This is a genomic window from Mycobacterium sp. 1465703.0 (assembly GCF_001672975.1).
Taxonomy (GTDB): Bacteria; Actinomycetota; Actinomycetes; order Mycobacteriales; family Mycobacteriaceae; genus Mycobacterium.
Map to the genome: position 1 here is coordinate 1 of NZ_LZKU01000135.1, position 57,671 is coordinate 57,671.

Below are 57,671 nucleotides of genomic sequence, written 5' to 3' on the forward strand. Positions count from 1 at the left end.
CGCGCACAACTAGCGCGGAATCGGTGTTCATCCCTCGCAAGCGCGAATATGCGGCGCCTGCGGCAGTGGTCTGCGCCCCCCGCCAACCCGGTGCGCACTGCCACCCCGGCCGAGATCGAATCGTTGACGGCGCTGGCGCCGCCCGCGCCGTCCGCCGGCCAGCCATTCCAGCTCGCATTGCCGCGCGGCGTCGCGTCCGAGGATCGGTTGCAGGTCAAGACCATCTGGGCGGCCCGCGCCATCAGCGTGCTCTTCCCCCAGATCAAGACCATCTACGGGTATCGGGAGGACCCGTTGCCATGGCATCCCAAGGGTCTGGCGATCGACGTGATGATCCCGAACTTTCACAGCCCCGAGGGCATCGAGCTCGGCAACCAGATCGCCGGGTATGCCTTGGCGAACACGAAGCGATGGGGCATCAACCACGTGATCTGGCGGCAGAAGATCTATCCGGGTGTCGGCGGAGGCAATTGGATGGCGGATCTCGGCTCAGAAACCGCCGACCATTACGACCACGTTCATATCGCCACTGACGGCGGTGGCTATCCGACGGGGCACGAGACTTATTACATCGCGTCCATGACCCCGACACCGCCAGACTGATCCGCTAAGACGTTACGCGGCAACGGAATTGGGCAGCGTAGTTGGCTCGCCGGCGAGCCCGGTCAGCAGCTCGACGTCTCCGCTCGGCCCCAGCCATCACCGGCCCAAGTGGTAGCCACGCGAAGAATCCTTGATTGCTGACCGGCGGATACTGTTGCTCACAGCAACTGCGGGGACGCCACGGCCATCGTGAGTGCGGCGGGGGTTTCGACGCAGCACCGTGTCTTGGTGCCCTGCGCGTGGATCATGGCGCCGGAGACGACGAGCGAAGCCGCGATCGCCAGCAATCGCCCGCGGCCTTTGGCGAACACTCTCCCGCCCACGACCAGCAGCTTAACGTCGTCTGTGACGCCTGGGGCGCGTTTTCACGTGCCTGTTTTGCTCGGGCGACATTTGCCCGGAAGCGGACCGGTCACTCCTTTTCGGACTGCGCGTCGGAGTCGTCTTCGCTGTCGGTGGCTTGCGGGGGTTGTTCGTCGCCTTCTGGAGGCGGCTGTTCGGCGGTGGTCACGAATCGTCCCTACCCGAGTTGACGGCGCGGGAAACGGGCCGACAGGTTGTGGTGCCGGCCGAATTGGGTTCGCTCGGCCACTCCCTTCTCGGCAGCCTAACCCCGGAGTAGCGTTTCCGCTGTTCGGAGAAGCGAACAAGGAGAACTGCAATGGCAGCCAAGTTCGAAATCAGCAAGGACAAAGCCGGCAGGTTCCGGTTTCACCTCAAGGCCGCTAACGGCGAGATCGTCGTCGCCAGCCAGGGCTATGAGACCAGGGAAAATGCCCTCAAAGGCATCGAGTCGGTCAAGACAAATGCTCCCGCCGCGAAGGTCGTAGACCTGACCGAACGGGCGCACGCGCACAACTAGCGCGGAATCGGTGTTCATCCCTCGCAAGCGCGAATATGCGGCGCCTGCGGCAGTGGTCTGCGCCGACCCCTAATCGCGCGGGGCCTGGATAATTCGACCTTCGCTGGTCAGACGGTGCCCCCGGCAGGATTCGAACCTGCGGCCTTCTGCTCCGGAGGCAGACGCTCTATCCCCTGAGCTACGGGGGCGCACCGAGTTACCTGTTGCGCGATGGGGCTTTCGAACAAGCACGGACAGACTAACGCATTGCGGGACCGGCCCCGCTACCGCAATGGATTCGGGGCGGGGGCACCACAGCCAATAGGATAGACGGTCGTGACCCCCGCTGACCTCGCTGAGCTGCTCAAAATCACCGCCACCGCGGTGTTGGCCGAGCGCGGGCTGGATGCTGCCGCGCTGCCCCAGACGGTCACCGTGGAGCGTCCCCGCAATCCCGAGCACGGCGATTACGCCAGCAACCTGGCAATGCAGCTGGGCAAAAAGGTCGGCGCCAACCCGCGTGAGCTGGCCGGATGGCTTACCGAGGCGTTGTCGCAGGCCGACGGCGTCGCCTCGGCCGAGGTGGCCGGACCCGGCTTCATCAACCTGCGCCTGGAGGCGTCGGCGCAAGCCGTCGTCGTCGTCAACGTCATCGACGCCGGCGACCGCTTCGGTCACTCCGACGCGCTGGCCGGCCGCAACGTCAACCTGGAATTCGTATCAGCCAACCCGACCGGGCCGATCCACATCGGCGGGACCCGCTGGGCCGCCGTGGGCGACGCGTTGGGCAGGCTGCTGTCCACCCAGGGCGCCGCGGTGGTGCGCGAATACTATTTCAACGATCACGGCGCCCAGATCGACCGGTTCGCCAGCTCACTGATCGCCGCGGCCAAGGGCGAGCCCACCCCGCAAGACGGCTACGCCGGCGCCTACATCAACGACATCGCCGCCCAAGTGCTGCAGAAGGCGCCCGACGCGCTGAGCCTGCCTGAGGGCGAGATGCGCGAGACCTTTCGCGAAATCGGTGTCGACCTGATGTTCACCCATATCAAAGAGTCGTTGCACCAGTTCGGCACGGACTTCGACGTCTACACCCACGAAGACTCGATGCACACCAGCGGCCGGGTCGACCAAGCGATCGCCAGACTGCGCGAGACGGGCAACATCTACGAGAAGGACGGTGCAACGTGGTTGCGCACCAGCGCCTTTGGTGACGATAAGGACCGCGTCGTCATCAAAAGTGACGGTAAGCCGGCCTATATCGCCGGTGACATCGCCTACTACCTGGACAAGCGGCAGCGCGGCTTCGACCTGTGCATCTACATGTTGGGAGCCGACCACCACGGATACATCGCCCGACTCAGGGCCGTGGCGGCGGCGTTCGGCGATGACCCGGGCGCCGTCGAGGTGCTCATCGGGCAGCTGGTCAACCTGGTCCGCGACGGCCAGCCGATCCGAATGAGCAAGCGGGCTGGAACCGTGATCACGCTCGACGACCTCGTCGAGGCGATCGGTGTCGACGCCGCGCGCTACAGCCTGATCCGTTCCTCGGTGGACACCCCGATCGACATTGACCTCGCGTTGTGGTCGTCGGCGTCGAATGAAAACCCGGTCTATTACGTGCAATACGCGCATGCCCGGCTGTCGGCGCTGGCCCGCAACGCCGCCGAACTCGGTCTGATCCCCGACACCGGACACCTCGAGCTGCTCAGCCACGACAAGGAGGGGACGCTGCTGCGCACCATCGGCGAATTCCCGCGGGTGCTCAAAACGGCGGCGTCCCTGCGGGAACCGCACCGGGTGTGCCGGTACCTGGAAGACCTCGCCGGCGACTACCACCGGTTCTACGACTCGTGCCGGGTGTTGCCGCAGGGCGACGAGCAACCCACCGATCTGCACACCGCACGCCTGGCGCTGTGCCAGGCGACCCGCCAGGTGATCGCCAACGGACTGGCGATACTGGGCGTCACTGCTCCGGAGCGAATGTGAACGTTCATCCCGCCGGTCCTCGACACGCCGACGAGACCCGCCACGCCGAAAGCCCGCTGCGGCCGCAATCCCCCGAGGAACTGCTGCTGTTGTCGCCGAACGTGTGGCCCCGCAACGTAGCTCGGGACGAATCCGGGGTCGCCAGTATCGCCGGCGTCAAGGTCACCGACCTTGCCCAGGAGTATGGAACTCCGCTGTTCGTCGTCGACGAGAACGACTTCCGGTCTCGCTGTCGAGAGATCGCGTCGGCCTTCGGCGGCGGTAAGAACGTGCACTATGCCGCCAAGGCGTTCTTGTGCAGCGAGATAGCCTGCTGGATCGACGAAGAAGGCCTGTCGCTCGACGTGTGCACCGGTGGCGAACTGGCGGTTGCGCTGCACGCCGACTTCCCGCCGGAGCGAATCACCTTCCACGGCAACAACAAATCCGTCGCCGAACTGACGGCGGCGGTCAAAGCCGGTGTCGGGCACGTTGTTTTGGATTCGATGATCGAGATCGAGCGTTTGGATGCCATCGCGGGCGAGGCGGGCATCGTCCAGGATGTCTTCGTTCGTCTCACCGTCGGGGTCGAGGCGCACACCCATGAGTTCATCTCCACCGCACACGAGGACCAGAAGTTCGGGTTGTCGTTGGCGACCGGCGCCGCGCTGGACGCCGTCGGCAGGGTGTTCGAGACTCAAAACCTGCGACTGGTGGGTCTACACAGCCATATCGGTTCGCAGATCTTCGACGTCGCCGGCTTTGAACTCGCCGCGCACCGGGTCATCGGTCTGCTGCACCAGGCTGCCGAGCGGTTCGGCGTCGACAAGGCCGCACAAATCTCCACTGTGGATCTAGGTGGCGGACTTGGCATTTCCTACCTCGCCGCCGACGATCCGCCGCCAATGGCCGAACTGGCTGCCAAGCTGAGCGCGATCGTGAAGAACGAGTCGGCGGCCGTCGGGCTGCCGACACCGCGGCTGGTGGTCGAGCCGGGGCGCGCCATCGCCGGGCCCGGCACTATCACGCTCTACGAGGTGGGCACCGTCAAGGACGTCGACGTCAGCGCCACCGCACACCGGCGCTACGTCAGCGTCGACGGCGGCATGAGCGACAACATCCGCACCGCGCTCTATGACGCGCAGTATGACGCGCGGCTGGTCTCGCGGATCAGCGATGCTCCGGCAGAGCTGGCCCGCGTCGTCGGAAAGCACTGCGAAACCGGCGATATCGTCGTCCGCGACACCTGGGTTCCCGGGGATCTGCAGCCCGGCGACCTGATCGGGGTGGCCGCCACCGGTGCGTACTGTTATTCACTGTCGAGCCGTTACAACATGATCTGCCGCCCCGCCGTCGTCGCGGTGCGCAACGGGCGCGCCCGTCTGATCCTGCGCCGCGAGACGGTCGACGATCTCTTGAGTTTGGAAGTGAGGTGAACTGTGCCCCTTGACGAAAAGCCGGTCGGTATAGCGGTACTCGGGTTGGGCAACGTCGGCAGCGAAGTTGTCCGAATCATCGAGGACAGCGCTGACGACCTCGCCGCTCGGGTCGGCGCACCCGTGGTGTTGCGCGGGGTCGGAGTGCGCCGCGTCGCCGAGGACCGCGGTGTTCCCGTCGAGTTGCTCACCGACGACATCGAAGGACTCGCCGCGCGCGACGACGTCGACATCGTCGTGGAACTCATGGGGCCGGTGGAGCCGTCCCGCAAGGCCATCCTGTGCGCCCTCGAGCACGGTAAGTCGGTTGTGACGGCGAACAAGGCGCTGTTGGCCACCTCCACCGGCGAGTTGGCGCAGGCAGCCGAAAGTGCGCACGTCGATTTGTATTTCGAGGCGGCAGTCGCAGGCGCGATTCCGGTCATCCGTCCGCTAACCCAGTCGTTGGCCGGCGACACGGTGCTGCGGGTCGCCGGAATCGTCAACGGCACCACTAATTACATCTTGTCCGCGATGGACAGCACCGGCGCCGACTACGACACCGCGCTGGCCGAAGCCAGCGCGCTGGGATACGCCGAGGCCGATCCCACCGCTGACGTCGAAGGCTACGACGCCGCGGCCAAGGCCGCGATTCTGGCGTCCATCGCTTTTCACACCCGGGTGACCGCCGATGACGTCTACCGGGAAGGCATCACCAAAGTCACCCCGGCCGACTTCGAGTCGGCCCGGGCCCTGGGCTGCACGATCAAGCTGCTGTCCATCTGCGAACGCATCACCGGCGACAATGGCCAAGAGCGGGTCTCGGCGCGCGTCTACCCGGCACTGGTGCCGATGTCGCACCCGCTGGCCACCGTCAACGGCGCCTTCAACGCCGTGGTGGTCGAGGCCAAGGCCTCCGGCCGGCTGATGTTCTACGGTCAGGGCGCCGGCGGCGCGCCGACCGCGTCCGCGGTGGCCGGTGACATGGTGATGGCCGCGCGCAACCGGGTGCTTGGCAGCCGCGGTCCCAAAGAGTCCCGGTATGCCCAACTTCCCATAGCTCCAATGGGTTTCATCTCGACCCGCTACTACGTCAGCATGGACGTCGCCGACAAGCCCGGCGTCCTTTCCTCGGTGGCAGCCGAATTCGCCAAGCGTGAGGTGAGCATCGCCGAAGTCCGTCAGGAAGGCGTCGCGGATGAAGGCGGACGACGGGTGGGGGCCCGCATCGTCGTGGTAACCCACCGGGCCACGGATGCCGCGCTGTCTGAAACCGTGGATGCGCTGGCCGATTTGGATGTCGTGCAGAGCGTGACCAGCGTGCTGCGACTGGAAGGGACCACCCTATGAGCGCTTCGCGCACCGTCGTCCACAAGCCGTGGCCCGGTCTCATTGAGGCATACCGGGACCGGCTGCCGGTGGGCGACGACTGGACCCCGGTCACGCTGCTCGAGGGTGGTACCCCGCTGATCGCGGCGGGCCGGCTCTCGGAAAAGACCGGTTGCAGTGTTCATCTCAAAGTCGAGGGCCTCAATCCCACCGGCTCTTTCAAGGACCGGGGCATGACGATGGCGGTCACCGATGCGCTGGCGCGCGGCCAGCAGGCGGTGCTGTGCGCGTCGACCGGAAACACGTCGGCGTCGGCGGCCGCGTATGCGGCGCGTGCCGGCATCACCTGTGCGGTGCTGATACCGCAGGGCAAGATCGCGATGGGCAAGCTGGCGCAGGCGGTCATGCACGGCGCCAAGATCATCCAGATCGACGGCAACTTCGACGACTGCCTGGAACTGGCCCGCAAGATGGCCGCTGACTTTCCGACCATCGCGTTGGTCAACTCGGTCAACCCGGTGCGCATTGAGGGCCAGAAGACGGCGGCATTCGAGATCGTCGACGCGCTGGGTACCGCGCCCGACGTGCATGCCCTGCCGGTCGGGAACGCGGGCAACATCACCGCGTACTGGAAGGGATACACCGAATATCACCACGAGGGCCTGATCGAGAAATTGCCGCGCATGCTGGGCACCCAGGCGGCCGGCGCGGCCCCGCTGGTGCACGGCGCGCCGGTCAAGAATCCGGAGACGATCGCGACGGCAATCCGCATCGGCGCGCCCGCGTCGTGGACGGCAGCCGTTGACGCGCAACAGCAATCGAACGGTCGCTTCCTGGCCGCGACCGACGACGAGATCGTGGCCGCCTATCACCTGGTGGCCGAATCCGAAGGCGTCTTTGTCGAACCCGCTTCGGCGGCCAGCATCGCCGGACTGCTCAAGGCCGTCGAGGACGGTTGGGTGACCCGCGGGTCGACGGTCGTGTGCACGGTCACCGGCAACGGCCTCAAAGATCCCGACACGGCGCTGCGGGACATGCCAACGGTGACCCCGCTGCCGGTGGACCCGGTTCTCGTGGTCGAGAAGTTGGGGTTGGCCTAGTGGCGAAGGGCTGTTGGTGACCTCGATGCTGCCTGCCGGGCTGGCGGCCAGCGCCGTGGTGTCGGCGTCGAGCGCAAACCTTGGCCCCGGCTTCGACAGCATCGGCCTGGCGTTGAGCCTTTATGACGAAATCATCGTCGAGACAACGGATTCCGGCTTGACCGTGCTGGTCGAGGGGGAGGGTGCCGGCCAGCTGCCGGTCGGTCCCGAACACTTGGTGGTGCGCGCTCTGGAGTGTGGGCTGCGGGCAGTCGGGGTCCGCGCACCGGGCCTGGTGGTGCGTTGCCGCAACGCCATTCCGCATTCCCGCGGCCTGGGCTCCTCCGCGGCGGCGGTGGTCGGCGGACTGGGCGCCGCGAATGGCCTTGTCGCACAGACGGATTCGAAGCCACTGAGCGAGGCCCAACTGATCCAGCTGGCCTCGGATTTCGAGGGTCATCCCGACAACGCGGCCGCCGCCGTGCTGGGTGGTGCGGTCGTCTCGTGGGTTGACCGCGGCGGTGATCGGCCCCGGTATGCGGCGGTGCCGCTACGGCTGCACCCCGATATCCACCTGTACTCCGCGATTCCCGAGGAGCGCTCGCTCACCGCGGAGACCCGCGTGCTGTTGCCCGCGCAGGTCAGCCACGAGGACGCGCGTTTCAACGTCAGCCGGACTGCATTGCTGGTAGTCGCGCTCACCGAGCGGCCCGACCTGCTCATGGCGGCGACCGAAGATGTCCTGCATCAGCCGCAGCGCGCACCGGCGATGCCGGCCTCGGCGGAATATTTGCGGCTGCTGCGGCGTCATGATATTTCAGCCACGCTTTCCGGGGCTGGTCCGTCGTTAATAGCGGTGACCACTGCCTCGCAGTTGCCTTCCGAAGTGGTGAATTACGGGGTCGCCCACGGGTTCACCATCACCGAAATGACTGCCGGCGAACCAGTTCGCTGGGGCCCTGGGATCACCGTCGCCGGTTGATTCACGGCGTGGCCGGAGGGTTTGCTTGCTTCCGGCAGGGATGCGGGCTATCCTCGGAGCCGTCCAGCAATCGCAGCATCTGCATCTGCATCTGCATCCATACTGCCTTGCCGCTAGGACAACACCAATTCTTCTTGTGGACGAGGTTCGCCGTTTACTCCGCCGGATCCAGGCGATCACCGTTGCAGAGTCGATGATTGGGCGCACTCGGCAATTTGCCTGATTGCAATGAACCCCCCGTATGACCTGCTCAGCGGGGGAAGAAAGGAACTCCGTGACCGATACGGATTTGTTCACGGCTGGCGAAAACACTGACGCCAATCAACTGTCGAATGCCGTGACCACCGACACTCCAGACGCGAAACCCAGCGTTTCCAGCGGTGCACTCTCCACCATGGTGCTGCCCGAGTTACGCGCGCTGGCTAACCAAGTTGGCGTCAAAGGGACGTCAGGTATGCGCAAGAACGAACTGATCGCCGCGATCAAGGAAGTCAGGGGCCAGGCCAACGGCGTTCCCGCCAACGGCACCAAGTCCGCTGAGGACAGCGGCAAGTCGGAGAACAAGAACGACGACAAGAGCGCTGACGCGCCGGCCGCCGCGAGCGACCAGAATGGCGCGACGACCGAGGCCCCCCGCCGCGAACGACGCGGCGCTTCCCGCGAAGCGGGGTCATCCGCCCGCGGCAACGACGAGGCCGACCGCGAGAGCTCAGGCAGCCGCGGGGGTGCGGCCGCCGGTGAGGCCGATCGCCGCGAGAAAACCAAGCAAGACAACCAGACTGAGGAGCGCGGCCAGGACGGCGGCAGCGACCAGGATCAGAGCTCGGGCGGCCAGCAGGGCCGCGGCGGCTCGAACCAGCAGGACGACGACGGCGAGGGACGTCAGGGTCGCCGTGGACGCCGCTTCCGCGACCGCCGGCGCCGGGGGGAGCGAACCGGTGAGGGCGGCGATGCCGAATTGCGCGAAGACGACGTCGTTCAGCCGGTAGCCGGCATTCTTGACGTCCTCGACAATTACGCCTTCGTGCGCACCTCCGGGTACTTGGCCGGACCGCACGACGTCTACGTGTCGATGAACATGGTGCGTAAGAACGGCCTTCGCCGCGGTGACGCGGTCACCGGCGCCGTGCGGGTGCCCAAAGAAGGCGAACAGCCCAACCAACGGCAGAAGTTCAACCCGCTGGTGCGCCTGGACAGCGTCAATGGCGGCCCGGTCGAGGACGCCAAGAAGCGGCCCGATTTCTCCAAGCTGACGCCGTTGTACCCGAACCAGCGGCTGCGTCTGGAAACCACTCCGGACCGGCTGACCACCAGGGTCATCGACCTCATCATGCCGATCGGTAAGGGGCAGCGTGCCCTGATCGTGTCGCCGCCCAAGGCCGGTAAGACGACGATCCTGCAGGACATCGCCAACGCGATCACCAGGAACAACCCGGAATGCCACCTGATGGTCGTGCTCGTCGATGAGCGGCCTGAAGAGGTCACCGACATGACGCGTTCGGTGAAGGGCGAGGTCATCGCCTCGACCTTCGACCGGCCGCCGTCAGATCACACCTCGGTCGCCGAGCTGGCCATCGAGCGGGCAAAGCGGCTGGTTGAGCAGGGCAAGGACGTCGTCGTGCTGCTCGACTCGATCACCCGCCTGGGACGTGCCTACAACAACGCGTCACCCGCCTCGGGCCGGATCCTGTCCGGTGGTGTCGACTCCACCGCGCTGTACCCGCCCAAGCGGTTCCTGGGCGCCGCCCGCAACATCGAGGAAGGCGGATCGCTGACGATCATCGCCACCGCGATGGTCGAGACGGGGTCCACTGGTGACACGGTCATCTTCGAGGAGTTCAAGGGCACCGGTAACGCCGAGCTCAAGCTCGACCGCAAGATCTCCGAACGACGGGTCTTCCCGGCCGTCGACGTCAACCCGTCGGGTACTCGTAAGGACGAACTGCTGCTGTCGCCGGACGAGTTCGGCATCGTGCACAAGTTGCGCCGTGTGCTGTCCGGCCTGGATTCGCATCAGGCCATCGACCTGCTGATGTCGCAGCTGCGCAAGACGAAGAACAACTACGAGTTCCTGGTCCAGGTGTCCAAGACGACACCCGGGGCGATGGACAACGACTAACCCGTTGGCCCGACCCGACCAGTTGGGTCTCAAGGGAATGTACGGGCGCAGCTCGCTGTTTGGGATGATGGTGGTTGACCTGGCATAATCGGGGCTCGATTATCCGCCAACCGCCGCAGGTTCGGAGTTCACGCCCGACCGTCCGAGTTTGGACGGGGGCGGGCGACAAACGATCGAAGAGGACATCATGAAAGCTGACATTCACCCCGCCTACGCGGAGACCACGGTGCTCTGCGGGTGTGGCAACACCTTCCAGACGCGCAGCACGAAGGACGGCGGTCACATCACCGTCGAGGTGTGCTCGCAGTGCCACCCCTTCTACACCGGCAAGCAGAAGATCCTCGACAGCGGTGGCCGGGTGGCACGCTTCGAGAAGCGGTACGGCAAGCGCAACACCGGAACCGCTGCCGACAAATAGCTCGGTTACCGACGCCCGAACTGTGCGCACCGTCGCATGGGCCGGGCGTCGGTTTGCGTTTGCGGTAATGACGGACGATTCGGGGCAGGAGGTGCGGCAGTGACTAAGCCGGTACAGACCATTGACGTGCTGCTGGCCGAGCACGCCGACCTCGAGCGCCGGCTGGCGGACCCCGAATTGCACAGCAATCCCGACGAGGCCCGCAAAGCCGGACGGCGATTTGCTCGGCTTGCCCCGATCGTGAGCACCTACCGCAAGCTGGCGGCCGCCCGTGATGACCTGGACACCGCGCGAGAACTGGCTGCTGACGACGCGTCGTTCGCCGCCGAGGTGACCGATCTGGAAACTCAGGTGGCCGAACTGGACACCCAGCTGACCGATATGCTGGCCCCGCGCGACCCGCATGACGCCGACGACATCGTCCTCGAGGTCAAATCCGGTGAAGGCGGCGAAGAATCCGCCCTGTTCGCCGCTGATCTGGCCAGGATGTACATTCGCTACGCCGAGCGGCACGGCTGGACCGTCACCGTGCTGGACGAAACCACATCCGACCTGGGCGGTTACAAGGACGCGACGCTGGCCATCGCCAGCAAGGGCGATTCGGCCGACGGGGTGTGGTCGCGGCTGAAGTTCGAAGGCGGGGTACACCGCGTGCAACGCGTCCCCGTAACCGAATCCCAAGGGCGCGTTCATACTTCGGCGGCCGGCGTGCTGGTGTATCCCGAGCCCGAAGAGGTTGGCGAAGTGCAGATCGACGAGTCGGACCTGCGCGTCGATGTCTACCGCTCTTCGGGGAAGGGCGGCCAGGGGGTCAACACCACGGACTCCGCCGTGCGCATTACGCACCAGCCCACCGGCATCGTCGTCACCTGTCAAAACGAGCGATCGCAGCTGCAGAACAAAGCCCGCGCACTGCAGGTTCTGGCCGCCCGTCTGCAGGTGTTGGCCGAAGAGCAGGCGCTGGCGGACGCCTCGGCGGACCGGGCCAGCCAGATTCGCACCGTAGACCGCAGCGAGCGCATCCGCACCTACAACTTCCCGGAAAACCGGATCGCGGACCACCGGATCAATTTCAAGTCGCACAATCTCGATCAAGTGCTCGACGGCGACCTGGACGCCTTGTTCGACGCCTTGGCCGCCGCTGACAAGCAGACCCGGCTGCAACAGGCATGAACGTCCTGCGGCGCGCGATCGATGATGCTGCGGCCACCCTTGCCGAAGCGGGAATCGATTCTGCGCGTTGGGATGCCGAGCAATTGGCCGCGCACCTGGCGGGGACTGACCGCGGGCGCCTGACCCTGCTCGATCCGCCCGGTGAAGACTTTTTCGGGCGGTACCGCGACGCCGTGGCGGCGCGCTCGCAACGGGTGCCGCTGCAACATCTGTTGGGGACCGCGGCGTTCGGGCCTGCCATGCTGCACGTCGGACCGGGCGTCTTCGTACCCCGTCCGGAAACTGAAGCCATGCTGGAATGGGCTGCCGCGCAAGAACTTGTACCGCATCCCGTCATCGTCGACTTGTGCACCGGATCGGGCGCTTTGGCGCTGGCACTGGCCCAGCACCGGCCCGCGGCGCGAATCGTCGCGGTCGACAATTCCGATGCCGCTCTCGAATACGCCCGCCGCAACGTCGAGGGCACGGCGATTGAGTTGCTGCGAGCAGACGTGACGACGCTTGATTTGGAGCCGGACGTGCCCGCCGACCTGGACGGCCGGGTCGATTTGGTGGTGGCCAACCCGCCGTATGTCCCCGACGGTGCTGTGCTGGACCCTGAAGTCGCTCAACATGATCCACACCAGGCGGTCTTCGGTGGGCCGGACGGATTGGCGGTGATCGCTCCGATTGTCCGCCTCGCCGTTCGCTGGCTGCGTCCGGGAGGGCTGATCGGAGTCGAGCACGATGACACCACCTCGGCCCAGACGACGGAATTGTTCTTGCGCACCGGAGCATTCGAAGACGTCACGGCCCGGCGCGACCTGACCGGGCGGCCACGATTCGTGACCGCCCGCAGGAGAGCCGGAGCCCGAGGAGAGCGGCACCCGTGACGGACGTCTTCGACTGCGCGGATCCCAACCAGCGCCCACTCGCAATCGCCGCTGCGGCAGAGGCGCTCAAGGGCGGCCGACTGGTCGTGATGCCCACCGACACGGTGTACGGCATCGGCGCCGATGCGTTCAACAGCGCCGCGGTATCGGCGTTGTTGTCGGCAAAGGGGCGGGGGCGGGACATGCCGGTGGGTGTGCTCGTCGGCTCCTGGCACACCATCGAGGGGCTCGTGTACACCATGCCGGACGGGGCGCGGGACTTGATCCGTGCCTTCTGGCCGGGCGCACTGAGCCTCGTGGTGACGCAGGCCCCGTCGTTGCAGTGGGATCTCGGTGACGCCCGCGGCACCGTGATGCTGCGGATGCCACTGCATCCCGTCGCCATCGAGCTGTTACGCGAAGTCGGGCCCCTGGCGGTGTCGAGCGCGAACGTCTCCGGCCGTCCGGCCGCCGTGAATGCCGATGAGGCGCGCAGCCAGCTAGGCGATCTCGTCGACGTCTACCTGGACGCGGGCCCGTCCGATCAAGGGGCCGCGTCCACGATCGTCGATCTGACCGGTGACATGCCGCGGATTCTGCGGCCGGGTCCGGTGAGCGCCGAGCGGATCGCAGAAGTGCTCGCCGTCGACCCAGAAAGCTTGACCGCCCGGGCCTGACTGGAGCGGTTGTCGAGGTCCCAGGTTTGTCCAGTACGGTCTCGGTGATGTCCAGCGACGTGACCAACCTTGCCGGTGGTTTGCTTGCGCTGGGCGACCGCGGCGCCGGAGTTCCGCTTCGTGAGCTGGCGCTGGTGGGTTTGACCGCGGCGATCATCACGTACTTCGCAACCGGGCCGGTGCGGCAACTGGCGACCCGGCTTGGCGCGGTCGCCTACCCGCGGGAGCGCGACGTCCACGTGACGCCGACGCCTCGAATGGGTGGGCTGGCGATGTTTGTCGGCGTCGTGACGGCTGTCTTCCTGGCGTCCCAGCTTCCGGCGCTCACCCGTGGGTTTGTCTACTCCAGCGGTATGCCCGCGGTCCTGGTGGCCGGCGCGGTCATCATGGGCATCGGCCTGATCGACGACCGTTGGGGCCTCGACGCTTTGACCAAGTTCGCCGGACAGATCACCGCGGCCAGCGTGCTGGTCACCATGGGCGTGGCGTGGAGCGTTCTGTACATCCCCATCGGCGGCGTCGGCACCATCGTGCTCGACCAGGCGTCGTCGATCCTGCTGACCCTGGCGCTGACCGTGTCGGTAGTCAACGCGATGAACTTCGTCGACGGGCTCGACGGTCTGGCCGCCGGGCTGGGGCTGATCACCGCATTGGCCATCTGCATGTTCTCGGTCGGCCTGCTGCGCGATCACGGCGGTGACGTGCTGTTCTATCCGCCCGCGGTTATCTCGGTGGTGCTGGCCGGTGCTTGCCTGGGCTTTCTGCCACACAACTTCCATCGCGCCAAGATCTTCATGGGCGACTCCGGCTCGATGCTGATCGGTCTGATGCTGTCGGCGGCGTCGACGACGGCCGCAGGTCCCGTCTCGCAGAACGCCTACGGGGCCCGCGACGTGTTCGTCCTGCTGTCACCGTTCCTACTGGTGGCCGCGGTCATCTTTGTACCGATGCTCGATTTGCTGCTGGCGATCGTGCGCCGCACCCGGGCCGGCCGCAGCGCGTTCAGCCCCGACAAGATGCACTTGCATCATCGGTTGCTGCAGATCGGGCACTCGCACCGCCGGGTGGTGTTGCTGATCTATCTGTGGGTCGGCATCGTGGCGTTCGGGGCCGCCAGCACAATCTTCTTCCGCCCCCGCGATACCGCCGCGGTGATGCTGGGTGCCATCGTGGTGGCCGGCATCGCGACGGCGATCCCGCTGCTGCGCCGCGGAGAGGACTACTACGACGAAGGGTAGTAGTTGCCTATTCGGTGTGGTACGGTGCTGGTAGAACCCCAAAAAGCCGTGCAGGCTACCGGCCCATCGGAGGCAAATTCGACCGGGCTGGTTGAAGACCGGCCTCGGGTGATACCCCTTCGGTGATTCGACTGTGACGTGCGATACGCTCGGCGGACCACCGATCAGTCGGTCGGGGGGGTCCCGTTCCATCAACCTGGGATTGAGGTGCTGCAGTGACGACACCAGCGCAGGACGCGCCGTTGGTGTTTCCCTCTGTTGCTTTCCGTCCGGTTCGGCTCTTCGTGATCAGCATTGCCATCACCGCGGTGGCGATGCTCGCCGCCGGACTGTCCGGTCACCTGATGGTCGGAGTCTTCTTCGGTATCGGGCTTCTCCTGGGTTTGCTCAACGCGGTACTTGTGCGTCGCTCGGTTGAGTCGATTACCGCCAAGGATCACCCGCTGAAACGATCGATGGCGGTCAACTCGGCATCACGGCTGGCCATCATCACCGTCGTCGGCCTGATCATCGCCTACGTCTTTCGCCCCGCCGGCCTGGGCGTCGTGTTCGGCCTGGCGCTTTTCCAGATCCTCTTGGTGGCTTCGACAGCGCTTCCGGTGTGGAAAAAGCTGCGCGCCGGCGACTGGGCGGAGCCGTCGGACGGTGCCGGGGGCGGCGTGATCCCAGGGTCGGAAGGACCGGAAGGAAGGAACACCACCGATGCCTGAGACGACGTTCCTGGCCGAGGGCGCGATCGAGGTTGGCGCGCACACCCAAGCCAAGTGGCTCGGTCTGACCGTCAACACCGACACGATTCTGGCGACCGGTATTGCCGCCGTGATCGTGTTGGCACTGGCCTTCTTCCTGCGCGCGAAGATCACCTCTACCGGTGTGCCCAGCGGCGTTCAGTTGTTCTGGGAAGCCATCACGGTCCAGATGCGCGATCAGATCGAGAGTGCGGTCGGCATGCGGATCGCGCCGTTCGTGTTGCCGCTGGCCGTCACCATCTTCGTGTTCATCCTGATCTCCAACTGGCTGTCGGTCCTTCCCTTGCAGTACACCGACAAGTCCGGACACACCACCGAGCTGCTGAAGTCGGCGGCGGCGGACATCAATTACGTTCTGGCGCTGGCTCTGTTCGTGTTCGTCTGCTACCACGTGGCGGGCATCTGGCGCCGTGGCGTCATCGGACACCCGCTCGCCGTGCTCAAAGGTCACGTTGCGTTCCTGGCGCCGATCAACCTGGTCGAAGAGCTGGCCAAGCCAATCTCGTTGTCGCTCCGACTTTTCGGCAACATCTTCGCCGGCGGCATCCTGGTCGCCCTGATCGCGCTGTTCCCGCCCTACATCATGTGGGCGCCCAACGCGATCTGGAAGGCCTTCGACCTGTTCGTCGGGGCCATCCAGGCCTTCATCTTCTCGATTCTGACCATCTTGTACTTCAGCCAGGCCATGGAGATCGAGGATCACCATGACTGAGGCCACCGCAAGTTTTTTTGACCCACGCACCATTACAGAGGCCTGGTAGACCCCTACCAGATATCAAGGAGGATAAGAATGGCTCTGGACCCCCAAGTCGCTGCCGCGGCACTCATCGGCGGTGGACTCATCATGGGCGGCGGCGCGATCGGTGCCGGTATCGGTGACGGTATCGCCGGTAACGCGCTGGTCTCCGGTATCGCCCGGCAGCCCGAGGCGCAAGGCCGGTTGTTTACGCCGTTCTTCATCACCGTCGGTCTGGTTGAGGCGGCCTACTTCATCAACCTGGCCTTCATGGCGCTGTTCGTGTTCGCCACACCCGTCGGCACCTAGTTCGCTGTTATGGGTGACGCGAGTCTGAGCGTTCTGGCGTCCAGCCAGGTGGTGGCCGAGGGAGGCAGCAACTTCCTCGTCCCGAACGGCACCTTCTTCTTCGTGCTGGCCATCTTCCTGATCGTGCTGGCCGTCATCGGCACATTCGTTGTGCCGCCCGTCATGAGGGTGTTGCGCGAGCGTGACGCCATGGTCGCCAAGACGGCTGCGGACAACAAGAAGGCGGGCGAGCAGTTCGAAGCGGCCAAGGCCGACTACGAAGAAGCGCTGACCGAAGCGCGGGTTCAGGCGTCGTCTTTACGCGACAACGCCCGCGCCGAAGGCCGTAAGGTGGTGGAAGACGCGCGCGCCCGTGCCGAACAGCAGGTGATGTCGACGTTGCAGATGGCATCCGAGCAATTGAAGCGGGAGAGGGACGCCGTGGAACTGGATCTGCGTGCCAACGTCGCCACCCTGTCGGCGACCTTGGCCAGCCGGATCCTCGGCGTCGAGGTCGCGCCTGCCACCGCGAGCGCATCCGCAACAGGAAAGTCCGGGCGGTAATCACGTATGTCGACTTTCATCGGGCAGTTGGTCGGATTCGCGGCCATCGTGTTTCTGGTCGTGCGGTATGTCGTGCCGCCGGTTCGTCGTCTGATGACCGCTCGGCAAGACGCCGTGCGCCAGCAGTTGAAAGATGCTGCGACGGCGAGCGATCGGCTCAGCGAGTCGACCACGGCACACAGCAAGGCCGTCGAATCCGCCAAGTCGGAGGGCGAGCGGATCGTCGAGGAGGCCAAGGCCGACTCGGGCCGCATCGTCGAACAGTTGCGGGCCCAGGCTGATGTCGAATCCGAACGCATCAGCGTGCAGGGCAGTCGGCAGGTCGATCTCTTGCGTACCCAACTGAGCCGACAGTTGCGTTTGGAGCTCGGCCACGAAGCGGTGCGCCAGGCGGGCGAGTTGGTTCGGAACTACGTCGCCGATTCGGCGCAGCAGTCGGCCACCGTCGACCGGTTCCTCGAGGAACTCGACGCGATGGCGCCGGCACCGGCCGACGTCCAGTATCCCTTGATGGCCAAGATGCGCTCGTCGAGTCGCGTCGCACTGGGCAACTTGTCGGACAAGTTCGGCACCATCGCCAAAGACCTTGACAATAAGGGGCTTTCGACCCTCTCCAGTGAACTGGTGGAGGTGGCCCAGATGCTGGACCGCGAGGTCGTCGTTACGCGGTATCTCACCGTTCCGGCCGAAGATAGCGGCCCCAGGGTCCGGTTGATCGAGCGGTTGGTCTCCGGCAAGGTCGGCGACGCCACACTCGAGGTGCTGCGCACGGCGGTCTCGGAGCGTTGGTCGGCCAACTCCGACCTCATCGACGCCATCGAACACGTGTCTCGGCAGGCATTGCTCGACGTCGCCGAACGTGAGGACAAAGTCGACGAGGTCGAAGAACAGCTGTTCCGATTCTCCCGCATCCTCGACGCGCAGCCCCAACTTGGCATCCTGTTGGGCGACTACGCCGTTCCGGTGGAAGGCCGAGTCGGGTTGTTGCGCAAGGTGCTTGACAGCGCAAGCGGCAAAGTCAATCCCATTGCGGCTGCGCTGCTGAGCCAGACGGTCGAACTGCTCAGGGGCGAGCCGGCCGAGGAGGCCATTCAGTTCTTGGCAGAAGTCGCCGTGGCGCGCCGCGGCGAGATCGTCGCTGCGGTCGGCGCAGCGGCCGAACTCAGCGATGAGCAGCGGTCTCGTCTCACCGACGTGCTCGGCCGCATCTACGGTCACCCGGTAGCGGTGCAGCTGCAGATCGATGCCGAACTACTGGGCGGCCTGCTCATCTCGGTTGGCGATGAAGTGATCGACGGGACACTCGCTTCACGCCTTGCCGCGGCCGAGGCTCAATTGCCCGACTGACACAACCATTCATCACCATCACCCGCGAACCAAGATCAAGTAGGAAGACGAAAAGCCATGGCCGAGTTGACAATCTCCGCTGATGACATCCAGAGCGCCATCGAGGAGTACGTAGGCTCTTTCACGTCCGACACCTCCCGCGAAGAGGTCGGTACCGTCGTCGATGCTGGGGACGGCATCGCGCATGTCGAAGGCCTGCCCTCGGTCATGACCCAGGAACTGCTCGAGTTTCCGGGCGGTGTCCTGGGCGTCGCGCTCAACCTCGACGAGCACAGCGTCGGCGCGGTGATCTTGGGTGACTTCGAGAAGATCGAAGAGGGCCAGCAGGTCAAACGCACCGGGGAGGTCCTTTCGGTCCCCGTTGGCGATGCGTTTCTGGGGCGCGTGGTCAATCCGCTCGGCCAGCCGATCGACGGCCGCGGCGACATCGACACCGACATCCGCCGCGCGCTGGAGATCCAGGCGCCGTCGGTGGTGAATCGGCAGAGCGTGAGCGAGCCGCTGCAGACCGGTATCAAGGCCATCGACGCGATGACCCCGATCGGTCGCGGCCAGCGGCAGCTGATCATCGGCGACCGCAAGACCGGCAAGACCGCGGTGTGTGTGGACACCATCCTCAACCAGCGGGAGAACTGGGAGAGCGGCGACGAGCGCAAGCAGGTGCGCTGCGTGTACGTGGCCATCGGGCAGAAGGGCACCACGATCGCCTCGGTCCGTCGCGCGCTGGAAGAGGGCGGTGCGATGGACTACACCACCATCGTCGCGGCGCCGGCTTCCGACTCCGCGGGCTTCAAATGGCTTGCGCCGTATACTGGTTCGGCCATCGCCCAGCACTGGATGTACGACGGTAAGCACGTGCTGATCGTTTTCGACGACCTGAGCAAGCAGGCCGAGGCCTACCGCGCGATCTCATTGCTGCTGCGCCGGCCGCCGGGTCGTGAGGCATACCCCGGCGACGTGTTCTACCTGCACTCGCGTCTGCTGGAGCGCTGCGCCAAGCTGTCCGACGAGCTCGGTGGTGGCTCGCTGACCGGGTTGCCGATCATCGAGACCAAGGCCAACGACATCTCCGCCTACATTCCCACCAACGTCATCTCCATCACCGACGGTCAGTGCTTCCTAGAGTCCGACCTGTTCAACCAGGGTGTGCGGCCCGCCATCAACGTCGGTGTCTCGGTGTCCCGCGTGGGTGGTGCGGCGCAGATCAAGGCGATGAAGGAAGTGGCCGGCTCGCTGCGACTGGACTTATCGCAGTACCGCGAACTCGAATCGTTCGCCGCCTTCGCCTCCGACCTGGACGCGACGTCCAAGGCGCAGCTGGAGCGCGGTGAACGCCTGGTCGAACTGCTGAAGCAACCGCAGTACCAGCCCATGCCGGTTGAGGAGCAAGTGGTTTCGATCTTCCTGGGCACCGGCGGCCACCTGGACTCGGTGCCCGTCGAGGACGTCCGGCGCTTCGAGACCGAGCTGCTGGACCACATGCGGGCCTCCGAAGAGAAGTTCCTGAGCGGCATCCACGACAGCGGAAAGCTCTCCGAGGAGGGCGAGAACCAGCTCACCGAGATCATCAACAACTTCAAGAAGGGCTTCGCGGCCACCGGCGGCGCATCGGTGGTGCCCGACGAGCATGTCGAGCCCTTGGACGAAGGGGAGCTGGAAAAGGAGTCCGTACAGGTCAAGAAGGACAAGCCGAAGGACAAGAAGGAATCCAAGCAGGCCTCCAAGGACAAGAAGTAGCTACCGATGGCAGCAACACTTCGCGAATTACGTGGCCGGATTCGTTCGGCCGGGTCGATCAAGAAGATCACCAAGGCCCAGGAGATGATCGCGACCTCGCGCATCGGCAAGGCACAGGCCCGGTTGGAGTCCGCACGGCCTTACGCCTTTCAGATCACCGCGATGCTCACCACCCTGTCCTCCGAGGCCGCGCTGGACCACCCGTTGCTGGTCGAGCGTGACGAGCCGAAGCGGGCCGGCATCTTGGTGGTGTCCTCGGATCGTGGCTTGTGCGGCGCGTACAACTCGAGCATCTTCCGTCGCTCCGAGGAGCTCTTCTCCCTGCTGAGGGAGGAAGGCAAGACGCCGGTCGTCTACACGGTGGGCCGAAAGGCGCTGAACTACTTCAAATTCCGCAACTGGGACATCACCGAATCGTGGACCGGCTTCTCCGAGCAACCGTCGTATGAAAACGCGGCCGAGATCGCTTCGACTCTGGTCGAGGCTTTCATGGCAGGCGCGGGCGACGACGAGTCAGAGGACGGCCAGGGCGTCGACGAGCTGCACATCGTCTACTCCGAGTTCAAGTCGATGATGTCGCAGGCCGCGGCGGCCCACCGCATCGCTCCGCTGGTCGTGGAATACGTCGAGGACACCGACGAACTCCACACGCTGTACTCGTTCGAGCCAGACGCCACAACACTTTTCGAGTCGCTGCTGCCGCGTTATGTGACGACCCGGGTGTACGCGGCGCTGCTGGAATCGGCGGCATCGGAGCTCGCGTCGCGTCAACGGGCGATGAAGTCGGCAACCGACAACGCGGACGACCTGATCAAAGAACTCACGCTGATGGCGAACCGCGAGCGGCAGGCTCAGATCACCCAAGAGATCAGCGAAATCGTCGGTGGCGCAAACGCGCTCGCCGACGCCAAGTAGCACACGAGGAAGAAAGAAGTTATGCCTGCTACTACTGAAACATCAGAAAAGACCAACAAGACCACAAAATCCGAGACCAGCGGTCGCGTCGTGCGAATCACCGGCCCGGTGGTCGACGTCGAGTTCCCCCGCGGCTCGGTGCCGGACCTGTTCAACGCGCTCAACGCCGAGATCACGTTCGAGGAACTCAAGAAGACCCTGACGCTCGAAGTGGCGCAGCACCTGGGCGACAACCTGGTTCGCACCATTTCGTTGCAGCCCACCGACGGTCTGGTGCGTGGCGTCGAGGTGACAGACAGCGGCAAGCCGATCTCGGTGCCGGTCGGTCAAGAGGTCAAGGGCCACGTGTTCAACGCCCTGGGTGACTGCCTGGACAAGCCCGGATACGGTGAGGACTTCGAGCACTGGTCGATTCACCGCAAGCCACCGGCTTTCGAAGAGCTCGAGCCCCGCACCGAGATGCTCGAGACCGGCCTCAAGGTCGTCGACCTGCTCACCCCGTACGTGCGTGGCGGCAAGATCGCGCTGTTCGGTGGTGCCGGTGTGGGCAAGACGGTGCTGATCCAGGAGATGATCAACCGTATTGCCCGAAACTTCGGTGGTACTTCGGTTTTCGCCGGCGTGGGGGAGCGCACCCGTGAGGGCAACGACCTGTGGGTCGAGCTCAAGGAAGCCGACGTGCTCAAGGACACCGCGCTGGTGTTCGGTCAGATGGACGAGCCGCCCGGCACCCGTATGCGGGTGGCCCTGTCCGCGCTGACCATGGCGGAATGGTTCCGCGACGAGGCCGGTCAGGACGTGCTGCTGTTCATCGACAACATCTTCCGGTTCACCCAGGCCGGTTCCGAGGTGTCGACCCTGCTCGGCCGGATGCCATCGGCGGTGGGTTATCAGCCCACGCTGGCCGACGAGATGGGTGAGCTGCAGGAGCGCATCACCTCGACGCGCGGCAAGTCGATCACGTCCATGCAGGCCGTCTACGTGCCCGCCGACGACTACACCGACCCGGCGCCGGCGACGACGTTCGCCCACCTGGACGCCACCACGGAGCTGTCGCGTTCGGTGTTCTCCAAGGGCATCTTCCCCGCGGTGGACCCGTTGGCGTCGAGCTCGACCATCCTGGACCCGAGTGTCGTCGGTGACGAGCACTACCGCGTCGCGCAGGAAGTCATCCGAATTTTGCAGCGGTACAAGGACCTGCAGGACATCATCGCGATCCTTGGTATCGACGAGTTGTCCGAAGAGGACAAGCAGCTTGTTCAGCGCGCACGACGGATCGAGCGGTTCCTGTCGCAGAACATGATGGCGGCCGAGCAGTTCACTGGGCAGCCGGGCTCGACGGTGCCGCTCAAGGAGACCATCGAGGCGTTCGACCGGCTGACCAAGGGCGATTTCGACCATGTTCCGGAGCAGGCGTTCTTCTTGATCGGTGGCCTCGACGACTTGGCTAAGAAGGCCGAAAGCTTTGGCGCCAAGCTGGACTCCTGAGGCGTGAACGAACCGGCCCGGAAAGGCTTGTGGCATGGCGGAATTGAACGTTGAGATAGTGGCCGTCGACCGAAAGATCTGGTCGGGTGAGGCAACGTTTCTGTTCACCCGCACCACCGTCGGTGAGATCGGCATCCTGCCGCGGCACATCCCGCTGGTGGCGCAGTTGGTCGACGACGCAATGGTGCGCGTCGAGCGAGAAGGCGAAGACGATCTGCGGATCGCGGTGGATGGCGGGTTCTTGTCTGTCACCGAAGAATCAGTGACCATCCTCGCTGAATCCGCCGAGTTCTCCTCGGAGATCGATGAGAGCGCCGCCCGAGAGGCTTCTGAGTCGGACGATCCGCGCATTGCCGCCAGAGGGCGCGCACGATTGCGCGCCGTCGGCGCGATCGACTAACCGCCGATGAGCGCGCCCATGATCGGCATGGTCGTGCTCGTTGTCGTGCTGGCGAGCGCCGTCACCGGGCTGAGTTATCGGCTGTGGAAGCTGCGCCAGGGCGGCACGGCAGGGATCATGCGAGACATTCCCGCGGTCGGAGGTCACGGCTGGCGGCACGGCGTAATCCGTTACCGCGGCGGTGAAGCCGCGTTCTACCGGCTGTCCAGTCTGCGGTTGTGGCCGGACCGGCGGCTGAGCCGGCGCGGCGTAGAGATCGTGTCCAGGCGGGCACCACGCGGCGACGAGTTCGACATCATGACCGACGAGATCGTCGTCATCGAGCTGCGAGACACCACCCAGGACCGCAGGTCTGGTTACGAGATCGCCTTCGACAAGGGCGCGTTGACCGCGTTTTTGTCCTGGCTGGAATCGCGTCCGTCACCGCGCTCCCGTCGGCGCGGCCTACAGGCCGCGCCGGCCGCTAACTGGTGGCGGCGTTCTCGCCCCCCGGTTTCCAGAGCACGTCGCCGTCAGGGTTGGCTACCCGCGACAGGATGAACAGCAGATCCGACAGGCGGTTGAGGTATTTCGCGGGCAGCACGTTGACCTGTCCGGGTGCGGCGTCGATCGCCGCCCACGCCGACCGTTCGGCTCGGCGTACCACGGTGCGGGCCACGTGCAAGTAAGCCGACAACGGCGAACCGCCGGGCAACACAAAAGAATTCAATTTCGGTAGGGACTCGTTGTATGTGTCGCACCACTTTTCGAGCCGATCGATGTAGGGCTGGGTGACTCGCAGCGGCGGATACTCGGGGTTTTCGACCACCGGGGTCGACAGGTCCGCTCCGGCGTCGAACAGGTCGTTTTGGATCTGCCGCAACACACCCATCAGCCGCTCGTCCGGCTGACCCACGGCGACGGCGACGCCGATCGCCGAGTTGGCTTCGTCGCAATCGGCGTAGGCCACCAGGCGGGGGTCGTTTTTGGATACCCGGGAGAAATCGCTCAATCCCGTGGTGCCGTCGTCGCCGGTTCGTGTGTAAATGCGAGTCAGGTGTACTGCCATGAGCAAACCGTACTCGGGTGGGTGGGTCGGCCGACTGACAAGGCGATAGGGCTTCACTAGACTGACGCGGGTGGCTGAGCGATTCGTGGTGACTGGTGGCAACCGGTTGTCAGGCGAAGTCGCAGTAGGGGGCGCAAAAAACAGCGTGCTCAAGCTGATGGCCGCGGCGCTGCTGGCCGAAGGCACCAGCACGATCACCAATTGCCCCGACATCCTCGACGTACCGCTGATGGCAGAGGTGCTGCGGGGCCTGGGCGCAACGGTCGAACTGGACGGTGACGTCGCCCGGATCACCTCGCCGGATGAGCCGAAATACGATGCCGACTTCGCCGCGGTGCGGCAGTTCCGGGCGTCGGTGTGCGTGTTGGGACCGCTGGTCGGCCGGTGCAAGCGCGCCCGCGTCGCGCTCCCGGGCGGCGACGCCATCGGATCGCGTCCCCTGGACATGCATCAGGCCGGCCTGCGCCAACTCGGTGCGCAATGCAACATCGAGCACGGATGTGTGGTGGCACAGGCCGATACGTTGCGCGGCGCGGAGATTCAGTTGGAGTTCCCCTCGGTGGGAGCCACCGAGAACATTCTGATGGCCGCGGTCGTGGCCGAGGGTGTCACCACCATTCATAACGCGGCGCGCGAGCCCGATGTGGTGGATCTGTGCACGATGCTGAACCAGATGGGCGCGCAGGTCGAAGGCGCGGGTTCGCCGACGATGACCATCACCGGGGTCCCGCGGCTGCATCCGACCGAGCATCGCGTGATCGGGGACCGCATCGTCGCCGCCACCTGGGGGATCGCCGCCGCGATAACCCGCGGAGACATCTCGGTGACCGGCGTCGACCCGGCACACCTGCAGGTGGTGCTGCACAAGTTGCACGACGCCGGCGCGACCGTGACCCAGACGGACAACAGCTTCCGGGTGACGCAGTACGAGCGCCCGAAGGCGGTCAATGTCGCGACGCTGCCATTCCCCGGATTCCCGACCGACCTGCAGCCGATGGCGATTGCCCTGGCGTCGATTGCCGACGGGACGTCGATGATCACCGAGAACGTTTTCGAGGCGCGCTTTCGCTTCGTTGAAGAAATGATTCGCCTTGGCGCCGATGCCCGGACCGACGGACACCATGCCGTCGTACGGGGTCTGCCGCAATTATCGAGTGCGCCGGTCTGGTGTTCGGACATCCGCGCCGGCGCCGGCCTGGTGTTGGCCGGGCTTGTCGCCGACGGAGACACCGAGGTTCACGACGTCTTCCACATCGATCGGGGCTACCCGTTGTTCGTGGAAAACCTGGCGATTTTGGGAGCGGAGATCGAGCGGGTACAGTAACCAAAGTCAGTGCCCCACAAGCGCGGTCACCAACGCGAAGGTGGACGAAAGCGGGGCCTTGACTCCCTCGCTGGATTGGTACTAGCCTGGCACGGCTGCTCCCGAGACGGTCTCTAGAAGATCAAAACCGGGAGTTGACTTACCTGCCGGATCTGTATTAAGCTGGCAGGGTTGCCCCAAAACGGGCGAAACAAGTGTTGTTTGAGAACTCAATAGTGTGTTTGGTCTTTTTATTTTGTTGTTGTTTTTTGGCCATACTTAAACACTCCCCGTGTGTCGGTATGGCCGTTTATTTGATGCCAGTTTTTGGCGTCTTGTCAGGTATCTCTGATTTGAATTCACCTCGTTCTGCGAGGAGATTTTGTTTGGAGAGTTTGATCCTGGCTCAGGACGAACGCTGGCGGCGTGCTTAACACATGCAAGTCGAACGGAAAGGCCTCTTCGGAGGTACTCGAGTGGCGAACGGGTGAGTAACACGTGGGCAATCTGCCCTGCACTTCGGGATAAGCCTGGGAAACTGGGTCTAATACCGGATAGGACCTTTAGACGCATGTCTTTTGGTGGAAAGCTTTTGCGGTGTGGGATGGGCCCGCGGCCTATCAGCTTGTTGGTGGGGTGATGGCCTACCAAGGCGACGACGGGTAGCCGGCCTGAGAGGGTGTCCGGCCACACTGGGACTGAGATACGGCCCAGACTCCTACGGGAGGCAGCAGTGGGGAATATTGCACAATGGGCGCAAGCCTGATGCAGCGACGCCGCGTGGGGGATGACGGCCTTCGGGTTGTAAACCTCTTTCACCATCGACGAAGGTCCGGGTTTTCTCGGATTGACGGTAGGTGGAGAAGAAGCACCGGCCAACTACGTGCCAGCAGCCGCGGTAATACGTAGGGTGCGAGCGTTGTCCGGAATTACTGGGCGTAAAGAGCTCGTAGGTGGTTTGTCGCGTTGTTCGTGAAATCTCACGGCTTAACTGTGAGCGTGCGGGCGATACGGGCAGACTAGAGTACTGCAGGGGAGACTGGAATTCCTGGTGTAGCGGTGGAATGCGCAGATATCAGGAGGAACACCGGTGGCGAAGGCGGGTCTCTGGGCAGTAACTGACGCTGAGGAGCGAAAGCGTGGGGAGCGAACAGGATTAGATACCCTGGTAGTCCACGCCGTAAACGGTGGGTACTAGGTGTGGGTTTCCTTCCTTGGGATCCGTGCCGTAGCTAACGCATTAAGTACCCCGCCTGGGGAGTACGGCCGCAAGGCTAAAACTCAAAGGAATTGACGGGGGCCCGCACAAGCGGCGGAGCATGTGGATTAATTCGATGCAACGCGAAGAACCTTACCTGGGTTTGACATGCACAGGACGCGTCTAGAGATAGGCGTTCCCTTGTGGCCTGTGTGCAGGTGGTGCATGGCTGTCGTCAGCTCGTGTCGTGAGATGTTGGGTTAAGTCCCGCAACGAGCGCAACCCTTGTCTCATGTTGCCAGCGGGTAATGCCGGGGACTCGTGAGAGACTGCCGGGGTCAACTCGGAGGAAGGTGGGGATGACGTCAAGTCATCATGCCCCTTATGTCCAGGGCTTCACACATGCTACAATGGCCGGTACAAAGGGCTGCGATGCCGTAAGGTTAAGCGAATCCTTTTAAAGCCGGTCTCAGTTCGGATTGGGGTCTGCAACTCGACCCCATGAAGTCGGAGTCGCTAGTAATCGCAGATCAGCAACGCTGCGGTGAATACGTTCCCGGGCCTTGTACACACCGCCCGTCACGTCATGAAAGTCGGTAACACCCGAAGCCAGTGGCCTAACCCTTGGGAGGGAGCTGTCGAAGGTGGGATCGGCGATTGGGACGAAGTCGTAACAAGGTAGCCGTACCGGAAGGTGCGGCTGGATCACCTCCTTTCTAAGGAGCACCACGAAAAGCACTCCAATTGGTGGGGTGCGAGCCGTGAGGGGTTCTCGTCTGTAGTGGACGAAAACCGGGTGCACAACAGCAAATGATTGCCAGACACACTATTGGGCCCTGAGACAACACTCGGTCGATCCGTGTGGAGTCCCCCCATCTTGGTGGTGGGGTGTGGTGTTTGAGTATTGGATAGTGGTTGCGAGCATCTAGATGAACGCATAGTCCTTCGTGACTGATGTGTTCATCGAAATGTGTAATTTCTTTTTTAACTCTTGTGTGTAAGTAAGTGTTTAAGGGCGCATGGTGGATGCCTTGGCATCGAGAGCCGATGAAGGACGTGGGAGGCTGCGATATGCCTCGGGGAGCTGTCAACCGAGCATTGATCCGAGGATTTCCGAATGGGGAAACCCAGCACGAGTGATGTCGTGTTACCCGTATCTGAATATATAGGGTGCGGGAGGTAACGCGGGGAAGTGAAACATCTCAGTACCCGTAGGAGAAGAAAACAATTGTGATTCCGTTAGTAGTGGCGAGCGAACGCGGAACAGGCTAAACCGCACGCATGTATAACCGGGTAGGGGTTGTGTGTGCGGTGTTGTGGGAGTGATATGTCTCAGCTCTACCTGGCTGAGGGGTAGTCAGAAAGTGTCGTGGTTAGCAGAAATGGCCTGGGATGGCCTGCCGCAGACGGTGAGAGCCCGGTACGCGAAAACCCGACACCTACCTTGTATCAGTTCCCGAGTAGCAGCGGGCCCGTGGAATCTGCTGTGAATCTGCCGGGACCACCCGGTAAGCCTAAATACTTCTCGATGACCGATAGCGGATTAGTACCGTGAGGGAATGGTGAAAAGTACCCCGGGAGGGGAGTGAAATAGTACCTGAAACCGTGTGCCTACAATCCGTCAGAGCCTCCTCGTGGGGTGATGGCGTGCCTTTTGAAGAATGAGCCTGCGAGTCAGGGACACGTCGCGAGGTTAACCCGTGTGGGGTAGCCGCAGCGAAAGCGAGTCTGAATAGGGCGCATCCCCTTTGGGGTGTAGTGGCGTGTTCTGGACCCGAAGCGGAGTGATCTACCCATGGCCAGGGTGAAGCGCGGGTAAGACCGCGTGGAGGCCCGAACCCACTTAGGTTGAAGACTGAGGGGATGAGCTGTGGGTAGGGGTGAAAGGCCAATCAAACTCCGTGATAGCTGGTTCTCCCCGAAATGCATTTAGGTGCAGCGTTGCGTGGTTCACCACGGAGGTAGAGCTACTGGATGGCCGATGGGCCCTACTAGGTTACTGACGTCAGCCAAACTCCGAATGCCGTGGTGTAAAGCGTGGCAGTGAGACGGCGGGGGATAAGCTCCGTACGTCGAAAGGGAAACAGCCCAGATCGCCGGCTAAGGCCCCTAAGCGTGTGCTAAGTGGAAAAGGATGTGTAGTCGCAGAGACAACCAGGAGGTTGGCTTAGAAGCAGCCACCCTTGAAAGAGTGCGTAATAGCTCACTGGTCAAGTGATTATGCGCCGATAATGTAGCGGGGCTCAAGCACACCGCCGAAGCCGCGGCACATTCACCGTACGGTGGATGTGGGTAGGGGAGCGTCCCTCATTCAGCGAAGCCTCCGGGTAACCGGTGGTGGAGGGTGGGGGAGTGAGAATGCAGGCATGAGTAGCGATAAGGCAAGTGAGAACCTTGCCCGCCGTAAGACCAAGGGTTCCTGGGCCAGGCCAGTCCGCCCAGGGTGAGTCGGGACCTAAGGCGAGGCCGACAGGCGTAGTCGATGGACAACGGGTTGATATTCCCGTACCCGTGTATAGGCGTCCATGATGAATCAGCGGTACTAACCACCCAAAACCGGATCGACCATTCCCCTTCGGGGGCATGGAGTTTCGGGGCTGCGTGGGACCTTCGCTGGTAGTAGTCAAGCAATGGGGTGACGCAGGAAGGCAGCCGTACCAGTCAGTGGTAATACTGGGGCAAGCCCGTAGGGAGAGCGATAGGCAAATCCGTCGCTCATATTCCTGAGAGGTGATGCATAGCCGGTTGAGGCGAATTCGGTGATCCTCTGCTGCCAAGAAAAGCCTCTAGCGAGCACATACACGGCCCGTACCCCAAACCAACACAGGTGGTCAGGTAGAGAATACCAAGGCGTACGAGATAACTATGGTTAAGGAACTCGGCAAAATGCCCCCGTAACTTCGGGAGAAGGGGGGCCGGAATACCGTGAACACCCTTGCGGTGGGAGCGGGATTCGGCCGCAGAAACCAGTGGGTAGCGACTGTTTACTAAAAACACAGGTCCGTGCGAAGTCGCAAGACGATGTATACGGACTGACGCCTGCCCGGTGCTGGAAGGTTAAGAGGACCCGTTAACCGTAAGGTGAAGCGGAGAATTTAAGCCCCAGTAAACGGCGGTGGTAACTATAACCATCCTAAGGTAGCGAAATTCCTTGTCGGGTAAGTTCCGACCTGCACGAATGGCGTAACGACTTCCCAACTGTCTCAACCATAGACTCGGCGAAATTGCACTACGAGTAAAGATGCTCGTTACGCGCGGCAGGACGAAAAGACCCCGGGACCTTCACTACAACTTGGTATTGGTGTTCGGTACGGTTTGTGTAGGATAGGTGGGAGACTTTGAAGTACAGACGCCAGTTTGTATGGAGTCGTTGTTGAAATACCACTCTGATCGTATTGGACACCTAACGTCGAACCCTTATCGGGTTCACGGACAGTGCCTGGCGGGTAGTTTAACTGGGGCGGTTGCCTCCTAAAATGTAACGGAGGCGCCCAAAGGTTCCCTCAACCTGGACGGCAATCAGGTGTTGAGTGTAAGTGCACAAGGGAGCTTGACTGCGAGACTTACAAGTCAAGCAGGGACGAAAGTCGGGACTAGTGATCCGGCACCTCTGAGTGGAAGGGGTGTCGCTCAACGGATAAAAGGTACCCCGGGGATAACAGGCTGATCTTCCCCAAGAGTCCATATCGACGGGATGGTTTGGCACCTCGATGTCGGCTCGTCGCATCCTGGGGCTGGAGCAGGTCCCAAGGGTTGGGCTGTTCGCCCATTAAAGCGGCACGCGAGCTGGGTTTAGAACGTCGTGAGACAGTTCGGTCTCTATCCGCCGCGCGCGTCAGAAACTTGAGGAAACCTGTCCCTAGTACGAGAGGACCGGGACGGACGAACCTCTGGTATACCAGTTGTCCCACCAGGGGCACGGCTGGATAGCCACGTTCGGACAGGATAACCGCTGAAAGCATCTAAGCGGGAAACCTTCTCCAAGATCAGGTTTCTCACCCTTTTAGAGGGATAAGGCCCCCCGCAGACCACGGGATCGATAGGCCAGACCTGGAAGCCCAGCAATGGGTGCAGGGAACTGGCACTAACCGGCCGAAAACTTACCAACATACAATCGCAACCACAGTCCATTCCGACGGCAATTTGCCGCGGAACACCACACCCCCCACCAAACAAATTTAAATAGAGTTACGGCGGCCACAGCGACAGGGAAACGCCCGGTCCCATTCCGAACCCGGAAGCTAAGCCTGTCAGCGCCGATGATACTGCCCACACGGGTGGAAAAGTAGGACACCGCCGAACATACACAAAAACACCCCCGGCAACGGGGGTGTTTTTGCATTCTCGACTATTGCATTTTTCTAATCGAATAGCGTCAAGTTCGCGCTCACCGCGCTGCGCTCCAAATCGAGCAGTGTTCGCTTTCGGTTGAGTCCGCCACCGTAGCCGGTGAGGCTGCCGTTGGCGCCGATTACCCGGTGGCACGGGACGACGATGGCGATCGGGTTGTGGCCATTGGCCAGTCCCACAGCGCGCGCGGACCCCGAAGCTCCGATCTGATCGGCAATCTGTCCGTATGAGCGCGTCTCCCCATAGGGGATCGTCAGCAGCGCCTGCCAAACTCGCCGCTGGAATTCGGAGCCGTGCAGATCAAATGCGAAGTCGAAATCGATGCGCTCGCCGGCGAAATATGCGGCCAGTTGTTCGACGGCCTCGCTGAACGCCTGCGGGTTCGGCGACCAGTCGGTGCGGCTCGGTTCGTAGGTCTGGTCGACCATCCGCAGATGGGTCAACACCGAGCCGTGGCCGGCCAGGGTGAGCAGTCCGATCGGGCTGTCGATGGTGCGGTACTCGATCATGCGACCTCCTGTGGCGGCCAATGGTTTACCGGATGTTCGAGAGTGGTCCAAAGGTATTGCGTGGCATACGAACGCCAGGGCCGCCACCGGATGCTGCGCTCGACAAGCGCGCGTTCATCCGACGGCAGTCCCAGCTGTTTGGCGGCCAGACGCAGACCGAGGTCGCTGGCGGGAAACGCGTCGGGATCGCCGAGGCCGCGCATCGCAATCACTTCGGCGGTCCAGGGACCCACCCCGGGCAACGCGAGCAATTGGCTTCGGGCACTTTCCCAGTCGCACCCGGTGTCCAGCACGATGCTGCCGTCGGCGAGGCCGGCGACCAAGGCGCTCAGTGTCCGTTGTCGGGCCTTGGGCACCGCCAGATGAACGGGGTCGATTTCGGCGAGCTGCTCGACAGAGGGAAATGTGTGGGTCAAGGTTTTCTCGGGGTCGTTGACCGGCTGCCCGTAGGCGGCGACCAGGCGGCCCGCATGGGTGCTCGCCGCCTTGGTAGAGACCTGCTGGCCCAGCACGGCGCGGACCGCGAGTTCGGCTTCGTCGACCGTGCGGGGGATCCGCTGTCCGGGGGCCTTGGCGACAACGGCACAGAATTCCGCGTCCGCGCTGAGCGCTTCGTCGACGGCCTGCGGGTCGGCATCGAGGTCCAGCAGCCGCCGGCAACGCGCGATAGCCGTTGTGAGATCGCGGAAGTCGTCGAGCACCAGCACACAGCGGACATGATCGGCGGCTGGGGTCAGGCTGACGATCGCGTTGCCGAACGGCAGGCGCAGGGTGCGGCGGTACGCTCCGTCGCGGACTTCCTCGCAACCGGGCACCGTGCCCGCCGCCAGGTGACCGAACACACCGGTATAGCCGAAGGGCGTGCGTACCGGCAGCCGAAGGCACACTGTGCCAGGCGATTTCGGCTCCGGAGCGGAGCGTGTGGCTGCGCGTTGGCGCAGCGCGCTCGGCGTATTCTCGAAGACCGAACGCACGGTGTCGTTGAACTGACGGATGCTGGAAAAACCGGCGGCGAATGCGACGTCGCCGAACGGCAGGTCAGTGGTTTCGATCAAGACACGGGCGGTCTGTGCCCGTTGTGCGCGGGCCAGCGCGAGTGGGCCCGCCCCAAGTTCGGCCTGCAACAGCCGCTCCAGCTGTCGGGCGGTGTAGCCGAGATGGGCGGCCAGGCCGCCGACACCTTCCCGGTCCACCGTGCCGTCGGCAATCAGCCGCATCGCCCGCGCCACCAGGTCTCCGCGCACGTTCCATTCCGGAGACCCGGGGGAGGCGTCGGGGCGGCACCGCTTGCACGCCCGAAAGCCGGCCCGCTGAGCGGCGGCCGCGGTCGGGTAAAACCGCACGTTACGAGCGAACGGCGGCCGCACCGGGCAGCTGGGCCGGCAGTAGATCCGGGTGGTCAGCACCGCGGTGACAAACCAGCCGTCGAACCGGGCGTCCTTGGACTGGACGGCGCGGTAGCAGCGTTCGAAATCGTCGTGCACGCTTCCAGCGTTACACCGAGCCACCGACAAGACTGGCGGAAAAGCGACATCGTCGTGGAATGTTCCGGTAGCTGCTTAACCGGCCTCCAGCGATCCAATCGGCTTTCTCGCCGATTCGAGGTATTTCCGACCGCTCGATGGTATTTACTGTGATCCGGCTCACTAACTTCGGTGTGGCCCGGTAGGGGTGAGTGCGTTCGGGGAAAGGCGAACCGATGATGTCGCTGGCGACGTGGTGGGGCCGAGATGACCACTTCGACTGGCTGACAGGCTATTTGCAAGCACATGGCCTCAGCACTAGCACCCGCCGGGTTCTCGCGGTGGTGGGCGCCTCCTTGGTGTTGGTGCCGATCAATGTGTGGTGCGGCCCTGTCCCGTTGTATCCGCATCTGGCGTTGACGGTCTCGGTCGTGTCCGGTGTGCTGGGACTGGGCATGGCGGTGCTGTGGTTGTCCGGATGGCCCACTCGGCGGCAATCCATTTTTTTCGTGATGACCGGCTGCGTATCCATCGCCGGCGGTTGTCTGTGGCAACCCCAGCCACTCATCGGGCTGATGGCATGTTCGGCGCTGTCGGTGACCGGCGGCTACATCGCGTTCTTTCACACAGCCAGGCTGATGTCGCTGAACTTCGTGCTGGCCGGCACGATCGGGGCCTGGCAAGCGGTGCGCCTGGCCGCTGTCGGGCATACGGTGCTGGCCTTCACCGGTTACTTTCTGGTCCTGGAACTCAACGTTGTCGTTCCGCTTGCCATCCAGGTCGTGGTGCGCGCCCTGTGGGTGGACCTGCTGCGCGCCAATCGCGATCCGCTCACCGGCTTGCTGAATCGGCGAGCCTGTAACCAGGCCGTCGTCGGCCGGATGCTGGCCGGCGCCCATCACATGTTTCTGGCGGTGGCCATGGTCGATCTGGACCGCTTCAAAGAGCTCAACGACACCCGCGGGCACGCCGCCGGCGACGAGGCGCTCATCGCGGTGGCGGGCACCCTGACCACTGCATGCGGGGAGACTGCCCTGGTCGGGCGCGTCGGCGGCGAGGAGTTTCTGGTCGCTGACATCGTGACGACAGAACAGCTGACGGGCTGGGGTCGACAGCTGTGTGACGCCGTTGCCGGAATAAACGCATCCGTGACCGCCAGCGTCGGCATCGCCACCGTGGCGTTGAGCAACATCGTCTCCGAATATGCCGAGCATGCGTTTCACCAGTTGGTCGCCCATGCCGACACCGCGATGTATGAAGCCAAACGGTGCGGCGGCAACCGAACCCGCCATCACCAACTCGCGGTCTGAGTCATACCCGGGCGCCCACTTGTCAGCCGTGGTGTTCGACGGCCGCTGCGGCCGCAATGAAGTCGCGTGCCGAGCGAGACAGCGGTCGACCGGAATTCCAGACCATGCCGACATCGCGGTAGGCGTCCGTGTCGGTCAGCCGCAGCACCCGCACTCCGGGTGCGTCATCGCTGCCGTCGATGGGCATCAGGCTGATACCCAGCCCCGCGCCGACCAGTCCCGCGGCCGTCGTGAGAGTCGGCGCTTCCAAGCCGATCCGGGGCCGGAACTGCGCCGCGGCGCAGAGCTCATCGAGCAGCCGTCGCATGCCGAATCCGACTCGCATGGTCACGAAAGGCTCGTCGGCCAGATCGGCCATGGATACCGCCGCGACGCCCGAGAAGCGGGGATCATCCGGGACGGCGACGCCGAGCCGTTGACGAAACAGGCTGCGCCAAGCCAACGCTCGTTTGCGCGGCCGTGGTGATACCACTCCGATGTCGACGGCGTCGGATTGCACCCGATCGCCGACCGATTCGGCGGCCCCCTCCTCCAGCGTGAAAGTCACTCGCGGAGACGATTCCCGGAACCTGGCGATCAAGCGCGGCACCACGGTCGACCCGAACGAACTCAGAAAAGCCAACCGGATCTCGCTGACGGCCGGATTTGTCAGGTCATCGATCGCGCGCCTTGCTGAATCAAGCTCCAACTGAGCCCGCCGTGCGTGCTCGTAGAAGATTCGGCCATAGGTGTTGAGGGCGAGTCGCCTGCCGTGGCGGTCGAACAGCGAGGCTCCCACTCGCTGTTCCAGCCGCGCCAGCATCCGGGTCAGCGTCGGCTGTGCGACGTGAAGTTGCTCGGCCGCCGACGTGACGTGCTGCAACTCGGCGAGTGTGATGAACCACTCGTAGTCGCCATCGGCCATCGCTGCCACCTCAACTTATGCGCCTTATGCATCATAAACCGCGAAATAATTCATTTCCTTTTAGACGGCAAGACCCGAAGCATCATGAGCATGCCTAACGTTGCCGTCGCGCATCGCGCCGGAACCAAGGGATTCCGGCGCATGACCGCCGCGCTGTACGGCGCCGGACTGGCCAGTTTCGCCGCGATGTACTGCACGCAGGCCCTGCTTCCGGAGTTGTCGGCGTCGTACCGGATCGGCCCTGCCGCCGCCGCGTTGACGGTCTCGTTGACGACGGGCATGTTGGCGCTGTCGATCATTCCGGCGAGTGTGCTTTCCGAGCGCTACGGGCGCATCACCGTGATGCTGACCTCGGGGCTGGTGTCCAGTGGCATCGGACTGTTGTTGCCGTTGAGCCCCACCCTTGGCGTTCTGCTGGTGGGACGTGCATTGCATGGCGTTGCGCTCGCCGGCATACCCGCGGTCGCCATGGCCTTCCTCGCCGAGGAGGTGCACGCCTCGTCGCTCGGTTCGGCGATGGGCCGGTATGTTGCCGGGACCACGGTGGGAGGACTGGTCGGGCGGATCGTGCCGTCTCTGGTCGTCGACATCAGCAACTGGCGGATCGCGCTGCTGGCCTGCTCGGCGGCGACGCTGACCGGCACCGCGGTGTTCGCCGTTCTGGTGCCCCGCTCGCAGTTCTTCACCCCCAAGGCGGTGGGTGTGCGCGACACCATGCGCAACCTCGTCGCGCACGTGCGAAACCCCGTGTTGCTCAAGCTTTTTGCGTTGGGATCTGTACTGATGGGGGGATTCGTCACGGTCTACAACTACCTGGGGTACCGCCTGACCGACCAGCCCTACGGATTGACATCCTCGGTGGTCGGCCTGTTGTTCGTGCTGTATCTGGTGGGCACCTGGACGTCGGTCGTGGCGGGACGGCTCGCCGACCGCCGGGGCCGCTGGCTCGTGCTCGGCGCCGCGTTGCCGATCACCGTGACCGGTCTGCTGCTCACCGTCCCGCACGCACTGGTCGTGGTCGTCATCGGTGTCGGCGTGTTCACCGGCGGATTCTTCGCCGCGCACACCGTTGCCAGTGGCTGGGTGGGCGCGCTGGCACGCCGGGACCGCGCGGAGGCGTCCGCGCTGTATCTGTTCAGCTACTACCTGGGCGGGTCGGTGGCCGGCGCCGTGGGTGGTCTTGTCTACGGCGTGGGCGGCTGGCCGGCAACGGCGTGGTTTGTGGGCGCGCTGTTGTTGGCCGGATTTTTACTCGTAGCGCTCCTGGTGAGGGCAACCGCGACGGCACCGCTCAGTGTCCCGTCATAGCCCGGGCTAACGTGTGTGGTTCGTTCAGTTGCTGAGCAACTGGGTCACCTTCGTCAGAAGTTCGCCGATGCCATACGCGAAGGGCAGGGCGACCCAGAGCCACGCCAGCGCGGTCAGGCCGGCTTGGACTCGCCGATCGAGGGGCGACGTAGCGTTCGACGTGGTCATGGTTGTTTCTCCGGTTGCCGTTGAAATGCCGTCGTGGGCTCCAATAAAGCGTTGTCGGGCAACGCAAGCTCGTGGTGTTTGGCGGCCACCGGTCTGATCAGTTCGTTACACACCATGGCAATGAACAGCAGAGCGATCATCACCGCGAAAGACACCACGTAGAGATCCGGGCCATGTTTTCCAATCGCCTCCTGCGAGTCGGCGATCGCGTTGACGATCACCGGGCCCAGCACGCCCGCGACCGACCACGCGGTGAGCAATCTGCCGTGGATGGCGCCAACCTCGTAGGTGCCGAACAGATCACGCAGGTAGGCCGGAATCGTGGAGAACCCCGCGCCGTAGAACGACAGAATCAGCAGAGTGCAGACGAGGAAGGTGACCTTGTCGGAGTTCGTCATCAATTCCAGGGTCAGGTACAACAACGCGCCACCGCCAAGGTAGAGCCTGTACATGTTCTTGCGCCCCAGTACATCTGACAATGACGACCAACCGATCCTGCCCAACATGTTGGCCAACGACAGCAATGCGACATACCCGGCGGCGGCCGACGCCAGCGTGGCCGCTTTGGGGGCGCTCGGGAAGAAGTCCTGATAGATCGGTGCTGCCTTCTCGAGGATGCCGATCCCGGCGGTCACGTTGAAGCACAGCACCACCCACAGCAGCCAGAACTGTGGCGTTTTGAGTGCATTGGCCGCTGATACGTTGGCCGTGCTGACCAGCCTTCCACCCTTGTGCGGCTTCGGTTCCCAGCCAGCCGGCGTCCATCCCGGTGCGGGCACCCGCACCAACAGCCAGCCCGTCGACATGAAAAGCGCGTAGGTGCAGCCCATCACGAGGAAGGTTCTCGCCACACCGGCGGTGCTCGTGCGGCCGAACGCGTCGAGCAAGGTGCTTGTCCACGGCGACGCAATCAGCGCACCACCGCCGAAGCCCATGATCGCCAGGCCAGTCGCCATGCCCGGGCGGTCGGGAAACCACTTCATCAGCGTTGACACCGGCGAGATATAGCCGATACCGAGCCCGATGCCGCCGACTACTCCGTAGCCGAGCACGACGAGCCAGTATTGATGCACTGTGACTCCGAATGCCGCGATCACCAGCCCGCTGCAGAAGCAGGCGGTGGCCACGAACATGGCCCAGCGTGGGCCGTAGTGGTCGACGCGCGTGCCGAACGCTGCCGCTGACAAGCCGAGCATCACGATGCCGGTCGTGAACGGCATCGCGCTGGCGGTGCCGGAGATGTGCAGCGATTTCTCCAACGGGATCTTGAACACGCTCCAGGCATAGACGGAGCCAATGGACAGATGGATGCAAAGCGCTGCAGGGGGAACCAGCCAACGGCTCCATCCAGGCCTGGCAACAATTCTCGAACGGTCCAGCAAACCAACGGTTGTCACGAATCCTCTTCTCGGGTCGCCGGGCCGGAGCTCCGTCCCGTCGCCACTATCGGATCTGCGAATCGTCGGGTCAATACTGCGTCTTTTATCGTCTTATAGATGAAATCTATTGACGGCAAGGGGATTTGGGCTCCCGCCAAGATGCGGTGTACGGCGATCTGTGGTACGGGGGTGTCCCGGTTGCGGCCGCTTTACCGGGCGGGTCGAGCGGCGTCAATCGGCGACGCCAGCCGGGTCGGGCGGTCATGCCCGCGCAGCGTCACAGTGTCGCCCAAAGACCAACGCGCCCGCTCGGTTTCGCTTGCATGCTCGATGGCGTCGGACGTCGCGAGCAGTCGGCTCGAGCGCGACTTGGCGAGCTCGCACAGCCGGGCCGCCTCGTTCACCGGTTCACCGATCACGGTGTATTCGAAGCGCTCCCTGGCACCGACGTTTCCGGCGACGGCTTGACCCGCCGCCACACCGATGCCGGCCGAGAGCTCAGACATTTCATCGGCCAGCCGCTCGGTGATGCAGCGCGCCGCGGCCAATGCCGCGTCCTCCGGAGACTCGAGACGGTTCGGAGCCCCGAAGATCGCCAGCGTCGCATCACCCTCGAACTTGTTGACCAGCCCGCAGTGCCGGTCTACCTCTTCCACGACGATCCCGAAAAACGCGTTGAGCACGGCCACCACCTCGGCGGGCGGACGGCTCGTCACCAGCTGCGTGGAGCCGACGATGTCGATGAATACCACTGCAATGTGGCGTTCTTCGCCGCCGAGCTTGGGCATCTCGCGTTCGGCGGCGAGGGCGACCTCGCGCCCGACGTGCCGGCCGAACAGATCGCGCACCCGTTCGCGCTCCCGCAGGCCGTCGACCATCGCGTTGAAACCCCGTTGTAGCTCGCCGAGTTCGGTGCCGTCGAACACCACCAAGTCGCCGCGCAAGTCGCCCTTCTCGACCCGCTGAAGCGCCGCCCGCACCACTCGCACCGGCGTCGCGGTCAGCCAGGCCAGGATCCACATCAGGATGCACCCGAAAATCAGCGCGGCCGAGGAGACGATCAGCACGCCGACCGCGAACTGGGTCTGGGTGAGATTGCGCAGCCATATCTCGAACAGCGTCAGGAGGGCGATGCCGATGATGGGCACGCCCGAACCGAGGAACCACACCATCATGGTTCGGCCCATGATTCCCGCCGTCAGCCGCCGTGGCGGCGGACCGGCCTCAAGCGCCTGGGCCGCCACCGGACGCAATGCGAACTCGGCGAGCAGATAGCTGCCGGTGGCCACCAGAACTCCGCAGAAGCTGATCCCGACCAGAAAACGGGGGATGAACATCGTGTTGACCATCCCGTAGAGGACGGTATAAAACACCGCGCCGGTTCCCCACAAGACAAGGTCGACCAAGGCGATCCGCCACGGTGCGATGAACGTGTTGCGCTCGTCTTCACGCGTCGGAGTGCGCTCCTCGATCGCCCAGCGCAAAGCGAGCACAGTTCTGCGGGTGATCCAAAAGGTGCCCAGCGTCAGCGCCAGGAGGATGTAGGCCGGTGAGGCCCCAAAGGTGATCCACGCGGGTGCGTCGTCGAAAATACTCGGCACCGGGATGGCGACGATGACCAAGATCAGCCCCGCGCCGATCCCGATCAGGTTTGCTCCCAGAACCAGAACGGTCATGATGATCTGGATGCGCACCCGACGACGCGCTTGGCTTTCCGACACCCGTCCGAGCAGCAGGGAGCCGTACGCGGGCGTCGTCGTGGGCAGACGGCCGCTCTGACGGGTAACTCGCTCGAGCACCCGGCCTATTCGCTGTGCCACGGACTGCTTGGCCGACATGGTGGCGTCAGCCTAATTTGTCGGCCACGCTCTAAGGTGAGTCGGGTGCGTCTAGTGATCGCTCAATGCACCGTTGACTATGTCGGTCGGCTCACCGCGCATCTGCCATCCGCCCGCAGGTTACTGCTGTTCAAGGCCGACGGATCGGTCAGTGTGCACGCCGACGACCGCGCCTACAAGCCGCTCAATTGGATGAGCCCGCCCTGCTGGTTGACCGAGGAGCCCGGTGATCAGGCGCCGGTGTGGGTCGTCGAGAACAAAGCGGGCGAACAACTCCGGATCACCGTCGAGGAGATCGAACACGATTCCAGCCACGAGCTGGGCGTCGACCCCGGGCTGGTCAAGGACGGAGTCGAAGCGCACCTGCAGGCCCTACTCGCCGAGCACGTACAACTGCTGGGCGAGGGATACACGCTGGTTCGCCGCGAGTACATGACCGCCATCGGGCCCGTCGATCTGCTCTGCCGTGACGAACGCGGCGGCTCGGTGGCGGTGGAGATCAAGCGACGCGGCGAAATCGATGGCGTCGAGCAGCTCACCCGTTACCTGGACCTGCTCAACCGGGACTCCGTGCTCGCCCCGGTGAAAGGGGTGTTCGCCGCTCAGCAGATCAAGCCGCAGGCCCGAACGTTGGCCACCGACCGCGGTATCCGTTGCCTCACATTGGATTACGACAAGATGCGCGGGATGGACAGCGACGAGTACCGGCTGTTCTGAATAGACTGAGCAGATGGCTCGCCGCCGTACCCCGCCACGTCGGCAGCCGCCGTTGCCGCCGCCGGCGTTGCGCCGGGTTGAGGTCGGGCCCGACGGCCACGAGTACGAAGTCCGCTCGGTGTCAGCGGCCCGTGCGGTCAAGACCTACCGGTGCCCCGGGTGCGATCACGAAATACGTTCCGGTTCAGCACATCTGGTGGTATGGCCGGTCGATTCGACGCTCGGGGGAGGCGAGGGTCACGTCGAGGACCGCCGGCATTGGCACACCCCGTGCTGGGCGCACCGCGCTACCCGCGGTCCGACCAGGAAGTGGTCTTGAAAATCCGGCTCAGGCGGCCGCCGGTTCGACGAGCTCGATCAGAACTCCGCCGCCGTCCTTGGGGTGGATGAAGTTGATCCGGGAGTTTGCCGTGCCGCGACGGGGCGCTTCGTAGACCAGTCGCACGCCTTGCTCGCGGAGCTGCTCGACCAACGTGTCGAGGTCCTTGACCCGAACGGCCATCTGCTGGATTCCCGGTCCGCGCTTGTCGAGGAACTTCGCGATCGTCGAGGAGTCGTCGATCGGCGCCATCAACTGGATCTGTGCGGTGCCCGCCGGCGCACCGCGCACGGCCAGCATTGCTTCGCGGATTCCCTGGTCCTCGTTGACTTCCTCGTGCACCAGGATCATGCCGAGGGTGTCGTGGTACCAGGCGATGGCGGTGTCCAGGTCGGCGACTGCGATGCCGATGTGATCGATCGCCGTCACCAGCGAGGTGGCCAAGATCTGACGGGCGTCAACTTGATCGGTCGTCATCACATAACGGTAACCTGGCGGCAAAGATTGCGCTTCTCCGGGAGGCCGAAAGGGCCATCGAGGGAGCGCCTAGTAGGCCTTAGGAGATAGTAATGACGACGTCGGTGATCGTTGCTGGAGCACGGACACCCATCGGCAAGCTGATGGGTTCGCTGAAGGATTTCTCCGCGAGCGACCTGGGGGGGATCGCGATCGCCGGCGCGCTGGAGAAGGCCAAGGTCCCGGCGTCTGCGGTCGACTACGTGATCATGGGCCAGGTGTTGACGGCCGGTGCCGGCCAGATGCCGGCACGCCAGGCCGCCGTGGCGGCCGGCATCGGCTGGGACGTTCCGGCGCTGACCATCAACAAGATGTGTCTGTCCGGTATCGACTCCATCGCACTAGCTGACCAGCTCATTCGTGCCGGGGAGTTCGACGTGGTGGTGGCCGGCGGCCAGGAGTCGATGACCAAGGCGCCGCATCTGTTGATGGACAGCCGCTCGGGCTACAAGTACGGCGACGTGACGGTGCTCGACCACATGGCCTACGACGGCCTGCACGATGTGTTCACCGACCAGCCGATGGGTGCCCTGACCGAGCAGCGCAACGACGTCGACAAGTTCACCCGGCAGGAGCAGGACGAGTTCGCTGCGCGATCCCATCAGAAGGCGGCCGCGGCCTGGAAGGACGGCGTCTTCACCGACGAAGTCGTTCCGGTCAACATTCCGCAGCGCAAGGGTGATCCGCTGCAGTTCACCGAGGATGAGGGCATCCGCGCAAACACCACCGTAGAGTCGCTGGCCGGCCTCAAGCCGGCGTTTCGCCGTGACGGCACCATCACCGCCGGATCGGCCTCCCAGATCTCCGACGGCGCCGCCGCGGTGGTGGTGATGAGCAAGGCCAAGGCGCAGGAACTGGGGCTGAGCTGGCTGGCCGAGATCGGCGCGCACGGCGTGGTGGCCGGACCGGATTCCACCCTGCAGTCGCAACCGGCCAACGCGATCAAGAAGGCGTTAAGCCGCGAAGGCATCTCCGTCGACCAACTCGATGTCATCGAGATCAACGAGGCGTTTTCCGCGGTGGCGCTGGCGTCTACCCGCGAACTCGGCGTGAACCCCGACATCGTCAACGTCAATGGCGGCGCGATTGCCGTCGGACATCCGATCGGAATGTCCGGCGCCCGGATCACGCTGCATGCCGCCCTGGAATTGGCCCGACGCGGCTCCGGATACGCCGTCGCGGCGCTGTGCGGGGCCGGCGGTCAGGGCGACGCCCTGATTCTGCGCGCGAGTTAGCCAGCCATCGAGCGTTGGCGACGTTGCTGGTGCGGATGCGCCGACGAGGCACTGTGATCTTCGTCATATGAGCCGATCACGGCGCCTTTCGGCGCCATTTTCCGCGCTGCCGCGTCGCCGTCTGAGTGGCGCCGCCACCGGGTGGAGGGGTAGCCCGTCCGCATGACAAACTTGACGGCGTGACGCGTCCGCGACCTCCTATCGGCCCAGCCCTGGCCGGTGCAGTCGATCTGTCCGGTCTCAAGCAGCGCGCTCAGCCGCCCAGCAGCCCTCCCGGTGGATCCGCGCCGGCGGCCGCCGAGGGTGACACCGGAATCGTTGCGGTCACCGAGGCCAACTTCGAGGCCGAGGTCCTGCTCCGGTCCGAGGAAGTGCCCGTCATCGTGCTGTTGTGGTCACCGCGCAGCGACGCGTGTGTCCAACTGCTCGACACCTTGGCGGGCCTGGCCGCGCAGGACAATGGCAAATGGTCGTTCACGACGGTCAACGTCGATGTCGCACCGAGGGTCGCCCAGATATTCGGCGTAGACGCCGTCCCGACCGTGGTGGCATTGGCTGCCGGGCAGCCGATCTCGAGTTTCCAGGGGATGCAGCCGACCGATCAATTGCGCGGCTGGCTGGATCAGATTCTTTCGGCGACCGCCGGAAAGCTCAGGGGCTCAACCGGTTCCGAGGCTGAGACTGTCGACCCGGAGCTGGCCGCAGCCCGTCAACAGCTGGAAGACGGCGACTTCGAAGCCGCCAAAACGTCTTATCAGTCGATACTGGACGCCAATCCGGCCAACGCCGAAGCCAAGGGCGCGATTCGGCAGATCGACTTCCTCACCCGCGCAACGGCACAACGCCCGGACGCGATCGCTGTTGCCGATGCCGCGCCGGGCGACATCGAAGCCGCCCTCGTCGCCGCCGACGTGCAGATTCTCAATCAGGATGTCAGCGCCGCATTCGATCGTCTGATTGCCTTGGTGCGCAGCACATCCGGTGATGACCGCTCCGTGGTACGTACCCGGCTGGTCGAGCTGTTCGAACTCTTCGATCCGGCCGATCCCGAGGTCATCGCCGGTCGACGCAACCTCGCCAACGCGCTCTACTGAAGCGCCCCCTACTCGGGCTCCAGCCACAACGCCGACGTGGGCGGCAGCACCAGCAGTGCCGAGGCCGGCCGCCCATGCCACGGGTCTTCAGTGGCATCGACGCCGCCCATATTGCCTATTCCGGAACCGTTGTACAACGTCGCATCGGTGTTGAGCACCTCGCGCCAGCGGCCGGCCGACGGCAGACCCAGACGGTATCCGCTGTGCTCGGCACCCGCGAAGTTGAACACGCACGCCATCACCGAGCCGTCCTTGCCGTAGCGCAGGAAACTCAAGACGTTGTTGCCCGAATCGTTGGCGTCGATCCAGGAGTAGCCGTCTGGCACGGTGTCCTGACTCCACAGCGCCGGATGGCTGCGATACGTCTCGTTGATGTCGCGGACCAGGCGCAGGATCCCGTTGGAGAACCCTTGCTCGTCGAGTTGCCACCAATCCAGCCCACGCTCTTCGGACCACTCGGCGCGCTGCCCGAATTCCTGCCCCATGAACAGCAATTGCTTGCCCGGGTGCGCCCACTGGTAGGCGAGCAGACTGCGCAGTCCGGCGGCCTTGACGTGATTGTTGCCCGGCATCCGTCCCCACAGCGTCCCCTTGCCGTGCACCACCTCGTCATGGCTGATCGGCAGCACGTAGTTCTCACTGAACGCGTACAGCATCGAGAACGTCATCTCGTGGTGGTGGAAGCTGCGGTAGACCGGATCGCGGCTGATGTAATCGAGCGTGTCGTGCATCCAGCCCATGTTCCACTTCATCGAGAAGCCAAGGCCGCCTAGGTTTGTCGGACGCGTGACGCCCGGCCATGAGGTTGACTCTTCGGCGATGGTGACAATGCCCGGGGCGGTCTTGTGCACCGTGGCGTTCATCTCCTGCAGGAACTGCACGGCTTCGAGGTTCTCCCGGCCGCCGTAGATGTTGGGGGTCCAGCCACCTTCGGGGCGTGAGTAGTCCAGGTACAGCATCGAGGCGACGGCGTCCACCCGTAAGCCGTCGATGTGGAATTCTTCCAGCCAAAACAGCGCGTTGGCCACGAGGAAATTACGCACCTCCCGACGGCCGAAGTCGAATACGTAAGTGCCCCAATCGAGTTGCTCGCCCCGCTTGGGGTCGGAGTGCTCGTAGAGCGGCGTACCGTCGAATCGGCCCAGCGCCCAGGCGTCCTTCGGGAAGTGCGCCGGCACCCAGTCCACCAGCACGCCGATGCCGGCCTGGTGCAGCGCGTCGACCAGCGCCCGGAACTCATCCGGTGTGCCGAACCGGGACGTCGGTGCGTAATAGGACGTCACCTGATAGCCCCATGATCCGGCGAACGGGTGCTCGGCGACGGGCAGTAATTCGACATGGGTGAACCCGTGCTCCACCACATACTCGGTCAGTTCTTTAGCCAACTGGCGGTAGTTGAGTCCGGGACGCCAGGAGCCAAGGTGAACCTCGTAGGTGCTCATCGGCTCGAACACCGGGTTGCGCTGAGCGCGTTGTGTCATCCAGTCGGCGTCGTCCCAGGTGTACTTGCTGCGTGTCACCCGAGAGGCGGTGTGTGGGGGCACCTCGGTGGCGAACGCCATCGGGTCGGCCCGCTCGGTCACGACGTCGTCGGCACCGTGCACGCGGAACTTGTACAAACCGTCGAGCGGAAAGCCGGGCCAGAACAACTCCCAGACACCCGATGAGCCCAACACCCGCATCGGGGCTTCGTTTCCGGTCCAGCCGTTGAACTCACCGATCAGGTTGATGCCCTTGGCGTTCGGCGCCCACACCGCGAACGAGACCCCGGTGACGACGCCGTCGGCCGTGGTGAACGAGCGAGGATGTGCGCCAAGGACTTCCCAGAGCCGCTCGTGGCGGCCTTCCCCGAACAGATGCAGGTCGACCTCGCCCAGAGTCGGCAGAAAGCGGTACGCGTCGGCGACGACGTACGGTTCGGCGCCCTCATAGGTGATTTGCAGCCGATAGTCGATCAAATTGGCGAAGGGCAATACCACCGCGAAAAGACCGGCTTCGATGTGCTGCATCGGGAACCGATCGTCGCCCACCAGCGCGACCACTTCGGCGGCATGCGGTCGGAACGCTCGAATGACGGTGTGATCGCCGTATTCGTGCGCCCCCAAAATGCTGTGCGGGTTGTAGTGCGTGCCAGTCACCAGGCGCGACAGATCGGCCGGATCGGGCGCCAGGTGCGTCCGAGCGAGTTGGTCGGCTTGGCTCATATCCCTTTCACCTCCGGTCCGTTTCATCGCCTGCGTAGCAGTGTCATTCGTGAGTCATACGGTATGAGTGGCATGTTGATGATGTGCGCGACCGCCTGCCCGGGGTCGATGCGAACGTAATTGGCCTGCCCCCATTGGAATTCCTGGCCGGTGATCTCGTCGCGCACCCAAAACCGCTCGTAGGGCTCCATACCCAAAGCGGCCATGTCTAAAAACAGCGTCGCTTCTTCGGCGCCGAACGCGTTGAGCGTCACCACCACCAACACGCAGTCACCGGTTGCCGGGTCGAACTTGGAGTAGGCCAGCAACGCATCGTTGTCCACGCTGTGGAAATGAATGGTGCGCATCTGCTGCAGCGCGGGGTGTAGCCGGCGAATCTCGTTGAGCTGCGTGATGAATGGCTCGAGCGATCTTCCTTCGGCGAGCGCGCCCGCGAAATCACGCGGCCGCAACTCGTACTTCTCCGAGTCCAGGTATTCTTCGCTGCCCTCGCGCACCGCACGGTGCTCGAACAGTTCGTAGCCCGAGTACACGCCCCACGCCGGCCCCATGGTTGCCGCCAGCACCGCGCGGATGGCGAACATTCCGGGACCGTTGTGCTGCAGGACGGCGTGCAGGATGTCGGGGGTGTTGACGAACAGGTTGGGTCGGCGGAAGTCGGCGAGTTTGGCGATGTCGTCGCCGAATTCGGTCAGCTCCCATTTGGCGGTGCGCCAGGTGAAGTAGCTGTAGGACTGCGTGAATCCCAGTTTGGCCAGGCCGTACTGCCGGGCCGGCGGAGTGAACGCCTCGGACAAGAACAGCACATCGGGGTCGATGGCCTTGACCGCGGCGATCAGCCAGGCCCAGAAGTCCGGCGGTTTGGTGTGCGGGTTGTCGACGCGAAAGAACTTGACGCCGTGGTCCATCCAGTGTCGGACCACGCGGAGCACCTCGTCGTAGAGGCCGGCCGGGTCGTTGTCGAAGTTGATCGGATAGATGTCCTGGTATTTCTTCGGCGGGTTTTCCGCGTAGGCGATGGTGCCGTCGGGCAATTCGGTGAACCAGTTGCGGTGATCGCGCGCCCAGGGATGATCCGGTGCACATTGCAACGCCAGGTCCAGCGCCACCTCCATGCCCAACTCGCGGGCCGCAGCGACGAAGGCGTCGAAATCGTCGATGGTGCCCAGATCCGGGTGGACGGCGTCGTGGCCGCCTTCGTCGCTGCCGATCGCCCACGGCGAGCCCACATCTCCGGGGGCGGCGGTCGGAGAGTTGTTGCGCCCCTTGCGATGTACCTTGCCGATCGGGTGGATCGGCGGCAGGTAGACGACGTCGAAACCCATTGCCGCGATACGCGGAAGCTGGACGGCAGCCGTGGCGAAGGTGCCGTGCACCGGGTTGCCGTCGGCGCCCCACCCGCCGGTCGAGCGGGGGAACATTTCGTACCAGGAGCCGAACCGGGCCAGCGGGCGATCCACCCACACGCCGTACTGCTCGCCCCGGGTGACCAGATCGCGCAGCGGGTAGTCGGCCAGGATTTCTTCGATCTCGGCTCCCAGTGCCAGTGCGGTTCGGGTGACCGGGTCGCCGGGCTTGCGCAACGCCGCGGCCGCGTCCAGCAGTGGCTCGCGCAGCGCACGCGGCACGCCCGTCGCTGCGCGCTCGAACAGGCCGGCGCCGACCAGGAGATCATTGGACAATTCGTTCTCGCCCTGACCGGCGTCCAGCTTGGCGACCACGCTATGCCGCCACGAGTGAATCGGGTCGCCCCAACCGTCTACCCGGAAGGTCCACAACCCGACCTGATCGGGCGTGAACTGACCGTGAAAAACGTAGGGCTCCAGACCCATCTTCATGGGCAGCGACAGCGGCTTGATCCGTTGCTGGTCGACCTTGCCGTCCCGGTCGGTCACCGGCTTTGCCGGAGCCTGAACCGCCTTGACTCGTCGAGTTTCGGCTACCTGCGGATAGCCGGGGCCGAGATAGCGCACGACCAAGGTCGCCGCGACAGCCTCGTGCCCCTCCCGCCACACTGCGGCGCTGACCGGCACGACCTCGCCGACCACGGCTTTTGCGGGATACTTGCCACAGGAAACGACCGGCTGAACGTTATCGATCTCGACACGACCGGGCACCACCACTCCGTTCCGATTGTGTGCGGCCCACCCCGCGGGGTGCTCCATGCGGAATGCCGCTCGTCGGGAAACTTCCTGCCGTGGGGAACTTTCTGGGTGGGGAAGCATCGTTGCGACCCCGATAACTACCCGATACCCACCCTAGTCGCCGGTCACACACCACCGCAGAAAGCGATCCTTCCCGGCGGTGCGCGGGCCAGGATGCTCAGTAAGGTAGGGACGCGTGAAAGCCCTCCGCCGGTTTACCGTCCGTGCTCACCTTCCGGAGCGTCTGACCGCGCTGGACCAGCTGTCGACCAACCTCCGATGGTCGTGGGACAAGCCCACCCAGGACCTGTTCGCGACCATCGACCCGGACCTGTGGGAGCGGTGCGGCAGCGATCCGGTGGCGTTGCTGGGCGCGGTCAAACCGGCACGACTCGACGAGTTGGCGGCCGACGAGACGTTCCTGGGCCGGCTCGACGAGCTGGCCGCCGATTTGAACGACTACCTGAACCGTCCGCTGTGGTACCAGCAGCAGCGGGAACAAGGCGTCGAAATGCCGGCCGCCATCGCCTACTTCTCGATGGAGTTCGGCATCGCCGAAGTGCTGCCCAACTACTCCGGCGGTTTGGGAATTCTTGCCGGTGACCACCTGAAGTCGGCATCCGATCTGGGGCTGCCGCTGATAGCGGTGGGTCTGTATTACCGCTCCGGGTACTTCCGGCAGTCGCTGACCGCCGACGGCTGGCAGAACGAGACCTACCCGTCGCTGGATCCGCAAGGCCTGCCGTTGCGGCTGCTGACCGACGCCACCGGCGAGCCCGCGCTGGTTGAGCTGATGCTGCCGGACGCCGCGCAGTTGCACGCGCGCATCTGGGTCGCGCAGGTCGGCAGGGTTCCGCTGTTGTTGCTGGACTCCGACGTCCCCGAGAACGAACACGATTTGCGTGGCGTCACCGATCGCCTTTACGGCGGAGACCAGGAACATCGGATGCGGCAGGAGATCCTGGCCGGCATCGGCGGGGTGCGGGCGATCCGCGCCTTCACCGACATCCACGGCCTGCCCGCACCCGAGGTGTTCCATATGAATGAGGGCCACGCGGGTTTCCTGGGTGCGGAACGCATTCGCGAATTGATGACCGGTCCGGGATTGGACTTCGACACCGCGCTGACGGTGGTGCGCTCCAGCACGGTCTTCACCACCCACACCCCGGTACCCGCCGGCATCGACCGGTTCCCCATCGAGATGGTGCAGCTGTATTTCGACGACCACGCGGCCGGAGCGGAAACCGGTGCGAAAGCCGCCGCATCCGACGTCGCCGGCGCACCCGTGTTGTTGCCAGGGGTGCCGACCGCGCGCATTCTCGCGCTCGGCGCCGAAGACGACCCCACCGTGTTCAACATGGCCCACATGGGTCTGCGGCTGGCCCAGCGCGCCAACGGTGTGTCGTCGCTGCACGGCCGGGTGAGTCGGTCCATGTTCAACGAGCTGTGGCCCGGATTCGACGCGAATGAGGTGCCGATCGGCTCGATTACCAACGGAGTTCACGCGCGTACCTGGGCGGCGCCGCAATGGCTGCAGCTGGGTCGTGAGCTGGCCGGGTCGGATTCGTTCAGCGATCCGGGGGTTTGGTTGCGGCTCAAGCAGGTTGACGCGGGCCATCTGTGGTGGATCCGTTCACAGCTGAGGTCTCTGCTGGTCGACGACGTCCGGCGGCGGCTACGCAGCTCATGGCTGGAACGAGGTGCCTCCGAGGCCGAATTGGGTTGGATAGCAACGGCCTTTGATTCGGATGTGCTGACCATCGGGTTCGCCCGGCGGGTGCCGACGTACAAGCGGCTGACACTGATGCTGCGCGACCCGGCGCGGCTCGAGAAGTTGTTGCTCGACGAGGACCGGCCGATTCAGCTGATCGTCGCCGGGAAGTCCCACCCGGCCGACGACGGCGGAAAAGCGTTGATTCAGCAGGTGGTTCGGTTCGCCGACCGGCCGCAGGTCCGCCACCGCATCGCGTTTTTGCCCGACTACGACATGTCCATGGCCCGACTGCTGTATTGGGGCTGCGACGTCTGGCTGAACAATCCGCTGCGGCCGCTGGAGGCCTGCGGCACTTCGGGAATGAAGAGTGCGCTCAACGGCGGGCTCAACCTGTCCATCCGCGACGGCTGGTGGGACGAATGGTACGACGGCGAAAACGGTTGGGCGATACCGTCTGCCGACGGAGTCATCGACGAACACCGCCGCGACGACTTGGAGGCCAGTGGGCTCTACACGCTGCTGGAAGAGGCCGTGGCGCCGAAGTTCTACGAACGCGACGAGCACGGGGTGCCGCCCCGCTGGATCGAAATGGTGCGCCACACCGTGCAAACCCTCGGTCCCAAGGTGCTGGCGTCGCGGATGGTGCGTGACTACGTCGAGCAGTACTACACGCCCGCGGCCCAATCGCTGCGCAAGACGATCGCGCCCGCCGACGATGCGGCCAGCGGTGGTGAGTTCGGCGCGGCCCGCGAGCTTGCCGCGTATCGCCGGCGGGCACAGCAGGCATGGCCCAAGATCGTCATCACCGACGTGGACAGCACCGGTCTGCCGGACACTCCGGTGCTCGGCTCCAAACTGACCCTGACCGCGACCGTGCAGCTGGCCGGGCTGGCACCCGAAGAGGTCACGGTGCAGGCGGTGGTGGGCCGGGTCGACGCCAGCGACGCGCTGCTGGAACCGATCACCGTCGAAATGTCTTACGCCGGCACCGCCGAGGGTGGCAACCAGGTCTTCTCGACGACAACGCCGCTACCGCTGGCCGGATCGGTCGGCTACACCGTACGGGTGTTGCCCCACAACCCGATGCTGGCGGCCAGCAACGAGCTCGGTTTGGTCACGCTGGCGCGCTAGCCTTCGAGATCCTAAGCGGGTAAAGCGCTGTCGACATACTATATTGTCCTGGCCCGCAAAGCTTTTCGTGGCCAGCCACAGCCTGTGCGGTTGGCGGCTTCGAGGACAACGTGAAGTATGGCGTGGTGCCGGCCGGATCGTAACCGTGCTCAGCCGCGATGCGGGCGCCGCCAACTAATTTTCACAACAGTAATAAATAGATTTTCGAACTCAGCACGTGCGGTTGAGCGACAATTGCGACGCGGTCAGAGTCGCAACAGCCTCACAGTGGAGGTGCGCCATGACGCACAGAATTGCTGTCACAGCCCGGACTCCCCTGAGGCGCCCGGCAGAGGGCGCGACGACGAACGGGCATGACCCTGCTGGTGGGGTCATCGATGGAAACACCGGCTTGAGCCGCAGACCTCTCCGGACGGGCCGGCCGCCTGCCCCGCTCACGCGACGCCGAAGGCCCTCCCCCGTCTCCGCTACGAAGCTACCGCGCTCGCCGCGGGTCCCTAACGTCGTCGACACGCTCATGCGCACCATGACGATCGGTAGCGCGATGGCATCAACCGCGGTTCTGGAACGGGCCGATCTGGCGATCCACCCCGACACCAGCAGTATCGGTTTCCTCGAATGGCACCAGATCGACCGCGCCCGCGAGGCGGGCCGAATCGCGACACGGGAAGCACTGCCGCGGATCATCGAGGTGATCGGTGGCTGACGTCGCGGTGGTCACCGACAGCACCGCGTCGCTACCCGCCGCTCTCGTCGACAGCCTCGGCATCACGGTGGTGTCGATGTATTACGACGTTGCTGGCACCGCGTCGCCCGAGGGGGGCCATGAGGTGCCTGGCCGCGGACTGCGCGAGATGGAGTTCGACGGTGATTTCGGAAGGTTTTACGCAGAACTGGACGCGCTGAAAGGTGTCGCGACGACATCGCCGCCTACGGTCGGGGATTTCGCCGTAATCTTTGACCGGCTGCTGGAGCAGCACAGCGCTGTTGTCGCAGTCCTTGTCTCGTCGGGCCTCTCCAGGACCTGCTCGATCGCTCGTGAAGCAGCCGCACAATTGGAGCCTGACGGTTGCTGTGGCGACCGGGTGGTCGTGATCGATTCGGCCGGGACGGTCGGCCATCTGGGTGTTCAGGCGCTGGCCGCGGCACGGGCGGCCGCCGCGGGAGAAGACGGCCCGGGGGTGATCGCGGCGGTGCGCCGAGCGCGCCAGGAGGTCAGGCAGTGGTTCGTTCTCGACACGCTTGAGTATGTCCGGCGCAGCGGCCGGATCGGTAGTGCGGCCGCATGGCTCGGATCCGCACTCGACCTCAAGCCGATCTTGTTGATCGAATCGGAGTTCAAGCCCGTCGAGCGTGTGCGAACGCGCAAGCGCGCTGTCGAGCGATTGGTCGAGTTGATGCGTCAGCGTCGCGCGGTTGGCGCCGATCGGTGGTTCGTCCAGCACGCGTATGCGCGCGACGACGCGGAGCGGCTTGCCGAGCGTCTTGCCGGGCTGTTCGGCATGGAGCCGGAGTTCGTCTCAGAGGTGGGGCCGGTATGTGCAACGCACACCGGGCCGGGGGCGTTGGCGGCCGGAAGTCTTCCCGCAGCCGCGTTGGGTTAGTCAGAGGTAAGAGATGCCGATGATGTGTATGACGTTGTGCGAGTTGGGATTCGATGATTTCTGGATCGGCTTGGGAGGTGCACGTGCCTGACGTAGCGGTGGTCACCGACAGCACCTGCGCGCTGCCCCGGGCGCTCGTCGAGAGCTTGGACATCACGGTTGTTTCGCTGTACTACGACATCACTGGTGCCGCGTCGCCCACCGGCGGCCACGAGCTGCCTGGCCGCGGGGAGCGCGAGTCGGACTTTGACGGTGACTGGGCGCGGTTTTTTGCCGAACTGGACGCTTCGAAGACCGTCGCGACGACCGGGCCGCCCAAGGTCGAAGATTTCGTCGCAGCCTATGAACGCCTGCTGCAGCAACACAGCGCCGTGGTCGCCGTCATGCTTGGCTCAAACCTCTCCCCGACGTGTGAGTTCGCCCGGGAGGCAGCGGCGCGGATGGACGGCGAGCGGATTGTGGTCATCGATTCGGCCGGCGTGGCCGGCCATCTGGGTTGTCAGGCGCTGGCGGCGGCGCGTGCCGCGGCGACGGGAGCCGACTTGCGAGGCGTGACCGAGCAGGTGCGCCGGGCGCGTCAGGAGGTCAGGCAATGGGTCCTCGTCGACACGCTTGAATATCTGAGGCGCGGCGGCCGGGTCGGCACCGCGGCTGCATGGATCGGATCGGCGCTCGATCTCAAGCCGATCTTGATGGTGGAATCAGAGATGAAGGCCGTCGAACGCGTGCGCACGTTCAAGCGCGGCGTCGAGCGGTTGGTTGAGCTGATGCGACAGCGCCGCGCGGTGGGCGCCGATCGATGGTTCGTCCAACACGCCTACGCGCACGAGGAGGCGCAGCGATTGGCCGAGCGGCTGGCTGAGCTGTTCGGCACCGCACCGGAGTTCATCTCCCCGGTTGGACCGGTACTGGCAACTCATACGGGTCCGGGGATGGTGACGGTCGGCGGTCTTCCCAGCGCGGCACTGGGTTAGCGAGCATTTCGCCGTGAATCCAAGGCCAGACCAGTATTTGGCGAAAGTCGCCAGACTGCCCCCGACGTCGAGCCTGCGGAAGTACGCTTTGCGCTTACAGGTCGTGGCTGGGCACGAATCACGGTGTTCAGGAACCGGCTGGAGTGCGCGCATGGCTGATGTCGCGGTGGTTACCGACAGCACTGGCTACCTGCCGCCTGCGCTCGTCGACAAGTTCGATATCACGGTGGTGTCGCAGTACTACGACATTGGTGACGGGCCGCGGCGTGAGTCGGAGTTCGATGGTGATTTTGGACGGTTCTATGCCGAACTGGACGCTTCGAAGAACATCGCGAAAACGTCGGCGCCTGCAGTCGAGGATTTCGTCGCGGTCTTTGACCGGCTGTTGGGACAGCACACCGCCGTTGTCTCAGTGCTGATCTCCTCGGGCATTTCCGAGACCTGCTCGATGGCTCGCCAGGCAGCCGCAAAGCTAGAGGGCGAGGGTGGCGAGCGGGTGGTCGTAATCGACTCGGCCGGCTTCGGCGGACACCTTGGGCTGCAGGCGCTGGCGGCAGCACGTGCGGCGGGCGAGGGTGCCGACGCAGAAGGCGTCACCGAACGGGTGCGGCAAGCCCGCCACGAAGTCAAGGGCTGGGGCTTGGTGGACACGCTCGAGTACCTCCGCCGAAGCAACCGGGTGGGCACCGTGGCCGCATGGGTCGGATCGGCGCTCGACCTCAAACCGATCCTGACGATCGAGTCGGAGCTCAAGGCCCTCGAGCGGGTGCGCACCCACAAGCGAGGGGTCGAGCGGCTGATCGAACTGATGGTCCAGCGGCGCGCCGCGGGTGCCGATCGGTGGTTTGTCCAGCACGCATTTGCGCACGAGGAGGCAAAGCGGCTGGCCGAGCGTCTCGCCGAATTGTATTGCACCGAGCCGGAATTCATCTCCCAGATCGGACCCGTTGTCGCAACGCATGTCGGTCCAGGAACATTAGTGGTCGGCGGACTTCCAGGTGCGGCGCTGAGGTAACCGATGGGTGCGCCCGCAAATGTGGAGTGCAGTAGGTGTGGGGCTGGGAACCGGCCTCAGGCCAAGTTCTGCGGCAAGTGTGGCGGCCCGCTTGCGGTCGAGGTTGCATGCCGGGAGTGCGGCGCGCGCAATCCGGTGGGACAGCGCTTTTGCGACGAGTGCGGCACCGGGCTGAGCGCGCGGTCGGTGCCGACGCAGCCCGCGGGACCGCCGGTTCCCCGGACACTCGGAGACGGGCGTTACACGCTCGGTCGCCTGCTCGGTGAGGGTGCCGGCAAGCGGGTGTACCTGGCCCTCGACACTCGCCTGCAGCGCGAGGTGGCCGCCGCAGTATTCAAGGCCGGCGGCTCGGACGACAACGCGATGCGCCGTGCACGCCGGGAAGCTGAGGCGATGGCGAAGCTTGGCGAACACGCCAACATTGTCAACGTCTACGACTTCGGCGACGAGCAAGGGCAGCTATACCTGATCAGCCAGTACATGGCGGGCGGTGACCTCTACGGCCTGCTCTCGGACGCAGCGGATCACCGACTCGCCGTCGAAGAGGTGGTCCGGATCGGCGGGGACATCGCCAGTGGGCTCGCGCACGCACACGCCCATGGAGTGGTGCATCGTGATGTCAAGCCGCAAAACGTGTGGCTGGCACCCGACGGCACCGCCAAGATCGGAGATTTCGGGCTCGCGGTCGCAGAAGGCGCAACGCGGGTGACCGCGGTGGGGACGGTGATCGGAACCGTCGCCTATATGGCGCCCGAGCAGGCCCTCGGTCGCGGTTCCGACGCACGCTCGGACATCTACTCACTTGGTGCCCTCCTCTACGAATTGCTCTGTGGGGTAACACCTTTCGCGGGTGAATCGGCGGCCGCGATTGTCTCCCAGCACGTTTCGTCTACTCCGGTCGTGCCCAGCGGGCATCGCTCCGGTGTTCCAGCACCACTCGACCAGTTGTTGCTCAGAATGCTGGCAAAGTCACCGGAGGCCCGTCCCCAACAAGCAGCCGAGGTGCGCGATGCCCTGGGGGCCATCGCCGCTGCGGCGAGCGGTGGCGATAGCGCGAATCAGGACATGGCGGCACTCGACCGGATCACCGACAGCACATTCCTCGGGCGAGAGCGAGAGACGCACGAGCTCCGCGCCGCGATTGATGACGCCGTGGGCCGCCGTGGCCGCACTGTACTGATAAGTGGCGAGTCGGGAATCGGCAAGACACGGCTTGCGTCGGAGGCCGCGGCATACGCCGCCCTTCGGGGAGCGCAGGTGCTGTGGGGTCGCTGCTATGCGGGTGCGGGTGCTCCCGCCTATTGGCCGTGGGTGCAGGTGATTCGCGACTATGCACGCAGTCACGACCCCGAGACGGTGGCTTCCGACCTGGGCTCCGGCGCGTTCGAGATCGCTCAAATCGTCTCCGAGATACGCGAGCGGATGCCGGAGATCCCCGAATCGCCACCGCTGGACGCTGAGCAGGCGCGCTTTCGGCTGTTCGATTCGGTGTCGCGGTTCCTGATCGGCGCTTCCGACCGCGCGCCACTTGCGATCTTCCTCGAAGACCTGCATCAGGCCGACCAGCCATCGCTGATGCTGTTGGCGTTCGCCGTACGCGAGCTCGCCCACTCACGCGTGATCGTGCTGGGCACTTACCGCGACGACGAGCTTCCCGACGACCACTACTTGAACGAAGTGCTCACCGGGCTCAGCAAGGAGCGGGGCTACGCCCGCATCAAGTTGCGGGGGCTCTCGGATCAACACGTCAAGGCGATGCTCGAAGCGGTGCTGCAACAGCCGCTAGAGCGACGAAGCGAACTTGCGCTTGCGGACGCCGTTTGCCGAGAGTCGGAGGGCAATCCGTACTTCGTCGAAGAGATCGTCCGTCACCTGATCGACTCGGAAGTGCTCGACTGGCGCGATGGCCGGTGGATTACCAACATCCGGGACGGCGAGGAGCTGGGCATCCCTCGAGGTATCCACGAAGTGGTGTCCCGTCGGTTGGAGAAGTTGCCGACTGAAACACTCGAGCTGCTCTCGACTGCGGCGGTCATCGGCCGTGAGTTCGATCTGCCGATCCTGACGCACATCAGTGGGCTGGAGGCAGACGCCGTGTTGGCACAGTTGCAGCCGGCTCTCGATGGGGCGATCGTGCGGCAGGCTGCCAGCGAGCCGGGCCGGTACGGCTTCGCGCACAGCGCGACTCGGGACGCGCTATATGACGACCTGCCCGCGCTGCGGCGCTCCCAGCTGCACATCGCTGCGGGCGAGGCAATCGAGGAGATCCACGAGGAACGGATCGAGTCCCACCTGTCTGCGATAGCTTTCCACTTCGCGAAGGCGGCTCCCTACGGCGATGCTGCCAAGGCAGCCGACTACGCGTGGTGGGCGGGCGAGCGGGCGGCGGCGACGTATGCCTACGAGGACGCGGTGAGCCTTTACGCGACGGCGCTGCGGCTGTTCGACACGATCTCAGAGGTAGTGCCGCAACGCCGGTGCGATCTGTTGCTGGCGCTCGGGGACGCCCGGTGGCGGGCCGGCGAAGCCGAAGGCGCTCGGAAGACATTCGGCGAGGCGGCGACGATCGCGCGGGAGTTGGCGCTGAATGACCACTATGCGCGTGCGGCGCTTGGATACGGCGGCGGCCCGGGCGGCTTCTCGATCACCGACCGTGCCGACGAACAGCTGGTGGCGATGTTGGATGAGTCGCTTGAGGTGTTGCCCGCGCGGGACAGCGCGCTTCGAGTGACAGTCCTCTCCCGGCTGGCCCTCGAGCTTCGCTGCAAGGGCGCGCTGGCAGAAGCCGACCGGGCCAGTGCGCAGGCTATCGAGATGGCCGAACGCGTCGGCGATACGAAGATCTTGCTGTTGGCCATGCACAGCCGGCAGTGGTCGACCTTGGGCCCCGACCGAATCGAAGAGGCGATCGCGTCCGGCGAGGAGATGGCGCGGCTCGCGCGGATCGTCGGTGACCGCGACATGGAGTTCGAGGGCCACCAGTTGCGGCTGATTGCGCTTGCCCAGCTGGGCGACTTCCGCGCGGTCGATCAGGAGATCACGACGTGTGACCGGCTGGCCAACGAACTGCGTCAGCCGCGCTATCTGTGGCAGGTTGCGGTGTTCCGCACGATGCGAGCGCTGATGCAGGGCCGTTACAAGGAGTCGGAGCGTCTCGCGCGGACCGCGCTGTCGATCGGTCAGCGCGCCGAGCGTGAGGTGGCAGCAGTCGTATTTGGCGCGCATTCCTTCCTGACCCGGCTCGCGGATGGCACCCTCGAACAGCTGCGTGACGTCGGCCGGGAAGCCGCCGCGCGCTACGGGCAAGCG

The 57,671-nt window shown here is 64.4% G+C and carries 43 protein-coding genes, 1 tRNA gene, 3 rRNA genes and 4 pseudogenes (1 of these 51 running past the window's edge); 39 read left to right on the plus strand and 12 right to left on the minus strand.

Annotated features, from left to right (window positions below; all coding sequences use genetic code 11):
• Positions 1-75: 75 nt before the first annotated feature.
• Positions 76-603, plus strand: a pseudogene (locus A5625_RS11910) (glycoside hydrolase); the annotation flags it as partial.
• A gap of 158 nt (positions 604-761) precedes the next feature.
• Here A5625_RS11910 and A5625_RS29080 read toward each other — a convergent pair.
• On the minus strand, positions 762-926 hold the full coding sequence (locus A5625_RS29080; protein WP_232003616.1) for a hypothetical protein: 165 nt from the start codon (positions 924-926) through the stop codon (positions 762-764).
• Positions 927-1,264: 338 nt separating this feature from the next.
• On the opposite strand from A5625_RS29080, the gene A5625_RS11915 reads away from it, so the two are divergent.
• Positions 1,265-1,465 carry a DUF1508 domain-containing protein gene (locus tag A5625_RS11915; RefSeq protein WP_066993406.1) on the plus strand — a complete coding sequence of 67 codons (201 nt, stop codon included), beginning with the start codon at positions 1,265-1,267 and terminating at the stop codon, positions 1,463-1,465.
• 115 nt (positions 1,466-1,580) lie between these two features.
• Here the strand turns inward: A5625_RS11915 and A5625_RS11920 are convergent.
• A tRNA-Arg gene (locus tag A5625_RS11920) sits at positions 1,581-1,653 on the minus strand.
• Positions 1,654-1,780: 127 nt separating this feature from the next.
• On the opposite strand from A5625_RS11920, the gene argS reads away from it, so the two are divergent.
• From argS to A5625_RS12025, 21 genes and pseudogenes are all read left to right on the plus strand, one after another.
• A complete protein-coding gene (gene argS / locus A5625_RS11925) occupies positions 1,781-3,433 on the plus strand; it encodes an arginine--tRNA ligase (RefSeq protein WP_066993409.1) in 1,653 nt (550 codons plus the stop codon).
• Positions 3,434-3,489: 56 nt separating this feature from the next.
• On the plus strand, positions 3,490-4,848 hold the full coding sequence (gene lysA, locus A5625_RS11930; protein WP_197516063.1) for a diaminopimelate decarboxylase: 1,359 nt from the start codon (positions 3,490-3,492) through the stop codon (positions 4,846-4,848).
• Positions 4,849-4,851: 3 nt separating this feature from the next.
• Entirely contained in the window at positions 4,852-6,177 is a 1,326-nt protein-coding gene (locus A5625_RS11935; RefSeq protein WP_066993414.1) for a homoserine dehydrogenase, read from the plus strand.
• The gene (gene thrC, locus A5625_RS11940) at positions 6,174-7,256 is read left to right on the plus strand and encodes a threonine synthase (protein ID WP_066993417.1); all 1,083 of its coding nucleotides are present in this window, start codon (positions 6,174-6,176) and stop codon (positions 7,254-7,256) included. The genes A5625_RS11935 and thrC overlap by 4 nt, the downstream gene beginning before the upstream one ends.
• Before the next feature lie 25 nt (positions 7,257-7,281).
• Positions 7,282-8,217, plus strand: a complete 936-nt coding sequence (gene thrB / locus A5625_RS11945; protein WP_066993571.1) for a homoserine kinase — start codon at positions 7,282-7,284, stop codon at positions 8,215-8,217.
• 274 nt (positions 8,218-8,491) lie between these two features.
• On the plus strand, positions 8,492-10,336 hold the full coding sequence (gene rho, locus A5625_RS11950) for a transcription termination factor Rho (RefSeq protein WP_066993575.1): 1,845 nt from the start codon (positions 8,492-8,494) through the stop codon (positions 10,334-10,336).
• A 187-nt stretch (positions 10,337-10,523) separates the two neighbouring features.
• Positions 10,524-10,754, plus strand: coding sequence for a 50S ribosomal protein L31 (gene rpmE, locus A5625_RS11955; RefSeq protein ID WP_066993420.1), 231 nt, complete (start codon positions 10,524-10,526; stop codon positions 10,752-10,754).
• Between the two features lie 99 nt (positions 10,755-10,853).
• Positions 10,854-11,927 carry a peptide chain release factor 1 gene (gene prfA, locus A5625_RS11960; protein WP_066993423.1) on the plus strand — a complete coding sequence of 358 codons (1,074 nt, stop codon included), beginning with the start codon at positions 10,854-10,856 and terminating at the stop codon, positions 11,925-11,927.
• Complete coding sequence (prmC, locus tag A5625_RS11965) at positions 11,924-12,799, plus strand: peptide chain release factor N(5)-glutamine methyltransferase (protein ID WP_066993427.1); 876 nt, start codon at positions 11,924-11,926, stop codon at positions 12,797-12,799. The genes prfA and prmC overlap by 4 nt, the downstream gene beginning before the upstream one ends.
• Complete coding sequence (locus A5625_RS11970; protein WP_066993431.1) at positions 12,796-13,455, plus strand: L-threonylcarbamoyladenylate synthase; 660 nt, start codon at positions 12,796-12,798, stop codon at positions 13,453-13,455. Before prmC ends, A5625_RS11970 begins: the two co-directional genes overlap by 4 nt.
• Before the next feature lie 28 nt (positions 13,456-13,483).
• Positions 13,484-14,693, plus strand: a pseudogene (locus tag A5625_RS11975) (glycosyltransferase family 4 protein); the annotation flags it as partial.
• 215 nt (positions 14,694-14,908) lie between these two features.
• Entirely contained in the window at positions 14,909-15,403 is a 495-nt protein-coding gene (locus tag A5625_RS11980) for an ATP synthase subunit I (protein ID WP_066993437.1), read from the plus strand.
• Entirely contained in the window at positions 15,396-16,154 is a 759-nt protein-coding gene (gene atpB, locus A5625_RS11985) for a F0F1 ATP synthase subunit A (RefSeq protein ID WP_066993442.1), read from the plus strand. The genes A5625_RS11980 and atpB overlap by 8 nt, the downstream gene beginning before the upstream one ends.
• Positions 16,155-16,238: 84 nt before the next feature.
• Positions 16,239-16,487 (plus strand): F0F1 ATP synthase subunit C, encoded by a 249-nt coding sequence (locus A5625_RS11990; protein ID WP_024636915.1) that lies wholly within the window; start codon positions 16,239-16,241, stop codon positions 16,485-16,487.
• A gap of 9 nt (positions 16,488-16,496) precedes the next feature.
• Positions 16,497-17,030, plus strand: coding sequence for a F0F1 ATP synthase subunit B (locus A5625_RS11995; RefSeq protein ID WP_066993445.1), 534 nt, complete (start codon positions 16,497-16,499; stop codon positions 17,028-17,030).
• 6 nt (positions 17,031-17,036) lie between these two features.
• Entirely contained in the window at positions 17,037-18,377 is a 1,341-nt protein-coding gene (locus A5625_RS12000; protein WP_066993447.1) for a F0F1 ATP synthase subunit B/delta, read from the plus strand.
• Between the two features lie 57 nt (positions 18,378-18,434).
• Complete coding sequence (atpA, locus tag A5625_RS12005) at positions 18,435-20,114, plus strand: F0F1 ATP synthase subunit alpha (protein WP_066993450.1); 1,680 nt, start codon at positions 18,435-18,437, stop codon at positions 20,112-20,114.
• A gap of 6 nt (positions 20,115-20,120) precedes the next feature.
• Positions 20,121-21,029: a F0F1 ATP synthase subunit gamma gene (locus A5625_RS12010; RefSeq protein ID WP_066993454.1), complete on the plus strand. Its 909-nt coding sequence runs from the start codon at positions 20,121-20,123 to the stop codon at positions 21,027-21,029.
• 21 nt (positions 21,030-21,050) lie between these two features.
• Positions 21,051-22,517: a F0F1 ATP synthase subunit beta gene (atpD, locus tag A5625_RS12015; protein ID WP_066993457.1), complete on the plus strand. Its 1,467-nt coding sequence runs from the start codon at positions 21,051-21,053 to the stop codon at positions 22,515-22,517.
• A gap of 34 nt (positions 22,518-22,551) precedes the next feature.
• Entirely contained in the window at positions 22,552-22,917 is a 366-nt protein-coding gene (locus A5625_RS12020; RefSeq protein WP_066993460.1) for a F0F1 ATP synthase subunit epsilon, read from the plus strand.
• A 6-nt stretch (positions 22,918-22,923) separates the two neighbouring features.
• A pseudogene (locus A5625_RS12025) lies at positions 22,924-23,364 on the plus strand (DUF2550 domain-containing protein); the annotation flags it as partial.
• A 16-nt stretch (positions 23,365-23,380) separates the two neighbouring features.
• Here A5625_RS12025 and A5625_RS12030 read toward each other — a convergent pair.
• Positions 23,381-23,965, minus strand: coding sequence for a cob(I)yrinic acid a,c-diamide adenosyltransferase (locus A5625_RS12030; protein WP_066993466.1), 585 nt, complete (start codon positions 23,963-23,965; stop codon positions 23,381-23,383).
• A gap of 70 nt (positions 23,966-24,035) precedes the next feature.
• On the opposite strand from A5625_RS12030, the gene murA reads away from it, so the two are divergent.
• The 4 genes from murA (at position 24,036) to rrf (ending at position 30,768) form a co-directional block, all read left to right on the plus strand.
• Positions 24,036-25,289 (plus strand): UDP-N-acetylglucosamine 1-carboxyvinyltransferase, encoded by a 1,254-nt coding sequence (gene murA / locus A5625_RS12035; RefSeq protein WP_066993470.1) that lies wholly within the window; start codon positions 24,036-24,038, stop codon positions 25,287-25,289.
• Positions 25,290-25,651: 362 nt separating this feature from the next.
• Positions 25,652-27,182, plus strand: a 16S ribosomal RNA gene (locus A5625_RS12040).
• Positions 27,183-27,465: 283 nt separating this feature from the next.
• A 23S ribosomal RNA gene (locus A5625_RS12045) occupies positions 27,466-30,574 on the plus strand.
• Between the two features lie 81 nt (positions 30,575-30,655).
• Positions 30,656-30,768 (plus strand): 5S ribosomal RNA (rrf, locus tag A5625_RS12050).
• The 16S, 23S and 5S rRNA genes sit together here, the layout of an rRNA operon.
• A 59-nt stretch (positions 30,769-30,827) precedes the next feature.
• Here rrf and A5625_RS12055 read toward each other — a convergent pair.
• Together A5625_RS12055 and A5625_RS12060 are read right to left on the minus strand one after the other, a co-directional pair.
• Entirely contained in the window at positions 30,828-31,325 is a 498-nt protein-coding gene (locus tag A5625_RS12055; RefSeq protein WP_066993472.1) for a methylated-DNA--[protein]-cysteine S-methyltransferase, read from the minus strand.
• Positions 31,322-32,809, minus strand: a complete 1,488-nt coding sequence (locus tag A5625_RS12060) for a DNA-3-methyladenine glycosylase 2 family protein (protein WP_066993474.1) — start codon at positions 32,807-32,809, stop codon at positions 31,322-31,324. Before A5625_RS12060 ends, A5625_RS12055 begins: the two co-directional genes overlap by 4 nt.
• Before the next feature lie 215 nt (positions 32,810-33,024).
• Between A5625_RS12060 and A5625_RS12065 the strand changes: the two genes are divergently transcribed.
• On the plus strand, positions 33,025-34,098 hold the full coding sequence (locus A5625_RS12065; RefSeq protein WP_066993577.1) for a GGDEF domain-containing protein: 1,074 nt from the start codon (positions 33,025-33,027) through the stop codon (positions 34,096-34,098).
• A 22-nt stretch (positions 34,099-34,120) separates the two neighbouring features.
• Here A5625_RS12065 and A5625_RS12070 read toward each other — a convergent pair whose 3' ends face one another.
• Positions 34,121-35,002, minus strand: a complete 882-nt coding sequence (locus A5625_RS12070) for a LysR family transcriptional regulator (protein WP_066993580.1) — start codon at positions 35,000-35,002, stop codon at positions 34,121-34,123.
• Positions 35,003-35,086: 84 nt separating this feature from the next.
• Here A5625_RS12070 and A5625_RS12075 point away from each other — a divergent pair, with 84 nt between their 5' ends.
• The gene (locus A5625_RS12075) at positions 35,087-36,310 is read left to right on the plus strand and encodes an MFS transporter (RefSeq protein WP_232003618.1); all 1,224 of its coding nucleotides are present in this window, start codon (positions 35,087-35,089) and stop codon (positions 36,308-36,310) included.
• A gap of 24 nt (positions 36,311-36,334) precedes the next feature.
• On the opposite strand, the gene A5625_RS29585 is transcribed toward A5625_RS12075, so the two are convergent.
• The 3 genes from A5625_RS29585 to A5625_RS12085 form a co-directional block, all read right to left on the minus strand.
• Positions 36,335-36,478: a hypothetical protein gene (locus A5625_RS29585; protein ID WP_197516058.1), complete on the minus strand. Its 144-nt coding sequence runs from the start codon at positions 36,476-36,478 to the stop codon at positions 36,335-36,337.
• Positions 36,475-37,857, minus strand: coding sequence for an OFA family MFS transporter (locus tag A5625_RS12080; protein WP_082984381.1), 1,383 nt, complete (start codon positions 37,855-37,857; stop codon positions 36,475-36,477). Before A5625_RS12080 ends, A5625_RS29585 begins: the two co-directional genes overlap by 4 nt.
• 209 nt (positions 37,858-38,066) lie before the next feature.
• Positions 38,067-39,695 (minus strand): adenylate/guanylate cyclase domain-containing protein, encoded by a 1,629-nt coding sequence (locus A5625_RS12085; RefSeq protein ID WP_066993477.1) that lies wholly within the window; start codon positions 39,693-39,695, stop codon positions 38,067-38,069.
• A 45-nt stretch (positions 39,696-39,740) separates the two neighbouring features.
• On the opposite strand from A5625_RS12085, the gene nucS reads away from it, so the two are divergent.
• Together nucS and A5625_RS28330 are read left to right on the plus strand one after the other, a co-directional pair.
• A complete protein-coding gene (gene nucS, locus A5625_RS12090) occupies positions 39,741-40,412 on the plus strand; it encodes an endonuclease NucS (RefSeq protein WP_066993480.1) in 672 nt (223 codons plus the stop codon).
• 13 nt (positions 40,413-40,425) lie between these two features.
• The gene (locus A5625_RS28330) at positions 40,426-40,731 is read left to right on the plus strand and encodes a hypothetical protein (RefSeq protein WP_082984378.1); all 306 of its coding nucleotides are present in this window, start codon (positions 40,426-40,428) and stop codon (positions 40,729-40,731) included.
• A gap of 9 nt (positions 40,732-40,740) precedes the next feature.
• Here A5625_RS28330 and mce read toward each other — a convergent pair whose 3' ends face one another.
• Positions 40,741-41,211: a methylmalonyl-CoA epimerase gene (gene mce / locus A5625_RS12095; RefSeq protein WP_082984379.1), complete on the minus strand. Its 471-nt coding sequence runs from the start codon at positions 41,209-41,211 to the stop codon at positions 40,741-40,743.
• 89 nt (positions 41,212-41,300) lie between these two features.
• Here mce and A5625_RS12100 point away from each other — a divergent pair, with 89 nt between their 5' ends.
• Both A5625_RS12100 and A5625_RS12105 read left to right on the plus strand, forming a co-directional pair.
• Complete coding sequence (locus A5625_RS12100) at positions 41,301-42,482, plus strand: acetyl-CoA C-acetyltransferase (RefSeq protein ID WP_066993485.1); 1,182 nt, start codon at positions 41,301-41,303, stop codon at positions 42,480-42,482.
• Between the two features lie 179 nt (positions 42,483-42,661).
• Positions 42,662-43,576 carry a co-chaperone YbbN gene (locus A5625_RS12105; protein WP_066993488.1) on the plus strand — a complete coding sequence of 305 codons (915 nt, stop codon included), beginning with the start codon at positions 42,662-42,664 and terminating at the stop codon, positions 43,574-43,576.
• A gap of 8 nt (positions 43,577-43,584) precedes the next feature.
• Here A5625_RS12105 and glgB read toward each other — a convergent pair whose 3' ends face one another.
• Together glgB and A5625_RS12115 are read right to left on the minus strand one after the other, a co-directional pair.
• Positions 43,585-45,780 (minus strand): 1,4-alpha-glucan branching protein GlgB, encoded by a 2,196-nt coding sequence (glgB, locus tag A5625_RS12110; RefSeq protein WP_066993491.1) that lies wholly within the window; start codon positions 45,778-45,780, stop codon positions 43,585-43,587.
• Between the two features lie 23 nt (positions 45,781-45,803).
• A complete protein-coding gene (locus A5625_RS12115; protein ID WP_232003619.1) occupies positions 45,804-47,897 on the minus strand; it encodes an alpha-1,4-glucan--maltose-1-phosphate maltosyltransferase in 2,094 nt (697 codons plus the stop codon).
• Positions 47,898-48,120: 223 nt separating this feature from the next.
• On the opposite strand from A5625_RS12115, the gene glgP reads away from it, so the two are divergent.
• The 6 genes and pseudogenes from glgP to A5625_RS12145 all read left to right on the plus strand — a co-directional run.
• A complete protein-coding gene (gene glgP, locus A5625_RS12120; RefSeq protein WP_066993494.1) occupies positions 48,121-50,769 on the plus strand; it encodes an alpha-glucan family phosphorylase in 2,649 nt (882 codons plus the stop codon).
• A 451-nt stretch (positions 50,770-51,220) separates the two neighbouring features.
• Positions 51,221-51,475, plus strand: a pseudogene (locus A5625_RS12125) (hypothetical protein); the annotation flags it as partial.
• Positions 51,468-52,373 (plus strand): DegV family protein, encoded by a 906-nt coding sequence (locus A5625_RS12130; RefSeq protein ID WP_066993499.1) that lies wholly within the window; start codon positions 51,468-51,470, stop codon positions 52,371-52,373. The pseudogene A5625_RS12125 and the gene A5625_RS12130, both read left to right, overlap by 8 nt.
• A gap of 83 nt (positions 52,374-52,456) precedes the next feature.
• Positions 52,457-53,347, plus strand: coding sequence for a DegV family protein (locus tag A5625_RS12135; protein ID WP_197516059.1), 891 nt, complete (start codon positions 52,457-52,459; stop codon positions 53,345-53,347).
• A gap of 151 nt (positions 53,348-53,498) precedes the next feature.
• Entirely contained in the window at positions 53,499-54,362 is an 864-nt protein-coding gene (locus tag A5625_RS12140) for a DegV family protein (RefSeq protein WP_066993505.1), read from the plus strand.
• Positions 54,363-54,365: 3 nt separating this feature from the next.
• A protein-coding gene (locus A5625_RS12145; protein WP_082984380.1) for a protein kinase crosses the window boundary here: on the plus strand, positions 54,366-57,671 show its 5' portion. Its footprint extends 1,137 nt past the window's final position; only the first 3,306 of its 4,443 coding nucleotides appear in the window; the start codon lies at positions 54,366-54,368; the stop codon falls past the right edge of the window.

Bases quoted from the DNA above. Each gene is read 5' to 3' on its own strand.
- A5625_RS29585 (WP_197516058.1), bottom strand. From the start codon at position 36,478: ATGACCACGTCGAACGCTACGTCGCCCCTCGATCGGCGAGTCCAAGCC.
- glgB (WP_066993491.1), bottom strand. From the start codon at position 45,780: ATGAGCCAAGCCGACCAACTCGCTCGGACGCACCTGGCGCCCGATCCG.
- atpA (WP_066993450.1), top strand. From the start codon at position 18,435: ATGGCCGAGTTGACAATCTCCGCTGATGACATCCAGAGCGCCATCGAG.
- A5625_RS12030 (WP_066993466.1), bottom strand. From the start codon at position 23,965: ATGGCAGTACACCTGACTCGCATTTACACACGAACCGGCGACGACGGC.
- atpB (WP_066993442.1), top strand. From the start codon at position 15,396: ATGCCTGAGACGACGTTCCTGGCCGAGGGCGCGATCGAGGTTGGCGCG.
- A5625_RS28330 (WP_082984378.1), top strand. From the start codon at position 40,426: ATGGCTCGCCGCCGTACCCCGCCACGTCGGCAGCCGCCGTTGCCGCCG.
- A5625_RS12100 (WP_066993485.1), top strand. From the start codon at position 41,301: ATGACGACGTCGGTGATCGTTGCTGGAGCACGGACACCCATCGGCAAG.
- A5625_RS12070 (WP_066993580.1), bottom strand. From the start codon at position 35,002: ATGGCCGATGGCGACTACGAGTGGTTCATCACACTCGCCGAGTTGCAG.
- A5625_RS12010 (WP_066993454.1), top strand. From the start codon at position 20,121: ATGGCAGCAACACTTCGCGAATTACGTGGCCGGATTCGTTCGGCCGGG.
- thrB (WP_066993571.1), top strand. From the start codon at position 7,282: ATGCTGCCTGCCGGGCTGGCGGCCAGCGCCGTGGTGTCGGCGTCGAGC.
- prmC (WP_066993427.1), top strand. From the start codon at position 11,924: ATGAACGTCCTGCGGCGCGCGATCGATGATGCTGCGGCCACCCTTGCC.
- A5625_RS12055 (WP_066993472.1), bottom strand. From the start codon at position 31,325: ATGATCGAGTACCGCACCATCGACAGCCCGATCGGACTGCTCACCCTG.
- thrC (WP_066993417.1), top strand. From the start codon at position 6,174: ATGAGCGCTTCGCGCACCGTCGTCCACAAGCCGTGGCCCGGTCTCATT.
- A5625_RS12085 (WP_066993477.1), bottom strand. From the start codon at position 39,695: ATGTCGGCCAAGCAGTCCGTGGCACAGCGAATAGGCCGGGTGCTCGAG.
- A5625_RS12075 (WP_232003618.1), top strand. From the start codon at position 35,087: ATGAGCATGCCTAACGTTGCCGTCGCGCATCGCGCCGGAACCAAGGGA.
- A5625_RS11915 (WP_066993406.1), top strand. From the start codon at position 1,265: ATGGCAGCCAAGTTCGAAATCAGCAAGGACAAAGCCGGCAGGTTCCGG.
- A5625_RS12020 (WP_066993460.1), top strand. From the start codon at position 22,552: ATGGCGGAATTGAACGTTGAGATAGTGGCCGTCGACCGAAAGATCTGG.
- A5625_RS12140 (WP_066993505.1), top strand. From the start codon at position 53,499: ATGGCTGATGTCGCGGTGGTTACCGACAGCACTGGCTACCTGCCGCCT.
- A5625_RS12065 (WP_066993577.1), top strand. From the start codon at position 33,025: ATGATGTCGCTGGCGACGTGGTGGGGCCGAGATGACCACTTCGACTGG.
- atpD (WP_066993457.1), top strand. From the start codon at position 21,051: ATGCCTGCTACTACTGAAACATCAGAAAAGACCAACAAGACCACAAAA.
- A5625_RS11995 (WP_066993445.1), top strand. From the start codon at position 16,497: ATGGGTGACGCGAGTCTGAGCGTTCTGGCGTCCAGCCAGGTGGTGGCC.
- A5625_RS12000 (WP_066993447.1), top strand. From the start codon at position 17,037: ATGTCGACTTTCATCGGGCAGTTGGTCGGATTCGCGGCCATCGTGTTT.
- rpmE (WP_066993420.1), top strand. From the start codon at position 10,524: ATGAAAGCTGACATTCACCCCGCCTACGCGGAGACCACGGTGCTCTGC.